The 57,671-nt window shown below is 62.6% G+C and carries 46 protein-coding genes and 5 tRNA genes (2 of these 51 cut by a window edge); 18 read left to right on the top strand and 33 right to left on the bottom strand.

From position 1 onward, the window contains the following. Nucleotides 1–2,920 carry the 3' portion of an EAL domain-containing protein gene (locus Q7F16_RS12500; protein WP_046063470.1) on the top strand. 359 nt of this gene lie to the left of the window's left edge, so the window shows 2,920 of its 3,279 coding nt (coding positions 360–3,279); the start codon falls outside the window, past its left edge; it ends in the stop codon at nt 2,918–2,920. 206 nt (nt 2,921–3,126) lie between these two features. Here Q7F16_RS12500 and Q7F16_RS12495 read toward each other — a convergent pair whose 3' ends face one another. The 11 genes from Q7F16_RS12495 to uvrB all read right to left on the bottom strand — a co-directional run bounded on the left by Q7F16_RS12495 (nt 3,127) and on the right by uvrB (nt 11,221). Next, complete coding sequence (locus tag Q7F16_RS12495) at nt 3,127–3,579, bottom strand: Hsp20 family protein (protein ID WP_003203872.1); 453 nt, start codon at nt 3,577–3,579, stop codon at nt 3,127–3,129. Between the two features lie 119 nt (nt 3,580–3,698). Beyond that, entirely contained in the window at nt 3,699–4,658 is a 960-nt protein-coding gene (locus tag Q7F16_RS12490; RefSeq protein WP_079305075.1) for a tRNA dihydrouridine synthase, read from the bottom strand. Nucleotides 4,659–4,770: 112 nt separating this feature from the next. Next, on the bottom strand, nt 4,771–5,220 hold the full coding sequence (locus Q7F16_RS12485) for an acyl-CoA thioesterase (protein ID WP_046063468.1): 450 nt from the start codon (nt 5,218–5,220) through the stop codon (nt 4,771–4,773). Between the two features lie 45 nt (nt 5,221–5,265). Continuing rightward, on the bottom strand, nt 5,266–6,099 hold the full coding sequence (locus Q7F16_RS12480) for an alpha/beta fold hydrolase (RefSeq protein WP_409556202.1): 834 nt from the start codon (nt 6,097–6,099) through the stop codon (nt 5,266–5,268). Nucleotides 6,100–6,127: 28 nt separating this feature from the next. After that, the gene (locus Q7F16_RS12475) at nt 6,128–6,667 is read right to left on the bottom strand and encodes a TetR/AcrR family transcriptional regulator (RefSeq protein ID WP_014337446.1); all 540 of its coding nucleotides are present in this window, start codon (nt 6,665–6,667) and stop codon (nt 6,128–6,130) included. A gap of 180 nt (nt 6,668–6,847) precedes the next feature. Next, nucleotides 6,848–6,923, bottom strand: a tRNA-Glu gene (locus tag Q7F16_RS12470). Nucleotides 6,924–6,998: 75 nt separating this feature from the next. Next, nucleotides 6,999–7,074, bottom strand: a tRNA-Ala gene (locus Q7F16_RS12465). Nucleotides 7,075–7,127: 53 nt separating this feature from the next. Further along, nucleotides 7,128–7,203, bottom strand: a tRNA-Glu gene (locus Q7F16_RS12460). Nucleotides 7,204–7,282: 79 nt separating this feature from the next. Beyond that, nucleotides 7,283–7,358 (bottom strand) — tRNA-Ala (locus Q7F16_RS12455). A 146-nt stretch (nt 7,359–7,504) separates the two neighbouring features. Beyond that, the gene (gltX, locus tag Q7F16_RS12450) at nt 7,505–8,986 is read right to left on the bottom strand and encodes a glutamate--tRNA ligase (protein WP_014337445.1); all 1,482 of its coding nucleotides are present in this window, start codon (nt 8,984–8,986) and stop codon (nt 7,505–7,507) included. 219 nt (nt 8,987–9,205) lie between these two features. Next, nucleotides 9,206–11,221: an excinuclease ABC subunit UvrB gene (uvrB, locus tag Q7F16_RS12445; protein ID WP_003203884.1), complete on the bottom strand. Its 2,016-nt coding sequence runs from the start codon at nt 11,219–11,221 to the stop codon at nt 9,206–9,208. A gap of 331 nt (nt 11,222–11,552) precedes the next feature. Between uvrB and Q7F16_RS12440 the strand changes: the two genes are divergently transcribed. Then, nucleotides 11,553–12,749: an amino acid aminotransferase gene (locus Q7F16_RS12440; protein WP_003203885.1), complete on the top strand. Its 1,197-nt coding sequence runs from the start codon at nt 11,553–11,555 to the stop codon at nt 12,747–12,749. 248 nt (nt 12,750–12,997) lie between these two features. Here the strand turns inward: Q7F16_RS12440 and Q7F16_RS12435 are convergent, their stop codons facing one another. Beyond that, nucleotides 12,998–13,225 carry a hypothetical protein gene (locus Q7F16_RS12435; RefSeq protein ID WP_018612405.1) on the bottom strand — a complete coding sequence of 76 codons (228 nt, stop codon included), beginning with the start codon at nt 13,223–13,225 and terminating at the stop codon, nt 12,998–13,000. Nucleotides 13,226–13,460: 235 nt separating this feature from the next. Between Q7F16_RS12435 and Q7F16_RS12430 the strand changes: the two genes are divergently transcribed. Beyond that, nucleotides 13,461–13,536, top strand: a tRNA-Asn gene (locus tag Q7F16_RS12430). 74 nt (nt 13,537–13,610) lie between these two features. Here Q7F16_RS12430 and glyA read toward each other — a convergent pair. Then, nucleotides 13,611–14,882 (bottom strand): serine hydroxymethyltransferase, encoded by a 1,272-nt coding sequence (glyA, locus tag Q7F16_RS12425; RefSeq protein WP_079305067.1) that lies wholly within the window; start codon nt 14,880–14,882, stop codon nt 13,611–13,613. 169 nt (nt 14,883–15,051) lie between these two features. On the opposite strand from glyA, the gene pdxR reads away from it, so the two are divergent. From pdxR to Q7F16_RS12410, 3 genes are all read left to right on the top strand, one after another. After that, a complete protein-coding gene (pdxR, locus tag Q7F16_RS12420) occupies nt 15,052–16,551 on the top strand; it encodes a MocR-like pyridoxine biosynthesis transcription factor PdxR (RefSeq protein ID WP_409556201.1) in 1,500 nt (499 codons plus the stop codon). A 242-nt stretch (nt 16,552–16,793) separates the two neighbouring features. Beyond that, nucleotides 16,794–16,988: a hypothetical protein gene (locus Q7F16_RS12415; protein WP_014337442.1), complete on the top strand. Its 195-nt coding sequence runs from the start codon at nt 16,794–16,796 to the stop codon at nt 16,986–16,988. 89 nt (nt 16,989–17,077) lie between these two features. Continuing rightward, entirely contained in the window at nt 17,078–17,260 is a 183-nt protein-coding gene (locus tag Q7F16_RS12410) for a hypothetical protein (RefSeq protein ID WP_003203898.1), read from the top strand. Here the strand turns inward: Q7F16_RS12410 and Q7F16_RS12405 are convergent. Continuing rightward, on the bottom strand, nt 17,257–18,318 hold the full coding sequence (locus Q7F16_RS12405; RefSeq protein WP_046063463.1) for an AI-2E family transporter: 1,062 nt from the start codon (nt 18,316–18,318) through the stop codon (nt 17,257–17,259). The genes Q7F16_RS12410 and Q7F16_RS12405 overlap by 4 nt on opposite strands. A 147-nt stretch (nt 18,319–18,465) precedes the next feature. On the opposite strand from Q7F16_RS12405, the gene trhP reads away from it, so the two are divergent. Beyond that, entirely contained in the window at nt 18,466–19,791 is a 1,326-nt protein-coding gene (trhP, locus tag Q7F16_RS12400) for a prephenate-dependent tRNA uridine(34) hydroxylase TrhP (RefSeq protein ID WP_046063516.1), read from the top strand. Between the two features lie 243 nt (nt 19,792–20,034). Here trhP and Q7F16_RS12395 read toward each other — a convergent pair whose 3' ends face one another. The 6 genes from Q7F16_RS12395 to Q7F16_RS12370 all read right to left on the bottom strand — a co-directional run bounded on the left by Q7F16_RS12395 (nt 20,035) and on the right by Q7F16_RS12370 (nt 26,154). Further along, nucleotides 20,035–21,714 (bottom strand): methyl-accepting chemotaxis protein, encoded by a 1,680-nt coding sequence (locus Q7F16_RS12395; RefSeq protein WP_046063462.1) that lies wholly within the window; start codon nt 21,712–21,714, stop codon nt 20,035–20,037. Between the two features lie 228 nt (nt 21,715–21,942). Beyond that, nucleotides 21,943–23,259 (bottom strand): Na+/H+ antiporter family protein, encoded by a 1,317-nt coding sequence (locus Q7F16_RS12390; protein ID WP_161798358.1) that lies wholly within the window; start codon nt 23,257–23,259, stop codon nt 21,943–21,945. Between the two features lie 297 nt (nt 23,260–23,556). Continuing rightward, nucleotides 23,557–24,870 (bottom strand): sensor histidine kinase, encoded by a 1,314-nt coding sequence (locus Q7F16_RS12385; protein ID WP_014337436.1) that lies wholly within the window; start codon nt 24,868–24,870, stop codon nt 23,557–23,559. Beyond that, the gene (locus Q7F16_RS12380) at nt 24,867–25,535 is read right to left on the bottom strand and encodes a response regulator transcription factor (RefSeq protein ID WP_014337435.1); all 669 of its coding nucleotides are present in this window, start codon (nt 25,533–25,535) and stop codon (nt 24,867–24,869) included. Before Q7F16_RS12380 ends, Q7F16_RS12385 begins: the two co-directional genes overlap by 4 nt. Beyond that, nucleotides 25,535–25,846: a PepSY domain-containing protein gene (locus Q7F16_RS12375; RefSeq protein ID WP_024619824.1), complete on the bottom strand. Its 312-nt coding sequence runs from the start codon at nt 25,844–25,846 to the stop codon at nt 25,535–25,537. Before Q7F16_RS12375 ends, Q7F16_RS12380 begins: the two co-directional genes overlap by 1 nt. Then, on the bottom strand, nt 25,846–26,154 hold the full coding sequence (locus Q7F16_RS12370; protein WP_024619823.1) for a PepSY domain-containing protein: 309 nt from the start codon (nt 26,152–26,154) through the stop codon (nt 25,846–25,848). Before Q7F16_RS12370 ends, Q7F16_RS12375 begins: the two co-directional genes overlap by 1 nt. A gap of 166 nt (nt 26,155–26,320) precedes the next feature. On the opposite strand from Q7F16_RS12370, the gene Q7F16_RS12365 reads away from it, so the two are divergent. From Q7F16_RS12365 to codA, 5 genes are all read left to right on the top strand, one after another. Then, entirely contained in the window at nt 26,321–27,400 is a 1,080-nt protein-coding gene (locus Q7F16_RS12365; protein ID WP_409556200.1) for a patatin-like phospholipase family protein, read from the top strand. 82 nt (nt 27,401–27,482) lie between these two features. Further along, a complete protein-coding gene (gene queD, locus Q7F16_RS12360; RefSeq protein WP_003203918.1) occupies nt 27,483–27,839 on the top strand; it encodes a 6-carboxytetrahydropterin synthase QueD in 357 nt (118 codons plus the stop codon). 205 nt (nt 27,840–28,044) lie between these two features. Then, on the top strand, nt 28,045–28,875 hold the full coding sequence (locus tag Q7F16_RS12355; RefSeq protein ID WP_409556199.1) for an alpha/beta fold hydrolase: 831 nt from the start codon (nt 28,045–28,047) through the stop codon (nt 28,873–28,875). A 178-nt stretch (nt 28,876–29,053) separates the two neighbouring features. Continuing rightward, nucleotides 29,054–30,325 (top strand): cytosine permease, encoded by a 1,272-nt coding sequence (gene codB / locus Q7F16_RS12350; protein ID WP_024617695.1) that lies wholly within the window; start codon nt 29,054–29,056, stop codon nt 30,323–30,325. 12 nt (nt 30,326–30,337) lie between these two features. Continuing rightward, on the top strand, nt 30,338–31,585 hold the full coding sequence (codA, locus tag Q7F16_RS12345) for a cytosine deaminase (protein WP_409556198.1): 1,248 nt from the start codon (nt 30,338–30,340) through the stop codon (nt 31,583–31,585). A 66-nt stretch (nt 31,586–31,651) separates the two neighbouring features. On the opposite strand, the gene Q7F16_RS12340 is transcribed toward codA, so the two are convergent. Continuing rightward, entirely contained in the window at nt 31,652–32,644 is a 993-nt protein-coding gene (locus Q7F16_RS12340; RefSeq protein WP_409556197.1) for a diaminopimelate epimerase, read from the bottom strand. 169 nt (nt 32,645–32,813) lie between these two features. Here Q7F16_RS12340 and Q7F16_RS12335 point away from each other — a divergent pair, with 169 nt between their 5' ends. Further along, nucleotides 32,814–33,965, top strand: a complete 1,152-nt coding sequence (locus Q7F16_RS12335) for an MFS transporter (RefSeq protein ID WP_409556196.1) — start codon at nt 32,814–32,816, stop codon at nt 33,963–33,965. A gap of 196 nt (nt 33,966–34,161) precedes the next feature. Here Q7F16_RS12335 and Q7F16_RS12330 read toward each other — a convergent pair whose 3' ends face one another. From Q7F16_RS12330 to Q7F16_RS12280, 11 genes are all read right to left on the bottom strand, one after another. Next, a complete protein-coding gene (locus Q7F16_RS12330; RefSeq protein ID WP_409556195.1) occupies nt 34,162–36,600 on the bottom strand; it encodes a TonB-dependent siderophore receptor in 2,439 nt (812 codons plus the stop codon). 97 nt (nt 36,601–36,697) lie between these two features. Continuing rightward, nucleotides 36,698–37,681, bottom strand: a complete 984-nt coding sequence (locus tag Q7F16_RS12325) for a FecR family protein (RefSeq protein ID WP_409556194.1) — start codon at nt 37,679–37,681, stop codon at nt 36,698–36,700. Between the two features lie 37 nt (nt 37,682–37,718). Beyond that, nucleotides 37,719–38,219, bottom strand: a complete 501-nt coding sequence (locus tag Q7F16_RS12320) for a sigma-70 family RNA polymerase sigma factor (RefSeq protein ID WP_014337424.1) — start codon at nt 38,217–38,219, stop codon at nt 37,719–37,721. Nucleotides 38,220–38,427: 208 nt separating this feature from the next. After that, complete coding sequence (locus tag Q7F16_RS12315) at nt 38,428–38,868, bottom strand: carboxymuconolactone decarboxylase family protein (RefSeq protein WP_003203930.1); 441 nt, start codon at nt 38,866–38,868, stop codon at nt 38,428–38,430. A 295-nt stretch (nt 38,869–39,163) separates the two neighbouring features. After that, nucleotides 39,164–40,606, bottom strand: a complete 1,443-nt coding sequence (locus Q7F16_RS12310; RefSeq protein WP_409556193.1) for a mechanosensitive ion channel domain-containing protein — start codon at nt 40,604–40,606, stop codon at nt 39,164–39,166. A gap of 207 nt (nt 40,607–40,813) precedes the next feature. Further along, nucleotides 40,814–41,680, bottom strand: a complete 867-nt coding sequence (locus tag Q7F16_RS12305) for a pirin family protein (protein WP_018602869.1) — start codon at nt 41,678–41,680, stop codon at nt 40,814–40,816. A gap of 227 nt (nt 41,681–41,907) precedes the next feature. Then, complete coding sequence (locus tag Q7F16_RS12300) at nt 41,908–42,522, bottom strand: response regulator (RefSeq protein ID WP_442086932.1); 615 nt, start codon at nt 42,520–42,522, stop codon at nt 41,908–41,910. A 114-nt stretch (nt 42,523–42,636) separates the two neighbouring features. Continuing rightward, the gene (locus Q7F16_RS12295; RefSeq protein ID WP_046063449.1) at nt 42,637–43,071 is read right to left on the bottom strand and encodes a response regulator; all 435 of its coding nucleotides are present in this window, start codon (nt 43,069–43,071) and stop codon (nt 42,637–42,639) included. A gap of 128 nt (nt 43,072–43,199) precedes the next feature. Further along, a complete protein-coding gene (locus Q7F16_RS12290; RefSeq protein ID WP_409556192.1) occupies nt 43,200–46,400 on the bottom strand; it encodes a transporter substrate-binding domain-containing protein in 3,201 nt (1,066 codons plus the stop codon). A 343-nt stretch (nt 46,401–46,743) separates the two neighbouring features. Further along, on the bottom strand, nt 46,744–48,078 hold the full coding sequence (locus Q7F16_RS12285) for a lysine N(6)-hydroxylase/L-ornithine N(5)-oxygenase family protein (protein WP_409556191.1): 1,335 nt from the start codon (nt 48,076–48,078) through the stop codon (nt 46,744–46,746). Between the two features lie 146 nt (nt 48,079–48,224). Then, the gene (locus tag Q7F16_RS12280) at nt 48,225–48,707 is read right to left on the bottom strand and encodes a sigma-70 family RNA polymerase sigma factor (RefSeq protein WP_024619938.1); all 483 of its coding nucleotides are present in this window, start codon (nt 48,705–48,707) and stop codon (nt 48,225–48,227) included. A 463-nt stretch (nt 48,708–49,170) separates the two neighbouring features. On the opposite strand from Q7F16_RS12280, the gene Q7F16_RS12275 reads away from it, so the two are divergent. The 4 genes from Q7F16_RS12275 to Q7F16_RS12260 all read left to right on the top strand — a co-directional run bounded on the left by Q7F16_RS12275 (nt 49,171) and on the right by Q7F16_RS12260 (nt 54,541). Then, nucleotides 49,171–50,319, top strand: a complete 1,149-nt coding sequence (locus Q7F16_RS12275) for an efflux RND transporter periplasmic adaptor subunit (RefSeq protein WP_409556190.1) — start codon at nt 49,171–49,173, stop codon at nt 50,317–50,319. Next, nucleotides 50,320–52,290: a MacB family efflux pump subunit gene (locus Q7F16_RS12270; RefSeq protein ID WP_409556189.1), complete on the top strand. Its 1,971-nt coding sequence runs from the start codon at nt 50,320–50,322 to the stop codon at nt 52,288–52,290. A 10-nt stretch (nt 52,291–52,300) separates the two neighbouring features. Beyond that, complete coding sequence (locus tag Q7F16_RS12265) at nt 52,301–53,695, top strand: efflux transporter outer membrane subunit (RefSeq protein ID WP_409556188.1); 1,395 nt, start codon at nt 52,301–52,303, stop codon at nt 53,693–53,695. 519 nt (nt 53,696–54,214) lie between these two features. After that, the gene (locus tag Q7F16_RS12260; RefSeq protein WP_046063443.1) at nt 54,215–54,541 is read left to right on the top strand and encodes a DUF6124 family protein; all 327 of its coding nucleotides are present in this window, start codon (nt 54,215–54,217) and stop codon (nt 54,539–54,541) included. Between the two features lie 205 nt (nt 54,542–54,746). Here the strand turns inward: Q7F16_RS12260 and pvdP are convergent, their stop codons facing one another. Further along, the gene (gene pvdP / locus Q7F16_RS12255) at nt 54,747–56,363 is read right to left on the bottom strand and encodes a pyoverdine maturation tyrosinase PvdP (RefSeq protein ID WP_409556187.1); all 1,617 of its coding nucleotides are present in this window, start codon (nt 56,361–56,363) and stop codon (nt 54,747–54,749) included. A gap of 335 nt (nt 56,364–56,698) precedes the next feature. Here pvdP and pvdM point away from each other — a divergent pair, with 335 nt between their 5' ends. Continuing rightward, nucleotides 56,699–57,671 carry the 5' portion of a pyoverdine-tailoring dipeptidase-like protein PvdM gene (gene pvdM, locus Q7F16_RS12250; protein ID WP_409556186.1) on the top strand. It continues 398 nt past the right edge of the window, so 973 of the gene's 1,371 nt are visible here — the first part of the coding sequence; the start codon lies at nt 56,699–56,701; the stop codon falls past the right edge of the window.

Raw genomic sequence — 57,671 nt, 5'->3', positions numbered from 1 at the left:
GGAGATCAGCGGCAGCGTGCTGCCCGACAAGCATGGTCGCCCGCGCATGATCGGGGTGATCCGCGAAATCACCCATCAGCGCGAGCGGGAACAGGCGCTGCGCAGCTCGGAAAAACGCTTCGCCACGCTCTTTCACCTGTGCCCGAACATGGTTTTGCTGACCCGCCAGGAGGACGGGCTGATCAGCGAGGCCAACCAGTATTTCGAAAGCCTGTTCGGCTGGCCGCTGCACGATGTGATTGGCCGCACCACCCTGGAACTGGGCTTGTGGGTTGACCCCGGGCAACGGGCAAAACTGCTGGAAGCCATCAAGGCCAAGGGCGAACTGGCGAGCATGGAGGTGGAACTGCGGGCGAGCAATGGCCAGATCCACACCGGCTTGCTCAGCGCGCAGAAAGTCGAGCTGGAGGGCCAACCCTACCTGTTGAGCGCCTTTCTCGACACCACCGAGCGCAAACTCGCCGAACAGGCCCTCAAGGACAGCCAGGAACGCCTGGACTTGGCCCTCGACTCGGCGCAACTGGGCACCTGGGACTGGCACATTCCCAGCGGCATGCTCTACGGCTCGGCCCGGGCCGCGCAGCTCCATGGCCTGGAGCCCAAGCCGTTCCACGAATCGTTCGATGCGTTTTTCGAAGGCGTCCCCACGGAAGAGCGCAACAACATGCGCAACGCCTATCGCAGCCTGCGCGAAGGCCCGGCGGGCAATTATCAGTTGACCTACCGCGTGCAACTGCCGGACGGCAGCTCGCGCTACCTGGAAAGCCGCGCCCGCCTCTACCGCAACGACGACGGCAGCCCCTTGCGCATGGCCGGCACCTTGCTGGACATCACCGACCAGGTGGAGCGCGAACAGAGCCTGGCCGCCTCGGAAGAAAAATTCGCCACGCTGTTCCAGGTAAGCCCCGACCCGATCTGCGTCACCCACCTGGACAGCGGCCGGTTCCTCGAGATCAACTCCAGTTTCACCCAGACCTTCGGCTGGACCGCCAGCGACGTGATCGGCCTCGATGCCGACGAAATCGGCCTCTGGGATGCCTCGGGCAGCAGCCTGCAACGCATCGAGCGGGTGATCCGCGAACAATCACTGAACAATGTCGCCATCGTCGTTCACCATAAGAACGGCCAGCCGCTAACCTGCGTGATTTCCAGCCGGCAAATCAACGTCGGCAACCAGCCCTGCATCGTCACCACCTTGCGGGACATCACCCAGCAACAACGCTCCGAAGCCGCCCTCAAGGCCAGCGAAGAGAAATTCGCCAAGGCGTTTCATTCCAGCCCCGACGCCATCACCATCACCGAACTCGAAAGCGGTCGCTACCTTGAGGTCAACGACGGCTTCTGCCGGCTGACCGGCTACCGCGCCGACGAAGTGATCGGGCACACGGTCTACGAAGTGGGGATCTGGGCCGAAGAAAAACAACGCACCGCCCTGCTGGCCGAGCTGCAACTCAAGGGCCGCGTAGTCCACCAGGAGATGCTCGGGCGCAATAAACGGGGGGAAATCCTTACGGTCGAGGTGTCAGTTGAGCCCATCACCCTCAATGAAACGGCGTGCCTGTTGCTGACCGCCCGGGACGTGAGCCTGCTGCGCAATGCCGAAGCCCAGATCCGCCACCTGGCCTACCACGACCCGCTGACCAACCTGCCCAACCGGGCCTTGCTGATGGACCGGCTGAGCCAGCAGATCGCCCTGCTCAAGCGCCACAACCTGCGCGGCGCCCTGCTGTTTCTCGATCTGGATCATTTCAAGCACATCAACGACTCCCTCGGCCACCCGGTGGGCGACACCGTGCTGAAGATCATCACCGCGCGCCTGGAAGCCAGCGTGCGCCTGGAAGACACCGTCGCACGACTGGGCGGCGATGAATTCGTGGTGCTGCTCAGCGGCCTGGAAGGTTCGCGCAACGAAGTCAGCAAGCAAGTGCAAACCCTGGCCGACACCCTGCGCGAACTGCTCTCGGAGCCGATGTTTCTCGATGGCCAGCGCCTGCAGGTCACGCCGAGCATCGGTATTGCGCTGATTCCCGACCACGGCTCCACACCCACCGATTTGCTCAAGCGCGCCGATATTGCGCTGTACCGCGCCAAGGACTCAGGGCGCAACACCTCGCAGATGTTTCACGCCACCATGCAAAAAGCCGCCAGCGAACGGTTGCGCATGGAGACCGACCTGCGCCTGGCCCTGGCCCGTGGTGAGTTCAGCGTGCATTTCCAGCCTCAGGTCGATGCCCGGGACAACCGCATCATCGGTGCCGAAGCCCTGGTGCGCTGGCATCACCCAGACCTGGGCGCCCAGTCGCCCAACGAATTCATCAAAGTGCTGGAGGACAGTGGCCTGATCCTCGAAGTCGGGACCTGGATCCTCGATGAAGCCTGCGACGGCTTCAAGCAACTGATCGCCAAGGGCAAGATCGACCCCCAGCAATTCAGCCTGTGCGTGAACATCAGCCCACGGCAATTCCGCCAGAGCGACTTCGTCGAACGTATCGAAAACAGCCTCATCGCTCACGACCTGCCCTTCTCCCTGCTGAAACTGGAGATCACCGAAGGCATCGTGATCCAGAACCTGGACGACACCATCGCCAAGATGCGCCGACTCAAGAAACTGGGGGTGAGCTTTGCCATGGATGATTTCGGCACCGGTTATTCGTCGCTGACCTACCTCAAGCGCCTGCCGGTAGACACGTTGAAAATCGACCAGTCATTCGTGCGCGACGCCACCAGCGACCCCAACGACGCCGAAATCATCCGCGCCATCGTCGCCATGGCCCGCAGCCTCAACCTGATCATGATTGCCGAAGGCGTGGAGACCCTGGAGCAATTGCAATTCCTGCAAGGGCTTGGTTGTCATTTGTACCAGGGTTATTTGCATAGCCGACCGTTGCCGCTGGAGGCGTTTGAGCGGTTGTTGCCCTAATTTGGAACATGGGGCCTTTATGGCGAGGGGATTTTATGTGGGAGCAAAGCTTGCTCGCGACTGCAGGCGACTCGGTTTCTGAAGGACCGCATCGCTTTTATCGCGGGCAAGCCTTGCTCCCACAGCCCCCTAGCCACAATTAATCTTCCATCGATATCCAAAATGAAAAAGGGCGCCATTTGGCGCCCTTCTTCATTTCCACTGCATCAGTTTTGCAGCGCGGGTTGCTGCTGCGCTCCGTTGATCGGGATGCGCTTGGCCTTGGCCTCTTCCGGGATCACCCGCAGCAGGTCGATACTCAACAGACCGTTGCTCAGGCCGGCGGACTTGATCTCGATATGATCGGCCAACCGGAAGGACAGCTTGAACGCACGCTGGGCGATGCCCTGGTGCAGGTAGGTGACGCTGTCGTTACTGGCTTCACGTTTGCCGCCACTGATGGTCAGCACACCTTTTTCCACTTGCAGGTCCAGGTCTTCTTCCTGGAACCCGGCGGCGGCGACCACAATGCGGTACTCGTCATCACCATGTTTTTCCACGTTGTAGGGTGGATAGCTGCTGCCCGGCTCGTTGCGCAGGGCGGTTTCGAACAAGTCGTTGAAACGGTCGAAACCCACCGAGGAACGGAACAGCGGGGCCAGCGAAAATGCAGTACTCATGATTCAAATCTCCTGAAAAATTCAGCAAGTTTTTTTGTCTCCGCGACCCGAATTCGGCATCGCGTAACCCCTATCTAGGGGCCGCCAAAAACTTTTCAAGAGCTTTTTCTGAAATTTTTTCAGGCCGCTTCGCTGCGTTTCACACCCAGCAAATGCCCCACCGCGTCCAGCTCGGTTTCCCGGCGCAAAGCGGTAAACAGCGCCACCGCTTCGGGGTAATTGCGGGTCAGCATCGCCAGCCACTGCTTCAACCGGCCCGGGGCCTGGCGCGGTGTCAGTTGCTCGACCACCTGCACCCAGAAGTCCTGGAGCATCGGCTGCAGCTCGGCCCAGGACATCTCGACCACCTCCTCACCGGCCCGGGCAGCGGCGATCTGCCGGGCCAGGTCCGGGCGGGAAACGAGGCCGCGACCGAGCATGATGTCTTCGACACCGCTGATCTCGCGGCAACGGCGCCAATCGTCCACGCTCCAGATATCGCCATTGGCGAACACCGGCACCTTGACCACTTCCTGTACCCGGGGGATCCACTCCCAGTGGGCCGGAGGCTTGTAGCCATCGACCTTGGTCCGCGCATGCACCACGATGTGCGCCGCGCCGCCTTCGGCCAGCGCCGTGGCACACACCAGCGCGCCATCCGGGCTATCGAAACCCAGACGCATCTTGGCCGTGACGGGGATGTGTTTCGGCACTGCGCGGCGCACGTGCTCGACGATTTCGTTGAGCAGTTCCGGCTCCTTGAGCAACACCGCCCCGCCCCGGGATTTGTTCACGGTCTTGGCCGGGCAACCGAAGTTCAAGTCGATAACCTGCGAGCCCAACTCGCACGCCAACGCCGCGTTTTCCGCCAGGCACACCGGATCGGAACCGAGCAACTGCACCCGCAACGGCACACCGGCAGCCGTCTGGGCACCGGTCAGCAGCTCAGGGGCGAGCTTATGGAAATAGGCCGGCGTGAGCAGACGGTCGTTGACACGGATGAACTCGGTGACACACCAGTCGATCCCGCCAACACGGGTCAGGACATCCCGCAGGATGTTGTCGACCAACCCCTCCATGGGCGCCAGGGCAATTTGCATGAAAACACACACTCAAACGAAAAAACGTGCGGCAGTTTACCGGATTTTGCCCACGACATCGGAATTCACCACCAACCCCTGTGGGAGCGAGCTTGCTCGCGATGACGGTGGGTCAGTCGATGAGGATGCCGGATGCCTTCAGCGCGGGACCATAACCTTCGATGAATTCCGCCGGCATGCGCTTGGGCCTGCCGGTGGACAATTCGATGCAGACGAAGGTGGTCTGGGCCCGCAGCAGCGTGGTGTTGTCGCTGGGACGAATCAGCTGGAAATGCCGAGTCATCTTCAGGCGCTGGTCCCAGTCGACGATCCAGGTCGCCAATTGCAGCTCGTCGCCTTCATAGGCTGCCGCCAGGTAGTCGATTTCATGCCGCACCACTGCCATGGCCCGGTCGAGGCGCCGGTATTCCACCAGATCCAGGCCCAGGCGCTGGGAATGGCGCCAGGCGCAGCGCTCGAGCCAGGTAACGTACACCGCGTTGTTGGCGTGGCCCAGCCCGTCGATGTCTTCGGCATTGACCTGAAGATCAATAATGAACGGTGTTGCGCGATCCCAGCCCATGCCCCTCTCCTGGTCGAATTTGGATGGGGGCAGTGTACCGGATGCTCAAGCCGATTGCCGCGCCTGCAGGCTGCGACCGGCCAGCAGTGATAACACCCCATCAATGACCCGAGGATCGGCCAGCACCCGCTGGTGCCCGCCCTGTGGCAGTCGCAGCAAGCGACTGTCAAACCAGGCTTCATGGATCAACTGCGACTCCTTGACTGAAACCGACGTGTCGTCCTCGGCATGGACGATCAACCCCGGCACGTCCAGCTGGTAATGCGCTACATCCATCTTCGAAGCGGGCATGCCCACATCGCTTTCCACCTGGCGAATGAACGCCGAACGCGCCTTGGGCGGCAGGCCCATCATCCGGGAGAAACCGCGCAGTACCCCCAGAATGCGAGCGGGTGCGGCGATGCTGACCAGCGTCTCGGTGCGCAAGCCCAACTGAACGGCCAACAGGGCGCTGGCACCGCCCATGGAATGCCCGATCACAGCCTGCAACGGCGGCAATTCAGCAGCGGCTTCGAGCATGGCCCTGGCAAACAACAGGACATTCGCCTCGCGACCCGGTGAGCGACCATGGGCCGGACCGTCCAGCGCCACGACCGTGTAACCGGCGTCCACCAGGGCCGTGATCAGCGCCGCAAACTGAGTCGGCCGCCCTTCCCAGCCATGCATCAGCAAGACTGCCGGGCCTTTGCCCCAGCGCAAGGCCGAGAGACCGAAGCGCAAGGTGATGCGCTCGGACGAGGCCAGCAACGGCAGCTCCCAATCCCGCGGCGGCAAGCTTCGAGGGCGCATGAACAACGAACGCATCTGTTTGGCCACCAGGCGCGGAGCCACCCAACCCAGCGTGCCATTGACGCTACGAATCCAGCTCAACCTGTTCATCGCTCATCTCCTGGGCTTGCGCCTCAGCTCATCGCACCGCCGACTTGGCGGCGCGCAGCAAACGATCCGATAACTCTCCAGGGCCCAGCGCCCGGGCCAGGGCCAGGCCGCCCACCATCAAGGCGATGTCGCCCAGAGCTTTGTCGGCGTCCTCCGGGCTGGCCGCCAATTGCGCGACCATCAACTCGATATGCTCATTGAGCACTTCACGAAACGCATCCGGCAGCCGGCCGAGCTCGCCGACCGATGCTGGGATCGGGCAGGCGTGTTCGGTGGAGTCACGGTGCTTGCGAGACAGATAGAACGCCGCCACCAGAGCGCGCCGCTCTTCGCCTGTCAGCTCACCATCCATGTCGGCGATCAGGCCGCGGCGCCGATTGAGCAATTGCTTGAATGCCTCCAGCATCAAGGCATCCTTGCTTTCGAAATGGGCATAAAAACCGCCCACCGTCAGCCCGGCCGCGCCCATCACCTCGCCCACGCTCGGCTCTGCCGGCCCACGCTGGATCAGCGCATCGCTGGCGGCCTTGAGAATGCGTTCACGGGTTTGTGCCTTTTTATCGCTCATCGTCGCCTCCGAATATTACGATTGAAATATTATTCTCATAATAATTTTCTGCAAGCGGAAATTTTGACCGCTGGTCAGAAGTCTTTTTCAAGGATAAGGGAATTGGCCAAACGCCAGACAAACAAAAGGGCCATTCAAGAATTGAATGACCCTTATAAAATCCCGCAGAGCGGGTAATCGTGGCGTCCCCTAGGGGACTCGAACCCCTGTTACCGCCGTGAAAGGGCGGTGTCCTAGGCCACTAGACGAAGGGGACACAAACCTTCTAACTTGATCAGCGCTGAGAACTGATCGATTCAAAGCCGGTGTGGCCAGACCTTGAACCTGTAATTGGTGGAGCTAGACGGGATCGAACCGTCGACCTCTTGCATGCCATGCAAGCGCTCTCCCAGCTGAGCTATAGCCCCAGATTTTTCGCCTCGCGGCGGAGCGACATCTTGCAACATCGCTTCTGTAAAACTGGCGTCCCCTAGGGGACTCGAACCCCTGTTACCGCCGTGAAAGGGCGGTGTCCTAGGCCACTAGACGAAGGGGACGCAAACCCTTCTATACAACTGATCAACGCTGAGTGTTGATCGCTTCAAGGCCGGTGTGGCCAGGCCTTGAAGTGTAAATTGGTGGAGCTAGACGGGATCGAACCGTCGACCTCTTGCATGCCATGCAAGCGCTCTCCCAGCTGAGCTATAGCCCCTCATCGCTGAGGACGGGGCGAATCTTAAGGGCGTATCGGAGGGCTGTCAAATTTATTTTCAACAAATTTGAAAGTTTTTTGCCGGGATAACAATCACTTACCGACAAACCCCGGAAAACCGGGGTATGTCCTGCCTCATTGAACGCTTACGCGATCGCGCCCAGCAGTTTTTCCCACTCCTTGTTTTCCTTCTTCGACACACCACCGAGCAGATCGATGGCCTGGCGCAGGCGGAAACGGGTCAGGTCCGGCCCGAGGATTTCCATCGCATCGAGCACCGACACCGAGCTGGCCTGGCCGGTAATGGCAGCGAACATCAGCGGCATGGCATCGCGCAGTTTCAACTCCAGCGACTCGACCACGGCCTGGATGGTCGCGGTGATGCTGTCCTTTTCCCACTGACGCAGGCTTTCGAGCTTCCACAGGATCAGTTGCATCAACTGGCGCACCTGGTCGCCCGAAAGCTTCTTGGATTCGAACAACTTCGCATCCGGCGTCACGCCACCGGCGAAGAAGAAGCCGGCCAGCGGGGCGATCTGGCTGAAGGTCTCTACCCTGCCCTGCACATGGGGAGCGATCTTCATCATGTACTCAGGGTTCAATGCCCACTTCTGCACACGTGCGGCGAACTCTTCCACCGGCAGGTCGCGCAGCCACTGGCCGTTGAGCCACGACAGCTTCTCGACGTCGAAGATCGGCCCACCCAGGGACACCCGCGACAGGTCGAAATGCTCGACCATTTCCTGCAGCGAGAACTTCTCGCGCTCGTCCGGCATCGACCAACCCATGCGGCCCAGGTAGTTGAGCATGGCCTCGGGCATGAAGCCCATGCGCTCGTAGAACGTCACCGAGGTCGGGTTCTTGCGCTTGGACAGCTTGCTCTTGTCCGGGTTACGCAGCAGCGGCATGTAGCACAACTGTGGTTGTTCCCAGCCGAAGTATTCGTAGAGCAGGATCAGTTTCGGCGCCGAGGGCAGCCATTCTTCACCGCGCAGCACGTGAGTGATGCCCATCAGGTGATCGTCGACCACGTTCGCCAGGAAGTAGGTCGGCAGGCCGTCGGTCTTCATCAGCACTTGCATGTCCATGCGATCCCACGGGATCTCGACATCGCCACGCAGCATGTCCGGCACCACGCAGACGCCTTCGGTCGGCACCTTCATGCGGATCACATGGGGCTCGCCGGCCGCCAGGCGACGGGCGACTTCTTCCTTGGACAGCAGCAGCGCCCGGCCGTCGTAGCGTGGGGTTTCACCACGGGCCATTTGCTCGGCGCGCATCTGGTCCAGCTCTTCGGCGGTGCAGAAACACGGGAACGCATGGCCCATGTCCACCAGTTGCTGGCAATACTGCTGGTAGATGTCACCACGCTCGCTCTGGCGGTACGGACCGTGCGGGCCGCCGACGTCCGGGCCTTCGCTCCAGTCGATCCCCAACCAGCGCAGGGCGTCGAAGATCTGCTGTTCGGACTCGCGGGTCGAACGCAACTGGTCGGTGTCCTCGATCCGCAGGATGAACTCGCCGCCATGCTGCTTGGCAAAGCAATAGTTGAACAAAGCGATGTAGGCGGTGCCGACATGGGGATCGCCAGTGGGCGAAGGCGCGATGCGGGTGCGGACGGTGGTCATGGCATGTCTCGGAAAGAATATAAAAGCGAAGATCGAACAGGGGGCGAATGGTAACAGGCGATGGCGGGCGGGCTCCAGTGAGAGCGGGATTTGTGTCGCCGGTCGTCAGACCGAGTCGCCCCCAATCGCGAGCAAGCTCGCTCCCACAGAGACCGCGACTCGGTCCAAATGTGGGAGCGAGCTTGCTCGCGATGAGGCCCTCTACATCACCACAAAACCTCAGACAGTCAGCAACCGCTCACGCAACTTGCCAATCTCATCACGCAACTGCGCCGCCGCCTCGAACTCCAGGTCCCGGGCCAGTTGGTACATTTTCTCTTCCAACTGCCGGATGCGCTTGGTGATCTCGCTCGGCGAGCGCAGTTCGGCCTCGTAACGGGCGCTCTCTTCGGCCGCCTTGGCCATGCCCTTGCGCTTCTTGCTGCGCGAGCCGGGCACGGTGGCGCCTTCCATGATGTCGGCGACGTCCTTGAACACGCCCTTGGGGGTGATGCCGTTGGCCAGGTTGAAGGCGATCTGCTTGTCGCGACGGCGCTCGGTCTCGCCGATGGCCCGCTCCATGGAGCCGGTGATGCGGTCGGCATACAGAATCGCCCGGCCATTGAGGTTACGTGCCGCGCGGCCGATGGTCTGGATCAACGAGCGTTCGGAACGCAGGAAACCTTCCTTGTCGGCGTCGAGAATCGCCACCAGCGACACTTCCGGCATGTCCAGGCCTTCGCGCAGCAGGTTGATGCCCACCAGCACGTCGAAGGTACCCAGGCGCAAGTCGCGGATGATCTCGACCCGCTCCACCGTGTCGATGTCCGAGTGCAGGTAACGCACCCGCACGCCATGGTCGGCCAGGTAGTCGGTGAGGTCTTCGGCCATGCGCTTGGTCAGCGTGGTGACCAGCACCCGCTCTTCCACCGCCACACGCTTGGAGATTTCCGAGAGCAGGTCATCGACCTGGGTCAGCGCCGGGCGCACCTCGACTTGCGGGTCCACCAGCCCGGTCGGCCGCACCACTTGCTCGACCACCCGGCCGGCATGTTCAGCCTCGTAGTTGCCAGGCGTGGCCGAGACAAAAATCGTCTGTGGGCTCACGCTTTCCCATTCGTCGAAGCGCATCGGTCGGTTGTCCAGCGCCGAGGGCAGGCGGAAGCCGTACTCCACCAGGGTTTCCTTGCGCGAACGGTCGCCTTTGTACATGGCGCCGACCTGGGGCACGCTGACGTGGGATTCGTCGATGACCAGCAAAGCATCCGCCGGCAGGTAGTCATATAGCGTGGGCGGTGGCGCACCCGCCGGACGTCCCGACAGGTAGCGCGAGTAATTTTCGATGCCGTTGCAGTAGCCCAGCTCCAGGATCATCTCCAGGTCGAACCGGGTCCGTTGCTCCAGACGCTGGGCTTCCACCAGTTTGTTGTTTGAACGCAGGTATTCCAGGCGCTCCTGCAACTCGACCTTGATCCCTTCGATGGCGTCCAGCAGGGTTTCCCGGGGCGTCACGTAGTGGCTCTTGGGATAGAAGGTGAAGCGTGGCAACTTGCGGATCACTTCACCGGTGAGCGGGTCGAACGCCGAGAGGCTCTCCACTTCATCGTCGAACAGCTCGATGCGGATCGCTTCCAGGTCCGATTCCGCCGGGTAGATGTCGATCACATCGCCCCGCACCCGGAACGTCGCCCGGGCGAAATCCATGTCGTTGCGGGTGTACTGCAAGTCCGCCAGGCGCCTGAGCAAGGCGCGCTGGTCGAGCTTGTCGCCGCGGTCCACGTGCAGCACCATCTTCAGGTAGGTTTCCGGGCTGCCCAGACCGTAGATGCACGACACCGTGGTGACGATGATCGCGTCCTTGCGCTCGAGCAAGGCCTTGGTCGCCGACAGTCGCATCTGTTCGATGTGGTCGTTGATCGAGGCATCCTTCTCGATGAAGGTGTCCGACGATGGCACGTAGGCCTCGGGCTGGTAGTAGTCGTAGTAGGAAACGAAGTACTCCACGGCATTATTCGGGAAAAACGCCTTGAACTCACCGTACAGCTGCGCCGCCAGGGTCTTGTTCGGCGCCAGTACCAGGGTCGGGCGCTGAATCTGGGCAATCACGTTGGCAATGCTGAAGGTCTTGCCCGAGCCGGTCACACCGAGCAGCGTCTGGTGCGCCAGCCCGGCCTCGATGCCCTCGACCATCAGGCGGATGGCTTCCGGCTGATCGCCGGCGGGCTGGAAGCGGGTGACTAGCTGGAATTCAGACATGACATAACCTCTGGATTCACCCCTGTCGGCCAGCCGACAGGAACGAGAAAGACCGAAACGACTGATGTCGCCCGAGGAAAAAACTGGAATGCACACAATGTGGAGGTGAATGCCTTCGCTTTCAAGACGAACGTCCTACACGCCTTGAAGACTTTGACGCGGCGAGAGGACTAACGGTCGAAAAAAATCGTAAAAACTTAGCGTAAAAACCGAATCGCCTGTCGCCGTGCCGGGTGATGGCCTCTATACTAGCTCCCCGTTTGTGCACCGCTCTAGTGCATTCGGCTGGAGCGCCACACGTCCCCTCACTCTCCATTAGAGCCGCGCAATAATGAGCCTGTTTTCCGCTGTCGAATTGGCACCCCGCGACCCCATCCTGGGCCTCAACGAAGCTTTCAACGCCGACACCCGTACCAATAAGGTCAACCTGGGCGTAGGTGTTTACTGCAATGAAGAGGGGCGTATTCCACTCCTGCGCGCCGTTGTCGAGGCCGAAACGGCTCGCGTGGCTCAGCACGTTTCCCGTGGTTACCTGCCGATCGACGGCATTGCCGCCTACGACCAGGCCGTGCAGACCTTGCTGTTCGGCAAGGATTCGCCGCTGATCGCTTCCGGTCGCGTCATCACCACCCAGGCCGTGGGCGGCACCGGTGCACTGAAGATCGGTGCCGACTTCCTCAAGCAACTGCTGCCTGACGCCGTCGTCGCCATCAGCGACCCAAGCTGGGAAAACCACCGCGCCCTGTTCGAAACCGCCGGTTTCCCGGTGCAGAACTACCGCTACTACGACGCCGCCACCCATGACGTGAACCGCAGCGGCCTGCTGGAAGACCTCAACGCCCTGCCCGACCGCTCGATCGTTGTGCTGCACGCCTGCTGCCACAACCCGACCGGCGTGGACCTGAGCCCGGAAGATTGGAAAAACGTGCTGGCCGTGGTCAAGGCCAAGAACCACGTACCGTTCCTGGACATGGCCTACCAGGGCTTTGGCGCCGGTATCGACGAAGACGCGGCGGCCGTGCGCCTGTTCGCCGAGTCGGGCCTGACCTTCTTTGCCTCCAGCTCGTTCTCCAAGTCGTTCTCGCTGTACGGCGAGCGCGTCGGTGCCCTGTCGATCGTCAGCGAATCGAAAGAAGAAAGTGCCCGCGTGCTGTCCCAGGTCAAGCGCGTGATCCGCACCAACTACTCCAACCCGCCGACCCACGGCGCCAGCATCGTCGCCGCCGTACTCAACAGCCCGGAGCTGCGGGCCCAGTGGGAAGCCGAACTGGCCGAAATGCGCCTGCGCATTCGCGGCATGCGCGTCCAGATGGTAGACATGCTGGCCAAGGCCGCACCGCACCACGACTTCAGCTTCGTCGCACGCCAGAGCGGGATGTTCTCCTACTCCGGCCTGACCGTTGAACAAGTGACGCGCCTGCGCAACGAGTTCGGCATCTATGCCCTGGACACCGGTCGCATCTGCGTGGCCGCGCTGAACCAGAACAACATCGATGCGGTGACCAAGGCCATCGTCCAGGTGATCTGACGCCCTCGGCGCTGGATGAAAAACGGGAAGCCATTGGCTTCCCGTTTTTTTTGAGTATGCCTATCAGGATGGGTGAACCCACAACCTGTGGCGAGGGAGCTTGCTCCCGCTGGGGCGCGAAGCGGCCCTGAATCAGGCAACTCGGTGTGTCAGTCCGAATGGGTTGACTGTTTTGGGGCTGCTGCGCAGCCCAGCGGGAGCAAGCTCCCTCGCCACAGAAGCAGGCCACAAAGACATTCTCGCTGAGGCTACAGCTCCGTCGCCCGCTGACTCGCCGCATCGTCATAGATGACATACAACGACTCGGCCACCTGGCTCTTGATCGCCTTGGTGCTTTCCAGCCCCAGGACAAAACCCTCGGCCTTGCCACCGGCACGATTCAGTTCTTCGGCGGTGCTGGCCTGGGTGATGGCGTCGTACAGTTTCTCGGCATGAGGCCCCACGCCCTTGGGCAAGCTGATCTGGGCGGTGCTCACAGGGACACCTCGGCGCAACTGGCTGTGTGAAGGGGTAACAGGTGATTCATGGCGCGTACCTTAATGTCGGCGAATGGCCGGCAGCGCGTCCTGCCACTTCCGGATGACCATGGTAGTCCTCTCCTGCCCTGGCGGTAACTGCCAATCGTTGATTGACTGTCAAAGGGCCCCAGGAATGCGCCGTCCGGCGATGGACGCTTGACTTCTCTTTTCCAATCAGTAACATACGCGCCATTCCGCGATAGCTCAGTTGGTAGAGCAAGTGACTGTTAATCACTGGGTCCCTGGTTCGAGTCCAGGTCGTGGAGCCAGACAAGGTTCCAGAGAAGGCTTTCAAAATCTCTGATCCCCCCGAAAAACCCGCCTCCAGGCGGGTTTTTTCGTTTTAGCGTTGCCGATATACAGGATGACGACGACACAGCGCCACCACCTGTTCGCGCACATGATGCGCCACCTGCTCGCTGCCGCCGGATTCCAACGCGTCCAGCACGTCACACAACCAACCTGCCAGTTGCTCGCACTCTGGCACTCCAAACCCGCGCGTGGTCACGGCCGGGGTGCCGATGCGCAGCCCTGAGGTCACGAACGGCGAACGAGGATCGTTTGGCACCGAGTTTTTGTTGGCCGTGATGTAGGCATTACTCAGGGCAGCATCGGCGTCCTTGCCGGTGTAAGGCTTGTCGGATAGGTCGATCAACATCATGTGGTTATCGGTCCCCCCGGAGACAATCCTGTAACCACGCCGCTGCAGCACGGCAGCCATGGCCCGGGCATTGATGACGATCTGCTTCTGATAGGTCTTGAACCCGGGCGCCAGCGCTTCCTTGAAGGCAACGGCCTTGGCGGCGATCTGGTGCATCAACGGACCGCCCTGGACACCAGGGAATACCGCCGAGTCGAGCTTCTTGTAAAACGTATCGTCCTGCCCCTTGGACAGAATCACCCCGCCCCGTGGGCCACGCAGGGTCTTGTGGGTCGTACTGGTGACCACATGGGCGTGGGGCAACGGGTTCGGATACTCACCCGCTGCCACCAGACCGGCAACGTGGGCCATGTCGACCCAGAAAATCGCCCCGACCTTGTCGGCAATGGCCCGCATCCGTGCCCAGTCCTTGTAACGGGAGTAAGCGGAAAAACCACCGATCAGCATCTTCGGTCGGGTTTGAAGGGCGATACGCTCCATCTCGTCGTAGTTGATCAACCCCGTCTGCGGATCAAGACCGTAGGGAACGATCTTGTAATGGCGGCCGGAGAAATTGGAGGGGTTGCCGTGGGTCAGGTGACCACCCTGGGCCAGGTTCATGCCCATCACGGTGTCGCCAGGGTTGAGCAGTGCCAGGAACACGGCGGCGTTGGCCTGGGCCCCGGCATGAGGCTGGACGTTGGCGTAATCGCAATCGAACAGCGCCTTGACCCGCTCGATGGCCAGGCGCTCAGCCACGTCGACATACTCGCAACCACTGTAGTAGCGCTTGCCCGGGTAACCTTCGGCGTACTTGTTGGTGAATACCGAGTCCTGAATCGCCATCACTAATGGGCTGGCGTAGTTCTCGGAGGCGATCAGCTCGACGTGATCTTCCTGGCGGCATTCTTCGTTGTGAATCGCCTCACATAGCTCGGCGTCGAACGCTTCAAGGGTCAGGGATGAGTCGTACATGATGATAGGGTCCTGTGGATTGGGAAAATGAGACGGCCGCACTGCCTGACAATCAGCGACGGCAGCAGTCGGCCCCGAGCGGCTCCTTCGCGGGCAATAGCGACGGACAGAGTCTACGAATAAACTGGCCTGCCAAAGCAGGCCAATTTATTCATACAGAGCAGACCGCATGGCAAAAACCTTCGAGCTCGAAACGCTGAAGATGCGACTCAACGATGCCGAATTTCAGATGCTGGATCTGCATCAGCGGATTCAGCGCGCCCTGCGCGCACTGATCCTCGATGGCGCCCTTGACGCTGGCCTGAAGCTGCCGGCAACCAGGGTCCTGGCCAAGACGCTGGGCGTTGCCCGTGACACAGTGGAGAACGCCTATGTGCAATTGCACCGGGATGGCTACATCGTGCGGCGCGAGGGCTCGGGCAGCTACATATCCGAGACGGTTGGCACCCAATTGCGCGGGGCTGCGCGCCGGCGCATGAAATCGCAAGACACCCAGCGCAGCGAGGCAACGCCAGGATCGGGCTTGAGCCAGCGCGGCCGGATGATTTTCGACAGTGGCGGCGTGGCCGATCAACAGGTCATCAAGGCCTTTGCCACAGGGCTGCCGGAAACCCGTACCTTCCCCACCGATCTGTGGGAACGCCTGCAACGCCAGGTCATGAAGGACTACCGGGGCAATATCCTGCTGCATGGCGACCCGCAAGGCGCCGAGCCTCTGCGCAAGGCGATCGCCACCTACTTGAACCTCGAACGCGGGGCCAAATGCTCCCCCGAGCAGATCCTGGTGTTGAGCAGCACTCGCCAATCCCTGTTTCTGTGTGCGCAGTTGCTCGTCGACGCCGGCAAACCGATCCTGCTGGAAAACCCGGGCTACTACGGTGCCAGGAAGGCCTTTGAAACAGCAGAGACCAAGGTCGTGCCCATTGACGTCGATGCACTGGGCATACGCACGGACCTGCTGCGGGCAGACCGCAGCGGCGCCAGTTGCGTCTATGTGACGCCTTCGCATCAATACCCCACCGGGGCAACCTTGCCGCTGGAACGCCGACTCGAGCTGATCAACTGGGCGGCCGAGCATGGCAGGTGTATCATCGAGGACGATTACGACAGCGAGTTCCACTACGACGGGCTGCCGACCGCATGCGTGCAGGGCCTGGACAAATACCAGCGCACGATTTATCTCGGCACCTTCAGCAAAACCCTCTATCCGGGGTTGCGGATGGGTTACATGGTGCTGCCTTTCGAACTGGTCAAAGCCTTCACCTACGCGCGCAGCATCATGGACGGCCACACACCACAGATCCTTCAGTTGACCCTGGCACGCTTCATGGAAGACGGTCACTACAACGCCCATGTCCGGGCCATGCGCAAACTCTACGCCGGACGCCGTACCACCCTGCTCGATGCCATTGGCAAGCACCTGGACGGAATCGTTACCGCCTTGCGTCCCCAAGGTGGGCTGCAGATTCCCTGCCTGTTGGCCGATGGCTGGTCGGAGGAAAAGACCCTCCGCCAAGCGGCCAGTGCGGGTGTGCAGCTGCCCGGCCTCAGCCGGCTGTACGCTGGCGAAGAAAAGAAACAAGGCTGGCTATTGGGGTACTCGTCCTTGACCGCTCATGAAATCGAAGCGGCCATGCGGCGGCTGGCCAATGTGCTGAGCAAAAAATAGAACGACACATGGCGTTCGACGCTCAAACCGCATCCCTTTTTTGTCGGTAAAAAAGCAGTTCGATGGCCATATATGCCTGGCCGAGGTCGCTGCCGGAACAATTTCCCGGCGCAAAAAAGGCATTATGGTCCGGATCCTGCTTTCTTTTTTCCAACAACTCAAGCTGTCACGTGAGCGTCATGACAGGGCCGCAAACTGGCTCTGTCCGCCAACAACAGCTTCATAAAAACAAGGACGAAGGTATGCCCACGCAAAATCCCCATCGCATCGTCGGCCTGTGCACCTCCAGCAAGGTGTACAACGTGCTGACCGAACTCAAGCAACTGGAAGGCCACCGCAACGCCAAGTTCCTTTCCCTGCTGGCGGAAAACCTGGTGCGCAAGGGCCTGCTCAGTGAACAGGAAGTGGTGCACATGCTCGATCTGGTCGTCGATTGAGCGGCATCGATTCCTACTATTGAGCCGGTTGATTTTTCGTTACCCCCACTGAGTCGTAAGGTAACCCCATCGATTGATGGAGGTTTCCCATGCCCAAGGTTCAAATCATGTCTGTCATTGGCAGCGCCGTCCCCGCCCCACTCCGGGAGCTCGGGTTGCTGGCCTGCTGGTATCTGGTGCAAGACGGCGTGACCATCAGCGGCCCGCTGACTTCATTGCCCGCCGCCCAGGCCCTGTCGCAACGTATCGGCCCCTATCTGCTGAGTGCTTAGGGCAGTTGCACCCGCGGTGTGCTTTCGACAAACAAGGCCCAACATGACATGAACAGCGCGGCAATCAGCGGCCCGATCACGAAACCGTTCAGCCCGAACACCGCCAGCCCGCCCAGTGTCGAGACCAGCACCATGTAGTCGGGCATCTTGGTGTCCTTGCCCACCAGGATCGGCCGCAGGAAATTATCCACCAGGCCGATCACGAACACCCCGAACAGCGTCAGCACCACGCCTTGCCAGATCGCCCCCGAGAGCAGGAAATACACCGCCACCGGTGCCCAGACGAGGCCCGCCCCCACCGCCGGCAGCAACGACAGGAACGCCATCAGCACCGCCCAGGGCAACACCGTCGGAATCCCCAGGATCCAGAAGATCAGCCCACCCAGCGCCCCCTGGCTGATGGCGACCAGCAGGTTGCCTTTCACCGTGGCGCGCACCACCCGATTGAATTTCAACTGCAGGCGGCGTTTTTGATGTTCCGCCAAGGGAATGGCCGTGCGCACTTTGCGCACCAGTTCCGCACCGTCGCGCAGAAAGAAGAACAGCAGATAGATCATCACGAAGAAGCTGACCAGGAACTGGAAGGTGCCCTGGCCGAAACTGAAGGCCTGGGTGGCGAAAAACTCACTACCCTGCATCGCGCTCTTGACGATCGTGTCCCGCAATCCATTCAGGTTGCCCAGGCCAAAGCGGTCCAGCAGATTCTGGAAGTACAGTGGCAAGGCATCCTTGAAACGGGCCAGGTAATCGGCAATGTCCAGTTCGCCGCTTTCCAGGCTCTTGTACAGCGCCGCGCCTTCCTGGACCAGCAAGGTGCTGATGATGATCACCGGTAAAATCGCGCTGACCACGCAGATGCTCAACGTGACCAGCGAGGTGACGTTGCGGTGCCAGCCAAACTTCAACTGCAGGCGGCGCTGCATCGGCGCAAAGACGATGCCCAGGATCACCGCCCAGAACACCGCGCCGTAGAACGGCAGCAGAATCCAGATGAAGGCGATGGTGACCAGGACCAGCAGCAACATCTGGGCTTTGTTTTGCAGCATCTTTCGATTCATCAGCTTTCCATGTCCAAAGGCGGGATAAACATTAGTCAGCCAGGACTCGCCGGAGTGCCTTCGCGTTTGCGCCGTGCATTGATTCAGATCAATGAGGCCTGGCCGACCATGGGCTACCCTCGCCGCCTTTTGCGATCCGACGCCATCATGACCCTCGCCGCCCCCGAACTGCTGGCGCCCGCCGGCACCCTGAAAAACATGCGCTATGCCTTCGCCTACGGTGCCGATGCGGTGTATGCCGGCCAGCCGCGCTACAGCCTGCGGGTGCGCAACAACGAATTCGACCACGCGAACCTGGCCTTGGGCATTGCCGAGGCCCAGGCCATGGGCAAGCGTTTCTACGTGGTGGTCAACATTGCCCCGCACAACGCCAAGCTGCGCACCTTCCTCAAAGACCTTGAACCGGTGATCGCCATGGCGCCGGACGCGCTGATCATGTCCGACCCGGGGCTGATCATGCTGGTGCGCCGGCATTTCCCCCAGATGCCGATTCACCTGTCGGTGCAGGCCAACACGGTGAACTGGGCGAGCGTCGAGTTCTGGCAGCAGCAGGGCTTGAGCCGGATCATCCTGTCCCGGGAACTGTCCCTGGAAGAAATCGCCGAGATCCGCGAGCAGGTGCCGGCCATGGAGCTGGAAGTGTTCGTCCACGGCGCGCTGTGCATGGCCTATTCCGGGCGCTGCCTGCTGTCCGGTTATTTGAACAAGCGCGACGCCAACCAGGGCAGTTGCACCAACGCCTGCCGCTGGAAATATTCGGCACAGCCGGCGGTGGAAAATGCCGTGGGCGACATTGTGCAGACCTATCAGCCCGAACCGACCCTGGGCCTCGGCGCGCCCACCGACCAGGTGTTTTTGCTCCAGGAAGCCAACCGCCCGGAAGAATCCATGCCGGCCTTCGAGGACGAGCACGGCACCTACATCATGAATGCCAAGGACCTGCGCGCCGTGCAGCACGTCGAGCGCCTGGCGCGCATGGGTGTGCACTCCTTGAAAATCGAAGGCCGGACCAAGTCGCACTTCTATTGCGCACGCACCACCCAGGTGTATCGCCAGGCCATCGATGACGCGGTGGCCGGCCGGGAATTTGATCGCAACCTGATGACCGACCTGGAGTCCCTGGCCCAGCGCGGCTACACCGAAGGGTTTCTAAGGCGCCATGTGCATGATGAGTATCAGAACTACCAGAACGGCAGCTCGGTATCGGAGCGCCAGCAGTTCGTCGGCGAACTGACCGGCGAACGGCGCGAACGCCTGGCCGAAGTGCGGGTGAAGAACCGCTTTGGCCTGGGGGACCATATGGAGCTGATGACCCCCAAGGGCAACTTCCACTTCGACCTGCATCAGTTGCAGAACGTCAAAGGCCAGGGCATCGAGGTGGCACCGGGGGATGGGCATGTGGTGTACGTGCCGATCCCGGATGCGGTGGATCTGCGGTTTGGGTTGTTGATGCGCGATGTGCGCGAGCCATAGCCCCTGTGGGAGCGAGCTTGCTCGCGATGGCGGTGCGTCTGCCAAATGAATGTTGGCTGATCCAACGCTATCGCGAGCAAGCTCGCTCCCACAGGGTTTTGTAGCGGTTTGCGCCTGTGAAGCACGGCAGAAACTGCCGAAGGCTGCGATCCTTCTTTCTCGATAAGACCCGGTTGCCCAGGTGAAAACATCTGGATCGAGAGCGAAAGATCGCAGCCTTCGGCAGCTCCTGCCGCGACGGGATCAGATCCGGAACTGCCCCACCAGCTTGCCCAGGCGCTGGCCCAGGTCGGCCAGGCTGCGGGAGGTCTGGGCGCCGAGTTGGGTTTCGTCGGCGACGCTGTCCACGGCCACGGCGATCTGATGCACGCTGCGGTTGATTTCCTCGGCCACCGCGGTCTGTTCTTCGGCAGCGCTGGCGATCTGGGCGTTCATCGAGTTGATGGTGCCGATCAGTTGCGCCATGGTGTCCAGCGAGGCGCCCGCCTCGTTGGCCCGTTCCGAAGTACCTTCGCCGGCCTCACTGGAACGGCGCATCGCTTCCACTGCCGCGTGGGTGCCTGATTGCAGGCGGTCGATCATGCCCTGGATTTCCTGGGTGCTCTGCTGGGTCCGGCTGGCCAGGGCCCGCACTTCATCGGCCACCACCGCAAACCCACGCCCTGCCTCGCCAGCACGCGCAGCCTCGATGGCGGCGTTGAGGGCCAGCAGGTTGGTCTGCTCGGCAATCGAACGAATCACCCCGAGCACACTGACAATCGAAGCCACGTCCTGCTGCAGGCTGTCCAGGGACACGCCACTGCTGCGAATATCGTTCACCAACGCATGAATCTGCTGGATGCTGCCGGCCACCACGCGCTTGGCCGATTGCCCTTCCTCGTCGGTCTGCTGGGCTGCGACGGCGGCGCCCTGGGCGCTGCGGGCGACTTCCTGGGCCGCCGAGGACATCTCGTTGATCGCCGTGGCGACCTGATCGGTTTCGTGGCGCTGGCGTTCCATGGCCTGCTCGGAGCGCTGGGCCTGCTCGGAAACTTGCGTCACCAGGCCGGTCAGTTGCGAGGTCATGTCGGTGATCTGCCGCACCAGGCCGTGGATCTTGTCGACGAAGCGGTTGAACGAACCGGCCAACTGGCCAAGCTCGTCCTGGCTGGTGATGGCCAGGCGACGGGTCAGGTCGCCCTCACCCGCAGCGATGTCATCCAGGTTGTCCTTCATCAGGTGCAGGGGACGCAGGATCGTGTTGGCGAGCACCAGGCCCACCACCGCAATCACCAGCAACACCACCGCGGCGATCCCGACGATGCTCAAGATCACACCTTGCAGACGTTCATGAACCTTGGCTTCCACCAGCGCCACCTGGGCTTCGATGCCGTCCAGGTTGACCGAGCTACCGACTGCCAGGTCCCACTTGGACAGGTATTCGGTGTAGCCCAGCTTGGGCACCAGGTCTTTGCTGCCGGGCAGCGGCGAGCTGTATTCGAGGTAGTGCGTCCCGTCCTTGGCGACTTTCACCAGGTCACGGTTGACATAGACCCCGTTGGGGTCGCGGTTGTCCTTGAAACTCTTGCCCACGCCATCAGGGCTGTTGGCCTTGAACAGACGAATGGTCTCGGAGTCGTAGCCGAAGAAATAGCCGTCCTTGCCGTAGCTGATATTCGACAACAGCTTGATCGCCTGGGCGCGTGCTTCGTTATCGCCAGGCGCGGCGGCATCGTAGAGCGGCTTGATGGCGGTCAGGCCCACCGCCACATAGTTCTGCAGCGTGGCCTTGGCCTCGCTGAGCAAGCGTTCGCGGGTCTGCTGGACCTCTTTACTCGCTTGCTCCTTCAAGATGAAAGCAGTGGTCAGGCTGATGATCACGGCGGACAGCAATACCGGCAGTATCGCAAGGGACAGGACTTTAGCCTTCAGGCTCAGGCGCATGCTGTTCACTCTTGTAGGTTTTATGGCGTGGTTAGCTGTATTAACGGCACCGCGCGGCAAAACTGTAGGGCAAGGTGAACAGTCCGTCGGCAGGGTCGCTGGATTCAAGGGCCTCATCGCGAGCAAGCTCGCTCCCACAGGGGTTCGGTGGTGTCCACAACACTTGTGTCCACCCCAATCCACTGTGGGAGCGAGCCTGCTCGCGATTGAGGCAACTCGGTCTTGAGGCTACAACACCATCGCCGCCACCCAACCAAACGCCAGCAGCGGCAGGTTGTAGTGGATGAAGGTCGGGACCACGGTGTCCCAGATATGATGGTGCTGGCCGTCGATGTTCAGGCCGGAGGTCGGGCCCAGGGTCGAGTCCGAGGCAGGTGAACCGGCATCGCCCAAGGCGCCGGCGGTGCCGACAATGCAGACGATCGCCAGCGGGCTGAAACCCAGTTGCAGACACAGCGGCACGAAAATCGTCGCCAGGATCGGCACCGTGGAAAACGACGAGCCGATGCCCATGGTCACCAGCAGCCCCACCAGCAACATCATCAGCGCGCCAATGCCCTTGTTGTGGCCAATCCAGGCCGCCGAAGACTCCACCAGACTCTGGACTTCACCGGTGGCCTTCATCACTTCGGCGAACCCTGAGGCGGCGATCATGATGAAGCCGATCATCGCCATCATCTTCATGCCTTCGGTGAACAGGTCATCCGTCTCGCGCCAGCGCACCACCCCCGACAGCGAGAAAATCAGGAACCCTACCAGGGCGCCGATGATCATCGAGTCCACCAGCAGTTGCACCGCGAACGCCGCCGCCACCGCCAGCCCGGCCACCATCAGGCTCAGCGGGTTGTAGCGCACGGCCACTTGCTCGGCCTTGGCGATCTTCTTCAGGTCATAGACACGCTTCTTGCGATACGTGATAAACGACAGCACCAGGCCGAACACCATGCCCAGCGCCGGGATGCCCATGGCGTGGGTGATGTTGATGCCGCTGACGTCCACACCGCTGCGAGCGACGTTGGCCAGGAGGATTTCGTTGAGGAAGATATTGCCGAAGCCCACCGGCAGGAACATGTAGGGCGTGATCAGGCCGAAGGTCATGACGCAGGCGATCAACCGGCGATCCAACTGCAACTTGGTCAGCACATACAAAAGCGGTGGCACCAGCAACGGAATGAAGGCGATGTGGATCGGCAGAATGTTCTGGGAAGCGACCGCGACCGTCCCCAGCAAACCGATCAGCACCCATTTGACGCCCGAACCACCCGCGGCATCCTGGCGATCCACCAGGGCCAGGGCTTTATCCGCCAGCGCGTGGGCCATGCCAGACTTGGCAATCGCCACGGCAAAGGCACCGAGCAAGGCGTAGGACAACGCCACCGTCGCACCGCCACCCAGGCCGGCATTGAACGCCTTGAGCGTCGCTTCGATCCCCAGGCCGCCCGTGAGGCCACCCACCAACGCACCGATAATCAGCGCGATCACCACATGCACGCGGGCCAGGCTGAGCACCAGCATGACGCCAACCGCGGCAACTACTGCATTTATCATCATTACCTCAAAGCACAGCGATGGAAAGCCACCGGACAAAAAGGTCGCGACTTTGCAGCAAGCGGCGGCAAGCTGCAAGGGCCGTGGGGCGGGTTTTCAAGTCTCGTAATATTTGCAGCCACCACTGCCCCCTGAGGGAGCGAGCCTGTGGGAGCAAAGCTTGCTCGCGATGACATCGTCACCTACAACATCTGTGCCGGGTTTAAAAATGCTATCGCGAGCAAGCTTTGCTCCCACAGGCCCGCCCCACCCACAGCGGCTCGCCCTACAGAGAGGGGTGCCATGAAACAGCTGTCAGCGCTTGGGCAACTCGATCACCACCTTCAACCCGCCCCACTCGCTGTCATCCAACGCCAGCAGGCCACCCCAGGTGTCGACGATGTCCCGCACGATGCCCAGGCCCAGGCCGTGTCCATCGGTCTGTTCATCCAATCGCGTGCCGCGGCTGAACACCTGGTCGCGGCGATCCTTCGGGATGCCCGGGCCGTCGTCCTCCACGGCCAGGCTGAACCCTTCGGCCGTCTCGGTCATGGTCAGGCGTACCTCGGCGTCGGCCCATTTGCAGGCGTTGTCCAGCAGGTTGCCCAACAGTTCCAGCAGGTCCTCACGGTCCCAGGGCAGGTGCAGGCCTGGCGGGGCGACGTAGCTCAGGTGCAGGTGTTCGCCGTGGATCATGTTCAGCGTGGCCAGCAACCCCGGCAGCTCGGCGTCGCAGTCCAGGTGCGCGCCGGGCAAGGCATCGCCGGACAAGCGGGCGCGGTTGAGCTCGCGGTTCAGGCGCTGGCGGACCTGCTCCAGTTGATCGAGCAACAGTTTGCGCAGCTCGGGATACGGGTCGAGCTTCTCGTTCGACGCCAGGCTTTGCAGCACCGCCAGTGGGGTTTTCAAGGCATGGCCAAGGTTGCCCAGGGCATTGCGTGAACGCTTGAGGCTGTCTTCGGTGTGGGCCAGCAGATGGTTGATTTGCGTCACCAGCGGTTCCAGCTCCCGTGGCACCTGTTCGTCGAGTTGCGAACGTTGCCCGCGCTGCAGTTGGGCAATCTGCTCCCGCGCCCGGTCCAGCGGACGCAAGGCACGGCGCACGGTGATGCGTTGCAGCAACAGAATCAGCAGCAGCCCCGCCAACCCCAGCCCGAGGCCGATCTGCTGCATCCGGCGAAAGCTGTCGCGCACCGGCGTGTAGTCCTGGGCCACGCTGATGGAAATCGCCTGGCCCAACCGCCGATAGTCGGTACGCAGCACCAGCAGCTTCTGGCCTTCCGGCCCCAGTTGCAGGTTGCTGTGCAGGCCCGGGTGGTCGAGCCGGGGCAACTCCTGGTCCCACAGGGAACGGGAGCGCCAGTGCACGTCGGCAAAATCGATGCGGAAATAATGCCCGGAAAACGGTCGCTGATAGGCCGGCGACAGGCGTCGTTCATCCAGTTGCAAGCCCTGTGGACCGCGCACCAGAGCCACCAGCAGGTTCTCGCTGTCGTTACGCAGCCCGGCTTCCAGGTAACGCTGCAAGCCCAGCTCGAACAGCCACAGACTGGTTTGCGCCAGGACCAGGCCGACCACCACCATCACACCGATCAGGCCCAGGCTCAGGCGCCGCTGGATGGATCTCACTGCGCCTGCCCGCCGAACAGGTAACCCTGGCCGCGACGGGTTTCGATCACGCTGCGTCCCAGTTTGCGCCGCAGGTGATTGACGTGGACTTCCAGCACGTTGGAATCGCGCTCGGTTTCACCGTCGTACAGGTGTTCGGCGAGATGACTTTTGGAGAGGATCTGCTCGGGATGCAGCATGAAATAGCGCAACAGGCGAAATTCAGCCGCCGTGAGCTGGATGTCGGTGCCGTCGCGAACCACGCATTGCCGCCCTTCATCCAAGTGCAACCCGGCCGATTTCAGCGTTGGCTGGTTGACCTGGCCGTGGGAGCGGCGCAGCAACGCCTGGATCCGCAACTGCAGCTCTTCAGGATGAAAAGGCTTGGTCAGGTAATCGTCGGCCCCGGCCTTGAGGCCTTCGATGCGCTCGGCCCAAGACCCGCGGGCGGTGAGGATCAGCACCGGCGTGCTCAGGCCACCGGCACGCCATTGGGCCAGCACCTCGAGCCCCGGCACACCCGGCAGGCCGAGATCGAGGATGATCAGGTCGTAGGGTTCGCTGCTACCCTGGTACACCGCGTCGCGGCCATCGGCGAGCCAATCGACAGCGTAGCCCTGGCGTGCAAGCCCGGCCATCAGTTCGTCGGCCAGGGGCACGTGATCTTCCACCAGAAGCAGGCGCATCAGTCTTCCTTATCTTTGAGTAAGCGGCCGGTCGCGGCCTCCAGGTCCAATTCGCGCACGACGCCGTCGGTGTCCAGCAGCTCGACCTCATAAATATAGACGCCGTGTTTCTCCTCCAACTCGGCTTCCAGCAGTTTGGCGCCGGGGTGTCGATCCAGCGCCTGTTGCAGCAGTTGTTCCAGCGGCAGGATCACACCCTGCTGGCGCAGTTGCAGGGCCTCGTCCTGGTCCAGGTCCCGGGCCACGGCCAGCGAACAAAACGCCAGCAGCGCCAGCGTCCATCGACTATGGGCGCGTAGATTAAGCTTCATTACGTATCCTGATGATTCTTGAGCACCTTGCCGTTGGTGGCGTCCAATTCCAGATCCCACTCAATGCCCTTCGTATCGCGCAGATCCACCTGGTAAATGTACTTGCCGTACTCTTCGTCCAGCTCGGTATCGGTCAAGGTGGCACCAGGGTGCTCGGCCAGGGCGGCGGCGTTGAGTTTTTCGAAGGACAGGATGGTACCAGCGTCTTGCAGTTTGCGGGCTTCGTCCGCGTTCAGGTCTCGTGCATGAGCCAGGCTCGTACCGAGTGCCATGAGGGTCGCGATGATAAAGGCAGTCAGGCGGTTCATGGATTATCTCCTTTTTATAATCTTCATCGGGGGGACTGTATCGGGGTGAACTTAACTGAAACTGAATGGCCATCATGGAACCCACATCAATGTGGGAGTGAGCTTGCTCGCTCCCACAGGGTTTTGTGTCGCTATAATCAGCCGCTTAGCCGTATTCGAGACTGGTATGACCGCCATCCACATCAAGTTTCCCGCCCTCACCCTCAAGGCCGGCCCCCGTGCATTCGGGAGGATTCGCCAGGCCAGCTTGAACGCCGCCGACGTCGGCATCCTGCCGGGCGCCGCCGGTGGCCCCAAGGCCTTGGGCATCCAGGGGCTGGACCTGGCGCTGTTCGGTGAATGGCTGCCCGCCGCGCCCCGGGAACGCTCGCTGATCGGGGCCTCCGTGGGGGCCTGGCGCTTCGCCAGCGCCTGCCTGCCGGACGCCGCCGAGGGAATCCGGCGCCTGGGCAGCTTGTACAACGAACAAAGCTTCGCCAAAGGCGTGACCATGGCCGGGGTCAGCCAGAGCTCGCAACGCATGCTCGAAGACTTGCTCGACGGCCGCGACGCTTCGATCCTCGATAACCCGCGATACCGGCTCAACATCATGGTGGTCAAGAGCCACGGCCTGCTGGCCCAGGATCATCGCGGCCGGCTGGGGCTGGGGTTGTCGTCGGTGATCGCCGACAACCTGCGAGGTCGTGCGCGGCTGTCACGGCATTTCGAACGGTTGATCATCCATGACCCGCGCCTGGCCCCGCCGCTGCATCCGTTGAATGACTTTCCGTCGCGCTTCGTCCCCTTGGCGGCCGGCAACCTGCGCCAGGCCCTGCTGGCCTCGGGCTCGATCCCGATGGTCATGGAAGGCGTGCGCGACCTGCCGGGCGCCGGTGCCGGCACCTACCGCGACGGCGGCTTGCTGGACTATCACCTCGACCTGCCCTACAGCGGCGAGGACATCGTGCTCTATCCGCACTTCACCGACCGGGTCATTCCCGGCTGGTTCGACAAAGGCCTGCCGTGGCGCCGGGGCAACGTCGACCGCCTGCAGGACGTATTGTTGCTGGCGCCGTCGCGCGAATACCTGGCGCGCCTGCCCTACGGCAAACTGCCGGACCGCAACGACTTCAAGCGTTTCATGGGCGATGACCCGAGCCGCCGCCAGTATTGGCGCACGGCGATGGACGAGAGCCGCCGGCTCGGTGATGAGTTCCTGGAGTTGACGGCCAACGGCGGCTTGGGCGAGCGTTTGCTGACCCTTTAGTCAGCACGGTCGCGCAACGCCGTTATCAAACTGATAAACTGCGCCGCCTGCCTCGCGACCGATATCTAAAGAGCCCGAACCTGTGGAAATTTTCAAAGAGTTTACCTTCGAATCCGCCCACCGCCTGCCCCACGTGCCGGACGGCCACAAGTGCGGCCGTCTTCACGGTCACTCGTTCAAGGTGGCGATCCACCTGAGCGGCGATATCGATCCGCACACCGGCTGGATTCGCGACTTCTCGGAGATCAAGGCGATCTTCAAGCCGCTCTACGAGCGCCTGGACCACAACTACCTCAACGACATTCCTGGCCTGGAAAACCCCACCAGCGAAGTGTTGGCCAAATGGATCTGGAATGAATTGAAGCCGTTGCTGCCGGAACTCAGCGCCATCCGCATCCACGAGACCTGCACCAGCGGTTGCATCTACCACGGCGAATAAAACCTGTGGGATCCGCCTGTAGGGTCCCACCTGTGGGAGCAAAGCTTGCTCGCGATAAAGATTACACAGTCTCTTCGGAATCGAGGCGCCTGCATCGCGGGCAAGCCTTGCTCCCACAAAATCTAGCGCCACCATTGGGGTTTCCCTACCCCGTCAGCATTGGCCTATGCTTGGTCCCCTGAGCCATTTTCAGGGAGTATCGAGCATGACCCACTGGCCGCTGGATCAAACATACGACTTCAACGGACACTCCATCCGCTACGCCATCCATGGCGATGGCCCACCGCTGGTGTTTGTCCACGGCACACCCTTCTCTTCCTACGTGTGGCACCGCATCGCCCCGCTGTTCTTCGCCACCCACACAGTGCATTACTTCGACTTGCTGGGGTATGGCCAGTCCGCGCAACCCGATGCCGATGTGTCCCTGGGCGTGCAAAACCAGCTACTCGCGCAACTGCTGGAGCATTGGCGCCTGGACTGCCCGGACGTGGTGGCCCATGACTTTGGCGGCGCCACGGCCCTGCGCACGCACCTGCTCAATGGCAAGGACTACCGCAGCCTGACCCTGATCGACCCCGTGGCGCTGTCGCCCTGGGGTTCACCCTTTGTGCAGCATGTACGCCAGCATGAAGCCGCCTTCAGCGGCCTGCCCGACTACATTCAGCGAGCCATCGTGCCGACCTATATCCGCGGCGCGATCAAGCGGGACATCCCGGACGCCGAACTGGCGCCCTACGTGCAGCCGTGGCTTGGCGAACCGGGCCAGGCGGCGTTCTACCGGCAGATTGCGCAGATGGACGAGTGTTATACCCGCGAGGTCCAGGACCTTTATCCAAACGTGCGCTGCCCGACGCAGATTCTCTGGGGAGAGGATGACCAGTGGATCCCCATCGAGCGCGGGCGGGCCCTGCATAAGCTGATTCCAGGCGCGCAATTGCACCCGATCCCGAGCGCCGGGCACCTGGTCCAGGAAGATGCGCCGGAAGCCGTCGTCGCAGCGGTGTTGCGGTTCCTGGCGTTGCATTCCTCGACCTGAAGAACACTGCATTTCCCTGTGGGTAGTGGGGTTTGTGTTCCAACTTGAATCACCGCCGCACCGCTTTCGATCCCTGCGCCCACCCAATCCCCAGGATTGTCTATAAATAACCTCGCGATCATTCGCTTGGCACGGCCGCTGCACGCTTGCGACATCCCTCACCCGCAAGGACCGCCACATGACTCAGAACGATCCGGGCAACGACTATCCCTTGAGCGAAGTCCCGATGCACGCTCGCAAAGGCCTGGCCTCCACGGCCATGGTGCTGCTGGGTTTCACCTTTTTCACCGCCACGATGTTTGCCGGCGGCAAGCTGGGGGTGGCGTTCGGTTTTGCCGAGATGCTCACGGTCATCATCATCGGTAATCTGCTGCTGGGCCTCTACGCCGCAGGCCTGGGCTACATCGCCTTCAAGAGCGGGCTCAATTCGGTGCTCATGGGTCGTTTCTGTTTCGGCGAGGTGGGCAGCAAGCTCAGTGACTTGATCCTCGGGTTCACCCAGATCGGCTGGTACGCCTGGGGCACGGCGACGGCCGCGGTGGTGCTGGGCAAGTATTTCGAATTGAGCGAAGGCACCGTGCTGGGGTTGATGGTGCTGTTCGGCCTGGGATTCTGCGCCACGGCCTACATCGGCTATCGCGGCCTGGAAATCCTCTCCTACATCGCCGTGCCGGCGATGATGTTGCTGCTGATGCTGTCGATGTGGGTCGCGACGGTGAAGGTCGGCGGTCTCGATGGCTTGCTGGCGATCGTGCCGACGGGCAGCCTCGACTGGTCCACCGCCATCACGCTGGTGTTCGGCACCTTCGTCAGCGGCGCGACCCAAGCGACCAACTGGACACGGTTTTCCCGCTCGGCGAAGGTCGCGGTGCTGGCGAGCCTGATCGGCTTCTTCCTGGGTAACGGCCTGATGGTGCTGATCGGCGCCTACGGGGCCATCGTCTATCAACAGCCGGACGTGGTCGAAGTGCTGCTGTTGCAGGGCTTCGCCATGGCGGCGATGGCCATGTTGCTGCTCAACATCTGGAGCACCCAGGACAACACCATCTACAACTTCGCCGTGGCCGGTTGCAACCTGCTGCGCACCCGTCGGCGCAAAACCGTGACCCTGGGCGGCGCGGTGATCGGCACGCTGCTGGCGCTGCTGGGCATGTACGATCTGCTGGTGCCGTACCTGATCCTGCTGGGCACCGTGATCCCGCCCATTGGCGGGGTGATCATGGCCGATTTCTTCTTCCGCTGGCGTGGTCGTTACCCGCGCCTGGCCGAGGCGCAACTGCCGGCGTTCAACTGGCCCGGGCTGTTGGCCTATGGGGTTGGCACCGTCGCGGCGTTCAATTCGCCATGGGTCGCGCCACTGGTAGGAATCGCTGCCGGCGCGCTAACGTATGTGCTATTGATCAGCGTAATGGGTACTCGCACCGCTGATGCGCCCCTACAAGACCTCTAAAGGATTCGCCTGATGCACATCATCAACGCCCGCCTGCGCAACCGCGAAGGCTTGCATGAACTGCACCTGGAAAACGGCCTGATCAGCAACATCGCCCGCCAGACCGAGGCCCCCAGCCTCGGCCCGGAAGACCTCGATGCCGGCGGTAACCTGGTGGTCCCACCCTTCGTCGAACCGCACATTCACCTGGACGCGACCCTCACTGCCGGCGAACCGCGCTGGAACATGAGCGGCACGCTGTTCGAAGGCATCGAGTGCTGGGGCGAACGCAAGGCCACCATCACCGAAGAAGACACCAAGACCCGCGCCAAGAAAACCATCCAGACCCTCGCCGCCCATGGCATCCAGCATGTACGCACCCACGTTGACGTGACCGACCCCGAACTCACGGCCCTCAAGGCGCTGCTGGAGGTGCGCGAGGAAAGCCGTCACCTGATCGACCTGCAGATCGTCGCGTTTCCCCAGGAAGGCATCGAGTCCTACCGCAACGGCCGCGAGCTGATGGAAGAAGCCATCCGCATGGGCGCCGATGTGGTCGGCGGCATTCCCCACTTCGAGTACACCCGCGACCAGGGCGTCAGCTCGGTGAAATTCCTCATGGACCTGGCCGAGCGCACCGGCTGCCTGGTGGATGTGCATTGCGACGAAACCGACGACCCGCACTCACGCTTCCTCGAAGTGCTCGCTGAAGAAGCCCGCAGCCGCGACATGGGCGCGCGCGTCACCGCCAGCCACACCACGGCCATGGGCTCCTACGACAACGCCTACTGCGCCAAGCTGTTCCGCCTGCTCGGGCACTCGGGCATCAGCTTCGTCTCTTGCCCGACCGAAAGCATTCACCTGCAAGGCCGTTTCGACACCTTCCCCAAACGCCGCGGTGTCACCCGGGTCAATGAACTGCTCGAAGCCGGGATGAACGTGTGCTTCGGCCAGGACTCCATCGTCGACCCGTGGTACCCGCTGGGCAACGGCAATATCCTGCGGGTCCTCGAAGCCGGGCTGCATATCTGCCACATGCTCGGCTACCGCAACCTGCAAAGCGCCCTGGACCTGGTCACCGACAACAGCGCCAAGGCCATGGCCCTGGGCGAGCGCTACGGGCTGGAACCCGGGCGCCCGGCGAACCTGCTGATCCTGTCGGCGGACAGTGACTACGAAGTGATCCGCAGCCAGGGCTTGCCGCTCTACTCGATTCGCAACGGTGAAGTGCTGATGAAGCGGCAGATGCCGGTGGTGGAGTTTGCGCAGCAGCCAGGCTGATTCCCCTGTGGGAGCGAGCTTGCTCGCGATAGCGGCATCAGTCGCACCACAGAACGTCCAGAGACGCTAGGGCACAGACCGCGCCGTCCCAAACAGCCTGACCCGCACCAACTCACCCGCCTCTTCTTCCAGCAAAATCGGCGCAGTCCCCCCCGGCATCACCACACTCACCGCCCCCGCCTGCACCCAGCCCACCCGCCACGCCGCGCTGGCCACGGCACTGGCGCTGGTGCCCGAGGAAGCCGTGGGCCCTTCGCCGCGCTCAAACACCCGGGCGGCGATTCGCCCTTCGGCTTCCGGGCTGGCCCATTGCAGATTCACCCCGCTGGGGCACGGCAGCCCGGCGCCACCTGGCGCAGCATAGGCGAGGCGAACCAGGCTTTGCGCCAGCGCCGTAGCACGCATCTGCGAATTGCTCGGCAACCCTTCGGCACCGGCCACCAGCGTCACGCAATGAGGATTGCCGAGGCTCACGAACTGGCTGTGGCCCCACGCTGGGTTCAACCGGTAAAGCGCCGCCACACGGCTGACATCGCATTGGTTGAACAGCACGCTCTCGACCTCCTGGGCGCCAACAGCCTGGGGCCCGAACAGCGGTTTGCCCAGGTCCAGCCAGAAGCCTTGAACACCGTCGAATTCAGCGGCGCGAACCGAGGTTTGCAGCGGGGAGATACCCTCAGGTTTGTCATGATGAACCTGCAGCACACACTCACCCGCCCCCGGCATCAAGCCTTGCTCTTGCAGCGCCTGGGAGAAAATCGTCAGGCCATTGCCGCTGCGTTCGGCCAGGGTGCCGTCGGTGTTGACGATCAACAGATCAAAAGGCGGTTCGCTCTGGAACGGACCGATCAACAGGCCGTCACTGCGATGGGCCTTGGCGTCCGGTGCTGCTTCGCCCGGCGCCCAACTGCAGAAAGCACGCACGGCAGCCGAGGCCCAGGACTCGCGCCGCTGTGCAGCCAGGGCGGCTGAAGGCGGCAAATCAATGCCGTAGTCACGCACCTGTTGCGGCGAAACGACGCCATAAATATTGCCGCGTGCATCATAGAACTGCGTCATGGACCAGACCCGGAATCAGCCAGCTAGGGCCGGTACTTTATGCTGGCGAAGGCTGAGGGAGCAAAGCCCACGCTTTGGCCGACACCTTGGGGTCGCGGTGCGGTCAGTGGATATGCAAGCATAGGCCCCTGCCTGCATCACCGCACCGCACGAAAGCCAAGGACGTTTCATGACTGCCATTACGCCCCCGCCCACCTTTATCCCCGGACGCCTGGAACAGATGTCCACCCGCATTGCCTATCTCATCGCCGGCATCGGCATCGCCGCCTGGGCGCCGCTGGTGCCTTACGCCAAGGTGCGGGCGAACCTGGATGAAGGCACCCTCGGGTTACTGCTGTTGTGCCTGGGGGTCGGGTCGATCCTGGCGATGCCGATTTCCGGCGCGCTGGCGGCGCGGTTCGGCTGCCGTCGGGTGCTCAGCGGCGGCACGCTCCTGATTTGCCTGGCGTTGCCGTTGCTGGCAACGATGACTTCCCTGCCCTGGCTGGTGGCCGCCTTGTTCCTGTTTGGCGCCGGGCTCGGCACCGTGGACTCGACCGTGAACCTGCAAGCGGTGATCGTCGAACGGGCCAGTGGCAAGACCATGATGTCGGGTTTCCACGGCATGTTCAGTCTCGGCGGGATCATTGGCGCGGCGGGTGTGAGCGCCCTGCTTGGCCTGGGGCTTTCGCCGCTGGGAGCGACGCTGGTGGTCAATGGGGTGCTGCTGGTGGCGTTGTTCAAGGCTGCGCCGCACCTGCTGCCTTACGGCAGTGAAAGCTCGGGACCGGCGTTCGCCATTCCCCACGGCGTGGTGCTGTTCATCGGCATCCTCTGCTTCATCGTGTTCCTGGCCGAAGGCGCGGTGCTGGACTGGAGCGCCGTGTTCCTGACCACCGAACGTGCGGTGGATACCGCCTATGCCGGGCTGGGTTATGCCGCCTTCGCGCTGACCATGACCGTCGGCCGACTGACCGGCGATTCAGTGGTGCATCGCTTGGGCGCCAAGCGCGTGATCATCTATGGCGGATCGATCGCGGCAGCCGGCTTCCTGTTGGCGACCCTCGCACCGATGTGGCAAGCCGCGCTACTGGGCTATGCGTTGGTGGGCGCCGGGTGTTCGAACATCGTGCCGGTGCTGTACACCGCCGTCGGCAAACAGACCTTGATGCCAGAGGCCATCGCTGTTCCAGCCATCACCACCATCGGCTACGCCGGCATCCTCGCCGGCCCGGCGCTGATCGGCTTCGTCGCCCATGGCAGCAGCTTGAGCATTGCCTTTGGGTTGATTGCGATATCGCTGGTGGCGGTGGCGGCCAGTGGCAAAGTGTTGAAGGTTTGAGGCTTCGCACCGCTTGTTGAGGTTTCACACCATTCCCTGTGGCGAGGGAGCTTGCTCCCGCTCGGCTGCGAAGCAGTCGTAAACCAGTGGGTGCGGTGTGCCTGAGGCTCTGCATTCAGCAGGTTTTGGGGTCGCTTCGCGACCCAGCGGGAGCAAGCTCCCTCGCCACAAGGGTACGTTCAACCCTGGGTTTTCATCAGAACCCCACACTCGCCTGCACAAAGAACGTGCGCGGTGCGCCGACATAAATGCCTGAGTTGTTGTCGCTGGAACGGGTGTAGTACTGGTGATCGAACAGGTTTTTCACCCCGGCACCGACTTTCAGGTTCGACAGCTGCGCGCCGAAGTCGTAGCCGGCGCGTACGTTCCAGAGCACGTAGCCCGGCATGTCGCCGTACTGCCCATCGGCGGTGCCATCGGTGATGTAGTCGCCGCTGAAGCTGCCATCGGCGTTCACGCTGTTGCCCGGTGAGCGCTGCTTGGACTGGGCAAAGGCGTCGAGGTTGTAGGTCCAGCGGTTGACGTTGTAGCGCAGGCCCACGTTGGCCACCTGGCGGGAATAAAACGGCAGGTCACGGCCCTTGAAGCTCGGGATCTCGCCCTCGTAAGTCGCGCGGGTGTAGGTGAAACCGGCGTTGGCGGTGAGGCCTTCGAGGCGTGGGTCGAGGGCGGCCATGTCGTAGTGTACCGAAGCCTCCAGGCCCTGGTGCTTGGTCGCACCCATGTTGGTCCAGCCCACGTCGTTGCTGATGTACTGCAACTCGTCGTCGAAGTCGATGTAGAACAGCGTCACTTCCCCGCCCCACACGTCATCGTTGTAGCGCGTGCCGATCTCATAGGTCTTGGCCTTTTCCGGGCTCAGGCCGTTGGCGGTGTTGTTGCCGTCGCCGCCCTGGCCGAGCTGGAAATACTGCAGGCTGCCAAACGAGGTCTCGTAGTTGGCGAACAGCTTCCAGGCGTCGGACAGGTGATACATCACGCTCAGGGCCGGCAGCGGTTCGTTGCTGTCGATGCTGCGGCGTTTTTCCTGCACCGGGCGGCCGGCGGTGTCGAGCACCGGGCGGTCGTGCCATTCGGTGCTGATGCTTTCGAAGCGGATACCCGGGGTGATGGTCCACTTGCCGACATCGATCTTGTCATCGATATACACCGCGTGGGCTTCAGTGCCGCCGGTACGGTCCTGGTAGACGTGACCGTCGGCACCCGGACGCACAACCGGCTCGTTATTACGCAACGCCAGGCGGCTGGCCTCTTCGTGCATGCCTTCCTTGAGGTAGCGATAACCGACGCTGGCCTCCTGGGTGGTGGCGCCCAGGTCGAACACGTGAGACACCCGAGGCTCGATGCCAAAGGTGTAATAGGTGCGCGGGTAGGACACCAGGTTGCGCTGGTCCCGGGAAGCGATGGTGCTGCCCCGGTAACTGTCGGAGTAATAGGTCAGCACCTCGGCCTGGGTGCGCTCGTTGATCTCACGGATCCACTTGAACGACACGTCCTTGCGCCGGCCGCTGAAGTTGTCCCAATCACGGTCGGACTGGTACGGGTCCGCATCGTATTGGGCCTGTTTCAGGCCACCGGGCATGTCGGCCTTGGCGTCGTAGTAGTGGAAGTTCAGCGAGAAGTCATCGACATCGGTCGGCGCCCAATGGGTCTTGAGAATCACGTCGTCGATGTCGTTGCCCTGGTTGCTCCGGCGATACCCGTTGCCATTGACGCCCGAATACAACAGCGCCACGCCCAGGCCGTTGTCGGCGGTGCCACCGAGGAAAGCCGTGTCGATGTGCTTCCAACCGCCGCGCTGGGAGGTTTCCAGGGTGGTGCCGATTTCACCGGTGGCTTTTTCCGGGATCGCGCGGGTCACGAAGTTGATCACCCCGCCGACGTTCTGCGGTCCATAGCGCACGGACCCGGCACCGCGCACCACGTCGATGCTGTCCAGGTTGCCCGCGGAAATCGGTGCCATGGACAGTTGCGGCTGGCCGTAGGGCGCGAACGCTGCCGGCACGCCATCGATCAACACCGTTGAGCGTGGCGACAAGCGCGAAGTGAGGCCGCGCACGCCGACGTTCAGGGAAATGTCGCTGCCGCCGGTGCCGTTGGCCTCCTGCACTTGCACACCCGGCACGCGCCGCAGCACATCACCGACGTTCATCGCGCCTTGCTCCACCATGGCTTCGCGGCGGATCACCGTACGCGCACCAGGGTGGTTCTGCACCACCTCGGCGTTGGCATCGCCGAGCCAGTCGCCAACCACCTGGATTTCAGTGGCGCCCAGCTCCAGCGGGCCGGCGTTGGAGGCCGATGGCGCCGGCAACACGGTCGCCGAACCGTCATCGATTTGGTATTGCAGGCCACTGCCCTGCAGCAGTTGACGCAAGGCCGCTTCCGAGGACAGGTTGCCATCCACCGCCGGCGCTTGCTTGCCGGCCACCAGCTCGGGGCTGAAGAACACCTGCAACGCGGTTTGCTGGCCGAGCTGGCTCAAGGCTTGGCCCAACGGCTGCGCCTGGATGTGAATGGCGGTGGCGGCCTGGTCGGCGAACGCCTGGGGCAGTGCGGCGCTGACCGCCAGGGTCAGGGCCAGCGGCAGCCAGCGTGCGGGGGTACGGTTGTTGTTTTTGGCGAGGGTTTTCACGTCGAACCTTGTCCTGTTGATCGCAAGAATACGCGTCTGTTAATGCAAACCAGTTGCAGTTGGACAAGAAGACGATGAACTCGAAAAAAACCTGAATTTATTTCGCAATTATTTCCTGGCTGCCGTCATCCAGGCTGCGCACGGCCACCGGCAGGATGTTCGGCAGCGCCTTGAGCAGGGCCTCGGGATCGTCGGCGCGGAACACACTGGTCAGGCGCAGGTTGCCCACCGTCGCGCTGCCGACCCGCAGAGGCTGGGCGCGATAACGGGAGACTTCTTCAGCCACTTCCTTGAGCGGCGCGTTGTCGAACACCAGTTTGCCGTTGCGCCAGGCGGTGAGCGCCTCAGCGTTGACCGCGTAAGGTGTGGCAACTTTGCCCTGGGCATCGATCTGGGTGCCGAGGCCGGCCGTCAGGCTGACGAACTGGGCCTGGGGCGCAGCGCGGCCCTGAACCTTGACGCTGCCCTGCGCCACCGCCACCCGGGTCTTGTCGGCATCGCGGCGCACGTCGAAGCGCGTCCCGGTCACCGTCACCTGGCCGTTACCCGCATCGACGGTGAACGGCCGGCCAGCATCATGCTCGACCGTGAACAAGGCCTCGCCTTCGGCCAGCTCCACCCGGCGTTGATGGTGTGCGAACTCAATGCGCACGCGGCTGCGGCTGTTGAGGTCGATCACCGAGCCGTCCGGCAAGGCGATATGCCGACGCTCACCGAAGGCGGTGGCGTATTCGCCGCTGTAGTCAGTGGAAGAACTCAAGCCACTGAACAGCCCCAACCCCAGCGCCACCGCGAACAGCCCGGCGGCCACCGCGTAGCGCAACAGCGGTCGGTGCCTGGGACGTTCGGCAGGTGGTTCGCACAGGGCTTGCAGGCGTTCCTTGGGCAACAGGTCGGTGGCGCTCCAGATGCCCTGGAGCAATTGGATTTCGTCGCGGTGGTTGGGATGTTCGTCCAGCCAGGCTTCGAAACCCTGGCGCTCCTCGATACTCATGGCGGGCGCTTGCAAGCGCACGAACCATTGCGCCGCCGCGTCGCGAACCTTGTCCTGCCCGCACGGGCATTCACGGCTATCCATCATGGAAGGTCCTGTGGCTCAGGTGGAAGATGGCGACGGATCATTGGCCAGGCCCATCCAGACGATCGCGCAGATGCCGCAGGGTGCGGATCATATACTTTTCCACCATGTTTTTTGACAGGCCCAGGCGCTCGGCGATTTCCGCCTGGGTCAGGCCTTCGATCTTCTGCCAGACGAACACCGTGCGGCAGTTGGCCGGTAGCTCGGCAAGCGCTTGCTCGATGGCGTCCGCCAGTTGGATCGCGTGCATGAAGTGCTCCGGGTCGCCTGAAAACGACTGACCAGGGTCGATGACCGCCTCTTCCATGGCTCCCCTTCGATCTTCGCGCCGATAGCCATCCACTGCAATGTTGCGTGCCGTCTGATGCAGATAGGCCCGCGGCTGCTCGACCCCGCTCGAATCGGACTCAAGCACCCGCACGAAGGTGTCGTGGGCCAGGTCCTCGGCCTGCTGGCGATTGCGCAGGCGACGGGTCCAGGTGCCGATCAACTCTTCGTAATGCTCGAAAAAGCCGGGTCTGCGGGGCAGCTTGGGGGTCATCACGGCGCGCTGTGGAAACGGGGCGTGAATAGTAATTGTTATTATTAAGGCGAAGCAAACCGATTAAATCCGTGTGGGAGCAAAGCTTGCTCGCGATGGCGGTGTGTCAGTCAATGGGGCATGGACTATTGGACCGCTATCGCGAGCAAGCTTTGCTCCCACAGGTGTGCTCCCACAGGCTCACCCCACAGGTATTTTTTTCTGCTGACTACGCTTCAGGCATCTTGCGAAAGCCCACCGCCAAGCGGTTCCAGCCATTGATGGCGTTGATCGCCACGGTCAGGTCGACCATTTCCTTGGGGCTGAAATGCTCGCTCAGCAAGGCATAGTCGGCGTCCGGCGCATGGGTGTCGCTCAGGCGGGTCAGGGCTTCGGTCCAGGCCAGTGCCGCGCGCTCACGACCGGTGAAAAACGGTGCTTCGCGCCAAGCGGTCACGGCGTACAGCCGACGTTCGGTCTCGCCGTCCTTGCGGGCATCGGCGGTGTGCATGTCGATGCAGAAAGCACAGCCATTGATTTGCGAGGAGCGCAGCTTGACCAGCTCCAGCAGGGACTTCTCCAGGCCCAGTTTCGAGACGGCGGTTTCCAGGGCCAGCATGGCTTTGAAAGCATCAGGGGAAGCGGTGTAGAAATCGATACGCGGTTGCATGGTGAACTCCAGGACAATTGGGTGTAGCGCTACGTTAGCCGTGCAGTGGCGCGGTACAAATAGCCAATTGTTGGGAAGTTCGGGTGGCCAATGGGGTACGCGTCGGGGTTTACCTGTAAGGAGACCTGGAGGCTCTTGTGGCGAGGGAGCTTGCTCCCGCTCGGCTGCGAAGCAGTCGTAACCCAGCCGACGCGGTCCGCCAGGGAAATGGTGTCAGGCCCATTTGGGGCGGCTGCGCCACCCAGCGGGAGCAAGCTCCCTCGCCACAGGGAGGCCTCGGGACTTCGAGAGTGCTTCAGGCCCGGCTGCGCAACCATTGCAGGAAGCGTTTCTTGGCGATGGGCTTGGGGGCTTCGCGGGTCAGGTTCTGGGCCAGGTGCATGCGTACGTCCAGCAGGTTTTTCATCGCGTCGTTGATGTCGCGACGGGCCTCGAGGCATGGCTTGAGGTAGCTGTTCTCGATGCGGTACAGGGTGCAGAAAGTCTTGGCGGTAAAATTCGCCAGCGCCGCTTGCTCGGCGACGATCCCGGCTTCGCCGATCACCTCCCCCGGCCCCATGCGCCCGCCCTCGAGTGGCTGGCCGTTGCGCATGAGGGTCACGCTGACCACCCCGGACTCGATGATGAACAGATGATCACTGACCTCCCCGGCCGCCAGGATCACATCACCTGCACGGAAGGTCTGCAGGGTCATGTTCTGGCTGAAGGTCTCTTTCTCGTCCTGGCGCAGGGTAGAGAAAATGTTCGAGCTTTCCAGCAACGCCCGGGGCCGCGACAGCGCCTGGGGAGCCGCGCTTTCACTGGTGGACAACAGGCTCACGCCCGACGCCTGCAAATGCCGGAACGCCAGGTCGAACAGCTGGTTGCGCACAGTGCGTTTCTGCGCCATGGAGGCAACGAACCCGCTGATCTCGTACTCCGCGCCGCCACTGCCGCTGCTTTTGAGGGCGACGCTGGGTGTCGGGCTGGCGAGCAGGGAACGACAGCCAATCATCGCCCGCTCCAACGCGTCGATCACGGTTTGTGGCCGCGCGTGAGGGCTGACCTGGATGCTGATGGACAAGCCATGGACATCGCTGGGTCGACTGAAGTTGATGACCTTGGCCTTGGCCGCCAACGAGTTGGGAATCACCGCCATGCTGCCCTGAGCGGTCTGCAAGCGCGTGGCTCGCCAGTCGATGTCGGTGACCCGGCCTTCGGTGCCGTCGATGGAAATCCAATCATCGAGCTGATAGGGCTTGGTGGTGTTGAGCACGATCCCGGAGAACACGTCGCTGAGGGTGCTCTGCAAGGCCAGGCCGACGATGATCGCCATGGCGCCGGACGTGGCCAGCACGCCCTTGACCGGCAGATCCAGCACGTAGGCCATTGCGGCGATGACGGCGATCAGGAAAATCACCGCGCCGAGCAAATCCTGCAACAACCGCCCGGTGTGACCGACCCGTTGCATCATCGCCGCACCGATCAGCACCGTCAGGGTTCGCGCGGCAAACAGCCACCAGGCGATCTGCAAACCGGTAGCCGCCAGGTGCCGCGGCACATCGTCAACCCACTGTGCCGGGACCATGGGGTTGAGGCCCTCGTTGAACAGCAGCACGCTGAACAACGAAAAAATCACCAGCCTTGCGCCGACTTTCCAATAGATCCGAGCCGAACTGACCAAATGCCACATCAACAGGTCGAGCACCAGCAGCGCCAGGGCACAGAGCAGCGGGTGCTCGGAGATCAGAGACAGCATCGGGACAGCTCCAGGAAGGCGATTGGCGAAGATTGGCACAGAATGAACGCGCTGTAGAGTTCCCCACAGTTCCCCATGCAGATCCCCATTTGTGGGAGCGAGCTTGCTCGCGATGGCGGTCTGACAGTCAACCCATCATTGAGTGTCCTACCGCTATCGCGAGCAAGCTCGCTCCCACAATGGGTTCAGCGTGGCTGCTGTTTCGCCTCAATCGTCCATCCGGCCAAAACGCCCCGAGTGGAAATCGTTGAAGGCCTGATGGATTTCCTGCTCGCTGTTCATCACGAACGGACCATGACCGACGATGGGTTCGTCGATCGGCTCACCACTGAGCAGCAACACCACGGCATCGTTATTGGCTTGCAGGCTCAATTGGTCGCCAGCCCGGTCGAACAGGGCCATTTGCCCGGCCTCGACCCGTTCGCGGCCATTGGCCTGGACCGAGCCTCGCAAGACCACCAACGCGGTGTTGTGGCCTTCGTGCAGATCAAGGATGAGGTTTTTCCCGGCATTCAAGCGAATGTCCCAGACGTCGATGGGCGTGAAGGTCCTGGCGGGGCCTTGCTGCCCTTCGAAGCGCCCGGCAATCAGGCGCAGGCTGCCGGCGTTGTCCTTCAGGGCGATGTTCGGAATGTCGCCCTTGAGGATCGTCTGGTAGCCGGCCGGGGCCATCTTGTCCTTGGCGGGCAGGTTGACCCACAACTGGACCATCTCCATGAACCCGCCCTGCCGGGCGAAGGCTTCGGAGTGGAACTCTTCGTGGATGATGCCGGAAGCGGCGGTCATCCATTGCACGTCGCCAGGGCCAATCTTGCCGCCGCTGCCGGTGGAGTCACGGTGCTCCAGTTCGCCCTGGTAGACGATGGTCACGGTTTCGAAACCGCGATGCGGGTGCTGGCCGACGCCACGACGTTCAGTAGTGGGCGTGAACTCAGTGGGGGCGGCGTGGTCCAGCAGCAGGAACGGGCTGACGTGCTTGCCCAGGTTGTCGTAGGAAAACAGCGTACGAACCTGGAAGCCATCGCCGACCCAATGGGGCCGTGGACTGGTGTAGAGGCCGATGATGTTTTTCATGCTGCGTCTCCAAAAATCAGGTACTGCGATTTAATGGACACAGCTTAGAACCGACACCTTTGCAGCACTAGACTGCAAAAATCGGCTTTAGCGTTCTATCTGGAGAACGACTGAAAAACCTGTGGGAGCGAGCTTGCTCGCGATAGCGGTGTATCAGCCGAAGATGCATCGACGGGCAGACCGCTATCGCGAGCAAGCTCGCTCCCACAGGTTTGGGGTCAATTCAGTTAGAGGTGATTGCGCTTGGCAAATTCCGACAGCCCCACCAAGGATTGCAGGCCAAGCTTTTCCAGCAGGCGAGTCTTGTAGGTGCTGACGGTTTTTGGGCTCAGGAACAGGCTTTCGGCGATGTCCTTGCCGCGCATGCCCATGGCCAGCATGCGCAGGATGGACAGCTCGCGAGTAGAAAGACTTTCCAGCGCCTGTTGTTCGCTGCGCTGCTGAAAATCCAGCCTGACGGACATCTGCGGAAAATAGGCATAACCGGACTTCAAGGCCTGGATCGCCTTGGTCAGCTCCTTGAGGTCGCTTTTCTTGGTCACAAAGCCCCGGGCCCCGGCCGAGATGCAGCGGTTGCAGAAGTGCTGCGCATCCTGGGAAGTGAACACCAGCACGCTGCACTCAGGGAACTGGGCCATGATCCAGACCAGCAGGTCCAGGCCATCGAAACCGTTCATCACCAGGTCGAGGATCACCAGGTCTGGCGCACACTCCTTGATGAGGGCCCTGGCATCGGCCGCGCCGCTGGCGTCCCGGATATGGATGAACGCCTCATTCTGGCAAATAAGCCGCAGTGCCCCCCGTATGACAGGGTGGTCATCCACGATCAACACGTCTTTCAAGGCAATTCCCCAGGTCATTACAAACGGCACCGGCGCCATGACTGCACCGGACTCTTGCACAAGCGCCAAGCTCTGCCACCTGTCAGATCCGACAGTGCAGACCAACGGTCTTTCTCAGCGTCCATGGCCCTGCCTGAGGGGGTGGGTCCACGGTTGCAGCGACTCACTGGCATGAGGGTCGACCCGCTCCATCAGGCGCCGCAGGGAGGCAAGGTCAGGCAGTGGCGCCTGGCTCAGGTGCAGGCTCGATCGACGCGCAACCGGCACCGGCGACCGACTGGCCGGTGGCGCGTTGTAAATCATTCCGTGACGAACCTGTGGGTTATAGATAACAAAATCGTGCAAGTCCAACGCCCCACTTGCCAGCCCGGCATTGACGACAATCAGGTCGAACGGTTCGCTGCCGTACTCCACCAGCGTCAGCAACTCTTGCACATGGCTCACGGGGGCAATCCGGAAGTAACCCTGTTGATTGAACAGGCGCTCCAACACGATTCGATGAGCGTGGTGTGGGTCGGCAATCAGGATACGGAGTGCTTTGTTCGGCATGGCAAGCTTTCCAATAGCAACGCGCCAGGTAGAAACCGGCTCAAGAACATTAAGGGCCGTCAGGCTAGAGGAAGCGTTTGAAAGACGATGTAGGACTATTCCTAAAATGAAGCCAGACGAAGCCCTTGTTAGGTCTTCAGTTGCTCCGCCAGGTGCTTAATGGCTTGGCGAATATCGTCCACGGCTTGGGCGAGCAGCATGGTGTCACCGCCCCGACAAGCGCTTTCCAGCGCCTCGCAGGCGGCGATCAGGCGTTGCGCCTGGACGATCCGTGCGCCACCCTTGATCCGGTGCGCCAGGTCCGCCATGCCCGGCAAGTCGTGTCGGCTGGACAGGTGCAACAGTTGCGCTAGATCGTCGGCATTGCTGCTGACCAGCTCCTCCAGCAGCGCCCTGATGGCGGTCGTGTCGCCGCCGGTCAGTTGTTCCAGGCTGGTCAAATCAAAGCCATCGCTGGGCTGAGGCGCCAGCACGTGCGGCGTGACCGAAGCCAGGCACGCATTGAGCTCCCGAAGGCCGATGGGCTTGAACAGGCAATCGTCCATCCCGGCCTCGGCACAGCGGTCCTTTTCCTCGGGCTGGGCGTTGGCCGTGAAGCCCAGGATCACGCCGGGCGACAGGTTTTGCGCACGCTCTTCGTCGCGAATGGCCCGCGTCAGTTCGTAGCCGCTCATCAAGGGCATGTTGCAGTCGGTGATGACCACATCGAAGTGTTCGCTGCGCCAGGCGTGCAGCCCCTCGACACCGTTCTGCGCCTCCCGGACCCGATGGCCCAGGTAGCCCAGTTGCTGGGACAGCAGCAAGCGGTTGGCCGGGTAGTCGTCGACCACCAGGATACTCAGCGCCCGGCCCGGCAGCAGCGCCTCGGCCTCGACAGGCGGCGCGGTCGGCAAAGCGTCGAGCACGGGCAGGTCCAGCAGGATCTCGACCTGCGTGCCCGCCCCCGCCACGCTGCGCAACGTCAGGGTGCCGCCCATCATTTCGCACAAGGTGCGGCTGATGACCAGCCCCAGCCCGGAACCGCTGCGGGCCGATTGGGTCGTGTGGCTGGCCTGGGTAAAGGGGCTGAACAGGCGGCGTTGGTCCTCAGGCGAAATACCGCAGCCGGTGTCCTCGACGCGCAGGCAAACGCCCAGGCGTCCGTGTTCAACGTCCCGCTCGCCGCGCACACTCAGGCGCACCTCGCCCTGTTCGGTGAATTTGATCGCGTTGCTCAACAGGTTCGAAACGATCTGCTTGAAGCGCAACGGGTCGATCAACACGTCACGGTTGACCCCGACGTCCAGCCCCCATTGCAAGCGCAGGTGTTTCTGCCAGGCCAGCCCCTCGAAAATCCGCACCACCGACTCGGTCAATTCGTGCAGATTGGCCCGCTGCGGCGCCAGCGACAACTTGCCCGACTCGATGCGGGCGATGTCGAGGATGTCGCCGATCAAATCCAGCATGCCATGGGCGGCCCCCGACGCGACCTCGATGGCGAAGCGGTCCACGACGCCCTCGTCAGCTTTTTTCAGGGCCAGTTCCAGCAGGCCGATCACCGCATTCATCGGCGTACGGATCTCATGGCTCATGGTCGCCACGAAGGTGGTCTTGGCCCGATTGGCGTCGTCGGCGCCTTTCTTGGCGACGCGCACTTGCTCCAGCAGGCGCCGCAGATAAATGACCCACCCCAAGGTCACCAGCAACAGCAGCGCCGCGACGGTGAACCCTTGCAAAATCATGGTGCGGTTGCGCAGCCAATAACTGTCGTCGATCACCACCTCACTGCGCCAGCGGTTGGTCAGCTCGTCCATCTCTTCGGGAGAAATGCTCAACAGCGCCTTGTCGAGAATCGAATAAAGCTCCAATGCGCCCCGATTCGTCGCCAACGCAACGCGCGCGGGCAAGGTGCCGACGGTACTGGTGACCTGCAACTTGTCGCGGTACTGGCGGGAGATCATGTAGCGGGCGCTGATCAGCGGATTGATCGCAGCGTCCGCCGTGCCGGCGGCGACCATGGCCATGGCGTCGGCGGTGTTGTGTGCCGTCACCAACTGCACGCGGGGGAACTGCTCCAGCAGGAACTCGCGCAACACGTTGCCGCGCACCAGCGCCAGGCGCTTGCCGGCCATCTGATCCAGGGTTAGCGGGCCCTTGGCCCGAGCGGGCACCACCAGCACGAACGGGTTCGTCAGGTACGGTCGGGTAAAGCGCAACTCGTCTTCGAGTTCGGTGCTGGGTATGGCGGTCGCCAAGACATCGGCCTTGCCGCTCTTGATCTGCCCGATCAAATCGTCAACCGAACCGCCACGCTGCACATCGAATTTCAAACCGGTGCGCAAGCCGATCCTCGCCAGCACATCGGCGCCGATGCCGCGCAACTGCCCTCGTTCATCAAAGAACGTCAGCGGCAGGAAGTTTTCGTTGACCGCTACCTTGATCCGCGGATGAGCATCCAGCCAGCGCTGCTCCTTGACGCTGAAATGCAGCGCCTGCTGACCCGGCATGCTCGCGCCGCCGGCACTCCAGCGCCTCAGGATGCTCATGTGTTCGCTGGCGGGAATGGCTTGCAGCGCGGCATTGACGATGCGCAACAGCCGCGCGTTATCGCGGCTGACCGCAAAGGCGAACGGCTGCACTTCCATGCGCGAGAAATCGGCCAGTTGAATATTGTTCAGGTAATTCTTGCTGATCAGGTAGTTGGAACTGATCGAATCCCCCAGATAAACGTCGGCCTGACCAAACGCCACGGCGCCGATGGCGCTCAAGGTCGAGGGGAACAGCTGCAACGAAGCCTCGGGATAAAACGCCTCGACCGTTTCCGGCGGCAAGTAGTGATACAGCATCGCCACGCGCTTGCCCGCCAGGTCGGTGGGCAAATCCTGGCTGTCGTCGATGCGGGCCACGAGGGTGGGCAGGTCATCGGCATAGGCCTGGGACATCGCCAGGTCCGGATCGGCGGCTTCGAAGCCGTTGGCGGTGCCGAGCATATCGATCTCGCCGCCGCGCAGGGCCTGGAGCGATTCGGCACGGGACGGATAGCGCTGGACCTGCACCTGGACGTGCAAGAGTTGCCCGAGCAATTGTGCGTAGTCGGCAGTCAGGCCTTCATAGTCGCGACCATTGCCGGTGATGCTGAACGGCGCATAGTCCGGCGCCGAGGCCCCCAGCAGCAACGTGCCCTTCTGGCGCAGCCAGGCCCAGTCGGCGGCGTCGAGGGACACCGAATAATCATCCACATGGGAGCGCCCGAGCACCTTCAGCGGCTCAGGCGCCGCGCCCAGCGCTGGCGCCACACTCAATGAGCCCAGCAACAGCGCCACCAGGCCTGTGCGTAGATGCAGCATCATCTGGTCAGGGTGTTTCGTTTGGCGTAGTCGGCCCGGCGCACCGTCGACTGCACGTTCAGTCAGGGTGGACCGGCTGAGGGGTTCAGACTGCCAATACGAGGGAACAGCGAACCGTCGATGCGCCTGTCGAACAGACGCATGACATGAGTGTAGGAAATTTCTGAAGAATTTCCTGCGAGTGACCAGAGACCGGGCTTATGACCTGTGGGAGCGAGCTTGCTCGCGAAGGCGTAGTGTCAGTCGCTTCAATATTGGCTGAACTGACGCCATCGCGAGCAAGCTCGCTCCCACAGGGGTTGCGTTGGCTGATAGATTTCCTGCCAATGACTCGCTCCCACAGGACCTACACAGCGGCCAACCGCAAATCAGGCACCGCACGCGCCTGCCCGCGATGGTTCCCGTGTTCATACAGCGAGCCGGCGATTTCATCGGCACGCACCGGCAGGATCGACAGCAGGGTGTCGCTCAGGCCATGGCTGGCCTGGCAGAAGCCCTGCATGTAGATCGCCGCCTTGCAGCGCTCGTCGGTGATCAGCTTGTAGTTGCGATCCACCTCGAAATCCCCCAGGTATTGCGCCAGGGGTTCCAGCAAAGTGCGGTGCATCTGCCGCTCATAACCGGTGGCCAGCACCACGGCGTCATAACGGCGCACGGTCAGCTCTCCCGTGGCGTTGTTGCGCACTGCCAACTCCACGCCGGTGTCGCTGGCCGTGGCTTTCTCCACCGTCGTGAGGGTGCGGAACGCATGACGGGCGATGCCAGAGACTTTCTGGCGATAGAAAATCCCGTAGATGCGTTCGATCAGGTCGATGTCCACCACCGAATAGTTGGTGTTGTGGTACTCGTTGACCAGGCGCTCGCGCTCGCTGTGGGGTTGCTGGAACACCAGGTCGGTGAACTCCGGCGAGAACACTTCGTTGACGAACGGGCTGTCGTCCGCCGGCTTGAGGGCCGAGCCGCGCAGGATCATGTCGACCTGCACCGAAGGGAAGCTGTCGTTGAGGTCGATGAAGGCCTCTGCCGCGCTCTGCCCACCGCCGATGATGGCGATGTTCATCGGCTGGCCCTTCACGCACGGCTGGCTCGCCATGCGCTCCAGGTATTGGGAATGGTGGAACACCCGCGCGTCATCCTTGAAGGCCTTGAACGCCTCGGGGATGCGCGCCGTACCGCCGGCACTGACCACCAGCGCACGGGTGGTGCGGACGAACTCTTCGCCCTGGGCACCGCGGGAAATCACCCGCAGCGCTTCGACCTGCTGGTTGTGCAACACCGGCTCGATGCGCAGCACTTCTTCACCGTAGCGACTCTGTTCGGCGAACTGTGCGGCCACCCAGCGCAGGTAGTCGTTGTACTCCATGCGGCACGGGTAGAAGGTGCCGAGGTTGATGAAATCCACCAGGCGGCCATGGTGCTTGAGGTAATTGACGAACGAATACGGGCTGGTGGGGTTGCGCAGGGTCACCAGGTCCTTGAGGAAGGAAATCTGCAACTCGCTCTGGGTCACCAGGGTGTTGCCGTGCCAGCGATAGTCGGCCTGCTTGTCGAGAAACAGCACATCCAGCTCGCCCTGGACCGGCCCGCGCTCCTGCAGCGCGATGGCCAGCGCCAGGTTCGAGGGGCCGAAGCCAATGCCGATCAAATCGTGAACGACGGGCGATGCAATTGCCTGAGTCATGTCCAGTGTCCTCTGGAGAAGCCCCTCAACAGGGCGCGAAAAGCCTGGGGAACCTGACCAGCGTTTGTGAGGCCGGCAAGTCGTCTGTTGAGATGAACGAGGACAATGAAAAAAAATTTACCACCGTGCGGCCGGCGTCGAGCAGATCAGGGCGCGTCCCACTGTCGTACGCGAACGCGGCAGTGCTTCATGGCGTTGACGATGTGTTTTTCCACCAGCGCCCGGGAAATGCCCAGGCGCTCGGCGATCTGCGGGTGGGACAGGCCTTCGAGCTTGCGCAGCAGGAAACTCTCGCGGCACAGCGGCGGCAGCTCGGCCAGGGCGCGCTGGAGCATGTCCAGGCGCTGGCCATGGTCAAGGCTGGTGTGAGGCGACGGCGTGAAGAAGCGTTCTTCGCTGTCCAGCACCTCCAGGGATTCGACCTGGCGCAGGGTATTGCGCCGATGCCCGTCGATCACCAGGTTCAGCGCCGTGCGGTAGAGAAACGCCCGCGGTTGCTCGATGGGGACGTCGCTGGCACGCTCCAGCACCCGCACATAGGCGTCATGCACCACATCCTCGGCCGCCTGGCGGTTGCCTAGCCTGGCGTTCAGGAAACACACCAGCTCGCGATAGTAGTTTTCCAACATGACTCCCGTGCGCAATGGCTGCGACCGCTATCCGTGTGCCCACTCGGCATGCCTGGGACAGGCAATGGCACGATAGTGGCAGATTCAATCGCGTAATTTATAGTAATTCTCATATAGATTTAAAGCTTTGGTTTGTATCAGGGCTGATTCGTTCAGATAAATGGGGTGCCCGAGCCGTTTTTGTGGCGAGGGAGCTTGCTCCCGCTGGACTGCGCAGCAGGCCCAAGGCAGGCGACACCATTGAATCTGACATAACCGGGATTCAGGTTTTAGGGCCGCTTCGCGCCCCAGCGGGAGCAAGCTCCCTCGCCACAGGGGGCTGTGGCGCTGCAATTGATTTTTTCCAACCTGCTACCAAGTGTTTCACACCAGTAAATTCCCGCCCCGAGCGCTCGTTTACCAGAACAGCCTCCCATCCCTGCCCTTCCTCGGACGGGCCCGATATCACCGGCCGGAACCCTGCATGAAACGTCCCCGCCCTACCCGACGCGCCTGGCTTCTCACCTTCGCCCTGCTTCCGGCCGTGGCCTTCGCCGCGTGGCAAGCGGTGGCGCCAAGCCGTGCGCCCCTGGTCACCGCGCCCGTCACCCGTGGCGATATCGAAAACAGCGTCACCGCCCTGGGCACCCTGCAACCGCGGCGTTATGTCGACGTCGGCGCCCAGGCGTCCGGGCAGATCCAGAAGATTCATGTGGAAGCCGGCGACGAGGTGCGCGAAGGTCAATTGCTGGTCGAAATCGACCCGTCCACACAAAAGGCCAGGTTGGACGCCGGGCGCTTCTCGATTGAAAACCTCAAGGCCCAGCTCCAGGAACAGCGCGCCCAGCACGACCTGGCGCAGCAGAAATCCAGCCGCCAGCAGCAACTCAAGGCCGGCGGTGCCACCCGCGAGGAAGACGTGCAGACTGCCCAGGCCGAAGTGCGGGCGACCCAGGCGCGCATCGACATGTTCCAGGCCCAGATCCGCCAGGCCCAGGCCAGCCTGCGCAGTGACGAGGCCGAGTTGGGCTACACGCGCATCTATGCGCCGATGAGCGGCACCGTGGTCGCCGTCGGCGCCCGGGAAGGCCAGACCCTCAACGCCCAGCAGCAAACCCCGTTGATCCTGCGCATCGCGCGCCTGTCACCGATGACGGTCTGGGCCGAAGTCTCGGAAGCCGACATCGGCCACGTCAAACCGGGCATGACCGCTTACTTCACCACCCTGGCTGGCGGCAGCCGGCGCTGGAGCAGCACCGTTCGCCAGATCCTCCCGGTGCCGCCACGTCCGCTGGAAGCCAGCCAGGGTGGCAGCCCCAGCGGTGGGCGCAGTGGCAGCGAGCGGGTGGTGCTCTACACCGTCTTGCTCGACGTCGACAATGCCGACCGCGCGCTGATGACCGACATGACCGCCCAGGTGTTTTTCGTCGCGGCCCAGGCCAATAACGTGCTGACCGTGCCCATCGCCGCCTTGCAGGACGCCAGTCAGGTGCGGGTGCTGGCCGACAATGGCGATGTCCAGCCGCGCAGCGTTCGCACTGGCGTCAGCGATCGGCTGCGCACCGAAATTGTCGACGGCCTGAGCGAAGGCGATCGGGTGCTGATCGGCCCGGCTAGCGGCAGCGGAGGCTGAATGAACACGCCCCTGATCGAACTGCGGGACATTCGCAAGGCCTACGGCGGTGGCGACAGCCCGCGGGTGGAGGTGCTGCGTGGCATCGACTTGGCCATTCACGCCGGGGAATTCCTGGCGATTGTCGGCGCGTCCGGCTCCGGCAAATCCACCTTGATGAACATCCTCGGCTGCCTCGACCGCCCCACCAGCGGCGAGTACCGTTTTGCCGGCGAAGACGTCGCCAATCTGGGCAGCGATGAACTGGCCTGGTTGCGGCGCGAAGCGTTCGGTTTTGTGTTCCAGGGCTATCACCTGATTCCTTCCGGCACCGCCCAGGAAAACGTCGAGATGCCAGCCATCTACGCCGGCACCTCGGCCGCCGAGCGCCACGCGCGGGCCAGCGCCCTGCTCGAGCGCCTGGGCCTGGCCAGCCGCACCGGCAACCGTCCTCATCAACTCTCCGGCGGCCAGCAACAACGGGTGTCGATTGCCCGCGCCTTGATGAACGGCGGCCACATCATCCTCGCCGACGAACCCACCGGCGCCCTCGACAGCCAGAGCGGCATCGAAGTCATGGCCTTGCTCGACGAACTGGCGAGCCAGGGCCACGTGGTGATCCTGATCACCCACGACCGCGAAGTGGCGGCCCGAGCCAAGCGCATCATCGAGATCCGCGACGGGCTGATCATCAGCGACAGCGCCAGCTCCTTGCCCAGCGACGTACAAGCCAATCCCAAGGCACTGCAAGCCGTGGACCTGCGCCAGCGCCTGAGTGCCGGCAGCGAACACAACGGCGCCTGGAAAGGCGAGCTGGTGGACGCGGTCCAAGCGGCGTGGCGGGTCATGTGGATCAATCGCTTTCGCACCGCCCTGACGCTACTGGGCATCGTCATCGGCGTGGCTTCGGTGGTGGTCATGCTGGCCGTGGGCGAAGGCAGCAAGCGCCAGGTCATGGCCCAGATGGGCGCCTTCGGCTCGAACATCATCTACCTCAACGGCATCGCGCCCACCCCGCGCGCCACCAAGGGCATCATCAGCGAATACGACCTGGCCGCCCTCGCCGCCCTGCCCGAGGTGCAGCGGATCATGCCGGTCAACGGTGCCGAAGCCAGCGTGCGTTTCGGCAACCTTGATCACACCAGCTACGTCGGCGGCAACGACACGAACTTTCCGACCATCTTCAATTGGCCGGTGGCCGAGGGCAGCTACTTTACCGACGCCGATGAACGCGGCGCCGCAGCGGTGGCGGTGATCGGCCACAAGGTCCGGCAGAAGCTGCTCAAGGACATCGCCGACCCCATCGGCCGTTACATCCTGATCGAGAACATGCCGTTCCAGGTGGTCGGCGTGCTGGCGGAAAAAGGCGCCAGCTCCGGGGATTCGGACGCCGACAATCGCGTCGCCATCCCTTATTCCGCCGCCAGCGTGCGGCTGTTCGGCACGCGCCATCCCGAGTACGTGGTGATCGCCGCCCGGGACGCCGGCAAGGTCAAGGAGGCCGAACAGGCGGTCTCCCGCACCCTGTTGCGCCTGCACGACGGCAAGCAGGATTTCGAACTGACCAACAACGCCGCGATGATCCAGGCCGAGGCCCGCACCCAGGGCACGCTGTCACTGATGCTCGGCGCCATCGCGGCGATTTCGCTGTTGGTGGGCGGCATCGGCGTGATGAACATCATGCTCATGACCGTGCGTGAACGGACCCGCGAGATCGGCATCCGCATGGCCACCGGCGCCCGCCAGCGCGACATCCTGCGCCAATTCCTCACCGAAGCGGTGATGCTCTCGGTGGTCGGTGGGGTCACCGGCATCGGCCTGGCCCTGCTGGTGGGCGGCGCGTTGCTGCTGGGCAAGATCGCCGTGGCCTTCGAATGGTTGGCGGTGTTCGGCGCCTTCGGTTGCGCGCTGGTCACCGGCGTTGTCTTCGGTTTCATGCCGGCCCGCAAGGCCGCCCGCCTCGACCCGGTCGCGGCCCTTACCAGTGAATGAACCCCACGCTATGAAAGTCCACCTGACCCTCCTGGCCGCCAGTCTTTTACTGGTGGCCTGCGGCACCCCTTTGTCAGCACCGGACAGCGGCCTCCAACCGCCACCGGCCTGGCAGAACCTCGATACGCCCGGCGCCCGAGCGGATAACCAGCAATGGTGGACGCATTTCGGCAGCCCGCAATTGAACCGCTTGATCGAGCAAGCGCGCCTGGACAGCCACGACCTGGCCGCCGCCATGGCCCGGGTGCGCCAGGCCGAGGCCAGCGCCGTCATTGCCGGCGCGCCGCTGCTGCCGGAGATCAGGGCCGGGCTCAACGGCAATCGCCAGGAATTGTTGCGCGGCAAAGGCTACAGCCAACTGGACGTCGACCGGGACAACCGCACCATCGATTACTACGACGCCAACCTCAGCGCCACTTATGAGCTGGATTTCTGGGGCGGCAAACGGGCGGCCCGGGACAGCGCGTTGAAGACGTTGTCCGCCAGCCAGTTCGACCGCGCGACCGTGGAATTGACCCTGCTCAGCGGCGTCGCCAACAGCTACACCCAGGCCTTGTCCCTGCGCGAGCAACAGCGCATCGCCGAACAGAACCTGCGCAACGCCCAACGCGTACTCGACCTGGTGCAGACCCGCTACGACGCCGGCAGCGCCACGGCCCTGGAACTGTCCCAGCAAAAAAGCCTGGTGGCGGCCCAGCAACGCCGCGTGCCCCAGGTGCAGCAACAAGCCCGCGAAGCCTTGATTACCCTGGCGACGCTGCTGGGGCAACCGGTGCAGTCGATCAGGCTCGACGATGAAAGTTTCGACCGCCTGCACTGGCCCTCCATCGACGCTGGCGTGCCCAGCCAATTGCTGAGCCGCAGACCGGACATCGCTGCCGCCGAAGCCCGCCTCGCCGCCGCCCAGGCCGACATCACCGTCGCTCGCGCCGCCATGCTGCCCAGCGTGACCCTGGGCCTGAGCCTCGCCACCGGCGCCGACATCGCCGACCAGTTGCTGCGCAACAACGTCTACAACCTCAGCGCCGGCCTGGCCGCGCCGATCTTCAACAACGGCCGCCTCAAGGCCGAACGAGACAGGGCCACCGCGCGCCAGGAGGAACTGCTGGAACTCTATCGCGCCGCCATCATCAACGGCTTCGCCGACGTCGAAAAAGCCCTGAACGGCATCAACGGCCTGGACCGCCAACGGCAGTGGCAAAGCGAAGAACTGCACCAGGCCCAGACCGCCTTCGACATCGCCCAACGCCGCTACCAGGCCGGTGCCGAAGATTTGCTCACCGTGCTGGAAACCCAGCGCACGCTGTACGCCGCCCAGGACATGAACGTGCAATTGCGATTGGCGCGGGTGCAGGCGAGTGTGGCGTTGTACAGGGCGTTGGGTGGGGGTTGGCGGGTGATGTAGGCCACGCCACGCCCACAAGCCAAGTAACACAGTGTGACTTGGGTTATCCCCTGTGGGAGCAAGGCTTGCCCGCGATGCAGGCGACGCGGTTTCAGGGGGACCGAGGTGCCTGCATCGCGGGCAAGCCTTGCTCCCACAGATAAGTCCCACACTTCATAAACGGTGTCCGGCTTTGGCTCTGTTTATCGGGCCATGTAGGACTCCCGAGCGAGGCTACGCTGCCTTGCGTCATTGCCTACAACTGCGCCAGAATCCGCCGGCTTGTGCGCTTGGCACCCCATCGATAACTTGTTTCCCGTCACTGCCCATCAGTGATCGGGTCTGCAAGCCCGACGAAATACCAGGCGCATAGCCACAAGCCAATCGACACATCCGTGTCGCTCAATGGCGGCTGTGTGCGGGAGACCTTCGGGTCTGCCGGGTTCCTGGTTTCCCGGTCTTGCAGACCCGCGCATAGCTGCCACCCATCATCTGCAAGTGATGTCTGGCAACGCCTTGTAAATAACCAGGAGTTACACCATGTTCAAGATCACCCCCAATCCCCCCGAAGACGAGTCCAAAAAACTCAACGAAGCCGCCGACCGCGCCCTCGCCTACTACCTCGACCCCAAGCCTGAAAAACCCACTCCACCACCGGGCCAGTTGTTCACCGTTGCAGAAAGTGCGGACTTGGAATGCCTGCTGGCCAACCTCAGCGAAACCCTCGCCTCGGTCAATGCCATGGCCAACGAAATGGCCTTTGATTTGGAAGGCGCGCAACGGAGTTTTGCCCTGGGGATCCAGCAGATGGTCGAGCTGAGTGAGCTGCTGGCGAACCGCGCCCTGGACATCGCTGCGCCGCGCTGACACCTCTTCAGAGCCAAGCAACACCTGTGGCGAGGGAGCTTGCTCCCGCTGGGCTGCGCAGCAGCCCCAATGGCTAGCACCTCGGTGGGTCAGGTGTTTTTGAGGGGGCTGGTTTTGGGGCTGCTTCGCAGCCCAGCGGGAGCAAGCTCCCTCGCCACAAAAGCGATCATTCGCACAACCCAGGTTCGGTCAGTCCAAGTCGGGATTAAACCGGCTTGGACTTGAGGTTACGCGCATACCACGGCCGTTGCGGCACGCGGCGGAACAGTTCGGAGAGCTTTTTGTCATCGCTGCCGAAGGTGATGCGCAGGGCCAGTTTCATGGTTTCCGGGTCCATTTCCACCGAGCGTCCAACCTGCAACCCCGGCGTGGTGCTGCAACCGTGGGTGTCCGGGCCCAGCCAGGGGTCGGCGATTTCGACCCAGCGGCCCGGGGCGTACCAGGGCACGCCGTTGACGTCGAGCCGGCTCACTTCGCCCGGGTGGAAACGTTCGTGGGCGCGGAACCAGTCTTCGAGGCGGTCGTCGATCCAGCCGTGGAAGGCCCAGAACACCGGGCTCACGTGGGAGGAAAACGGATCACCGAGGAAGTCGTTTTCCGGGGCGTACCAGCGCGCGGCGAAGTCGTCCGGGTCGCGGGCGAACGGCACCGGGTGGCCGTTGGACGGATCACGGGGCACCGAGGCCCAGCGCATGTGCAGCCAGTCGTGCAGGCCCAGTTCCACTTCCGAGCCAAACTGGCCCAAGGTCAGTTTCGACAGGTAGCGCGGGTCGCGGTAGCGCGATTCCCAGACCTGGAAATTGCTGTGGTAGGTCTCGGCGGTCTTGATGTCGCTGACCCACTGGGCGTACTGCGCGTCGCCATCGGCCAGCCAGGTGGGCGGCAAGGCCGTGCCATCGTGGTTATCGAGGTAGCGGGCGAACCCAAGGCGATCGCGTTCCAGCTCCGGTTGCGGCAAGGGAAAGCGCGGCCACGACGGCAGCGGCTGGAACGAACGAGCGGTGCCGAGCATGTGCCGGTGCATGAAAAAGAAGTCCACGCCGGAACCGTTGCGATCCTTGCGCGGGCCACGGGCATCACGTTCCTGGTCCCGGGGGCCGGGCTGCCAGCCGATGCCACGCAGGGCATTGCGCTTGTCCTCGTGCAGGGTGTGCCATTTGTCCCGCGAGGCGTGCCAGAGCTGGTGGAACAGCCGATGCTCGGGCGATACCAGCCAAGCCAGCAGCGCCGGGCTCAGCGGCGTGCGCTCCCGGGCCTCGGGGAAACGTTGCTTGACGGCGATGAAATGGTTGTCGAGTTCAGGCAGCGCCAGGGGGCGGTCCAGGCGCAACACGCGACCGCTGAGGGTGGCGCTGCCAGCGTTGCCGAAACCGGCCCAGACTTCGTCCAGGGTCATGGTGAACTCATAGTCCAGCGCGTTGTGCTGAGCCCCTATCAGGCGCCAGCTCAGTTGCTTCGGGTCGGTGCCGGCCAGGTCGCCCAACACCCGGTAACGCGGTTCATCGGCGCCACGCAAGCGTTCGGCGGTGTCGAGGTAGCCCACCAGGCCACGGCCCCTTTGGCCGATATCGAGGAATAGTTGCAGATCGTCCTGGGGCAAGCCTTCGAGACCGGCGTCGCGGCCGGTGAAACGGATCGTCCAGATGCCCCGCAACGTATCGGCCCGGCGCTGGCCCGCGGCGTCGGCCACATCGAACGAGGCCTCGCCGGGGGTGATGGTCGGGTCCGGCCGGGTCAGTTCGCGATGCCCGTAATACACCGCAGGCACGGCGGCACCGGTCAGCGCCAGGCCTGCCATGAACCATCGTCGAGAAATCGTCATTGCCTTACCTGTGTTCGGCCCTGGAGCGGGCTTTATCCAAGCTAGAACGATGGGGGGGCTGACAAATTTATAGGGGCTGTTAGGGCCTCATCGCGAGCAGGCTCGCTCCCACAGGGGATATGAGTACATTCGGCATAGGCTGGTCAGCTGAAAGGTCGCCTCGCGAGCAAGCTTTGCTCCCACAGGTGAGCGCATTGCAATTCCACTGTGGGAGCAAAGCTTGCTCGCGATGACTGCCCTGAGGTGCCTAAATTTCCCGCCCGATCACTCGTTCTCCCCAGATAGCAAAGGCCCCCGCGCCTGTCCTTCCAAGGCGAACCTGACTGAGATCGGCAATGACAACACCTCGTTCGAAAAAGGCTCTTTTCATTGGCCTCCCCCTGGCCCTGGCGTTGGCCGTCGGTGCTGGCGTCGCGGCTTGGGACCACTGGTGGCGGGACAATCCCGGCTACCCGGTCAAGGTGATGAAAGAAGCCAGGGAGCTGCACGAACGCCTGCTGTCCTTCGACAGCCACATCACCGTGCCGCTGGATTTCGGCACCGCCGGCAATGAAGCGGACAAGGACGGCAGCGGCCAGTTCGACCTGGTGAAAGCCAACCGCGGGCAATTGTCCGGCGCGGCCCTGACGGTGTTCGGCTGGCCGGAGTTGTGGAACGGACCCAACGCCCCGCACAAGCCCACCGCCGGCTTCGTCGAGGAAGCGCGCAACCAGCAGGAGGTGCGCTACAAGATCATCACCGGCATGGTCCGGGACTTTCCCAACCAGGTCGCCATCGCCTACACCCCGGATGATTTCCGTCGCCTGCACGGCGAAGGCAAGTTCGCGATCTTCATCAGCATGCTCAACGCCTATCCCTTGGGCCACGACCTGAGCCTGCTGGACCTGTGGACCGCGCGCGGCATGCGCATGTTCGGCTTCAGCTACATCGGCAACAACGACTGGGCCGACTCCTCGCGCCCGCTGCCGTTCTTCAACGATTCGCCCGACGCCCTCGGCGGCCTGTCGGACATCGGCAAGCAAGCGGTGACGCGCCTGAACGACCTCGGCGTGATCATCGACGTGTCGCAGATGTCGACCCAGGCCCTGGAACAAGTCGCGCAACTGAGCCGCACGCCGCTGGTGGCGTCCCATTCGGCGCCACGGGCGATGGTCGACATTCCGCGCAACCTCAGCGACAAGGAAATGCAACTGATCAAGGCCAGCGGCGGCGTGGTGCAGATCGTCGGTTTCTCCCAATACCTGCGCCCACTGACGCAAAAGACCCAGGACAAACTCAACGCCCTGCGCGAGCGCTTCGACCTGCCAC

Origin of the sequence: Pseudomonas sp. Lb2C2 (genome assembly GCF_052112205.1) — a bacterium.
Classification (GTDB): Bacteria; Pseudomonadota; Gammaproteobacteria; order Pseudomonadales; family Pseudomonadaceae; genus Aquipseudomonas; species Aquipseudomonas kilonensis.
Note: the sequence above shows the minus strand (reverse complement) of the source record. Positions and strands in the feature narration are given on the sequence as shown.

What these genes read in the sequence shown, in the direction of transcription:
- Q7F16_RS12285 (WP_409556191.1), bottom strand. Translation starts at nt 48,078, where the DNA reads ATGACTCAGGCAATTGCATCGCCCGTCGTTCACGATTTGATCGGCATT.
- Q7F16_RS12415 (WP_014337442.1), top strand. Translation starts at nt 16,794, where the DNA reads ATGCCCACGCAAAATCCCCATCGCATCGTCGGCCTGTGCACCTCCAGC.
- Q7F16_RS12355 (WP_409556199.1), top strand. Translation starts at nt 28,045, where the DNA reads ATGACCCACTGGCCGCTGGATCAAACATACGACTTCAACGGACACTCC.
- Q7F16_RS12270 (WP_409556189.1), top strand. Translation starts at nt 50,320, where the DNA reads ATGAACACGCCCCTGATCGAACTGCGGGACATTCGCAAGGCCTACGGC.
- Q7F16_RS12310 (WP_409556193.1), bottom strand. Translation starts at nt 40,606, where the DNA reads ATGCTGTCTCTGATCTCCGAGCACCCGCTGCTCTGTGCCCTGGCGCTG.
- Q7F16_RS12365 (WP_409556200.1), top strand. Translation starts at nt 26,321, where the DNA reads ATGACCGCCATCCACATCAAGTTTCCCGCCCTCACCCTCAAGGCCGGC.
- Q7F16_RS12380 (WP_014337435.1), bottom strand. Translation starts at nt 25,535, where the DNA reads ATGCGCCTGCTTCTGGTGGAAGATCACGTGCCCCTGGCCGACGAACTG.
- Q7F16_RS12395 (WP_046063462.1), bottom strand. Translation starts at nt 21,714, where the DNA reads ATGCGCCTGAGCCTGAAGGCTAAAGTCCTGTCCCTTGCGATACTGCCG.
- Q7F16_RS12405 (WP_046063463.1), bottom strand. Translation starts at nt 18,318, where the DNA reads ATGAATCGAAAGATGCTGCAAAACAAAGCCCAGATGTTGCTGCTGGTC.
- Q7F16_RS12480 (WP_409556202.1), bottom strand. Translation starts at nt 6,099, where the DNA reads ATGAACAGGTTGAGCTGGATTCGTAGCGTCAATGGCACGCTGGGTTGG.
- glyA (WP_079305067.1), bottom strand. Translation starts at nt 14,882, where the DNA reads ATGTACGACTCATCCCTGACCCTTGAAGCGTTCGACGCCGAGCTATGT.
- codB (WP_024617695.1), top strand. Translation starts at nt 29,054, where the DNA reads ATGACTCAGAACGATCCGGGCAACGACTATCCCTTGAGCGAAGTCCCG.
- gltX (WP_014337445.1), bottom strand. Translation starts at nt 8,986, where the DNA reads ATGACCACCGTCCGCACCCGCATCGCGCCTTCGCCCACTGGCGATCCC.
- Q7F16_RS12485 (WP_046063468.1), bottom strand. Translation starts at nt 5,220, where the DNA reads ATGGGCTGGGATCGCGCAACACCGTTCATTATTGATCTTCAGGTCAAT.
- Q7F16_RS12320 (WP_014337424.1), bottom strand. Translation starts at nt 38,219, where the DNA reads ATGACCCCCAAGCTGCCCCGCAGACCCGGCTTTTTCGAGCATTACGAA.
- Q7F16_RS12305 (WP_018602869.1), bottom strand. Translation starts at nt 41,680, where the DNA reads ATGAAAAACATCATCGGCCTCTACACCAGTCCACGGCCCCATTGGGTC.
- Q7F16_RS12495 (WP_003203872.1), bottom strand. Translation starts at nt 3,579, where the DNA reads ATGAGTACTGCATTTTCGCTGGCCCCGCTGTTCCGTTCCTCGGTGGGT.
- Q7F16_RS12335 (WP_409556196.1), top strand. Translation starts at nt 32,814, where the DNA reads ATGACTGCCATTACGCCCCCGCCCACCTTTATCCCCGGACGCCTGGAA.
- Q7F16_RS12340 (WP_409556197.1), bottom strand. Translation starts at nt 32,644, where the DNA reads ATGACGCAGTTCTATGATGCACGCGGCAATATTTATGGCGTCGTTTCG.
- Q7F16_RS12290 (WP_409556192.1), bottom strand. Translation starts at nt 46,400, where the DNA reads ATGATGCTGCATCTACGCACAGGCCTGGTGGCGCTGTTGCTGGGCTCA.
- Q7F16_RS12410 (WP_003203898.1), top strand. Translation starts at nt 17,078, where the DNA reads ATGCCCAAGGTTCAAATCATGTCTGTCATTGGCAGCGCCGTCCCCGCC.
- Q7F16_RS12295 (WP_046063449.1), bottom strand. Translation starts at nt 43,071, where the DNA reads ATGCCGAACAAAGCACTCCGTATCCTGATTGCCGACCCACACCACGCT.
- codA (WP_409556198.1), top strand. Translation starts at nt 30,338, where the DNA reads ATGCACATCATCAACGCCCGCCTGCGCAACCGCGAAGGCTTGCATGAA.
- trhP (WP_046063516.1), top strand. Translation starts at nt 18,466, where the DNA reads ATGACCCTCGCCGCCCCCGAACTGCTGGCGCCCGCCGGCACCCTGAAA.
- pdxR (WP_409556201.1), top strand. Translation starts at nt 15,052, where the DNA reads ATGGCAAAAACCTTCGAGCTCGAAACGCTGAAGATGCGACTCAACGAT.
- Q7F16_RS12315 (WP_003203930.1), bottom strand. Translation starts at nt 38,868, where the DNA reads ATGCAACCGCGTATCGATTTCTACACCGCTTCCCCTGATGCTTTCAAA.
- uvrB (WP_003203884.1), bottom strand. Translation starts at nt 11,221, where the DNA reads ATGTCTGAATTCCAGCTAGTCACCCGCTTCCAGCCCGCCGGCGATCAG.
- Q7F16_RS12260 (WP_046063443.1), top strand. Translation starts at nt 54,215, where the DNA reads ATGTTCAAGATCACCCCCAATCCCCCCGAAGACGAGTCCAAAAAACTC.
- Q7F16_RS12370 (WP_024619823.1), bottom strand. Translation starts at nt 26,154, where the DNA reads ATGAACCGCCTGACTGCCTTTATCATCGCGACCCTCATGGCACTCGGT.
- pvdP (WP_409556187.1), bottom strand. Translation starts at nt 56,363, where the DNA reads ATGACGATTTCTCGACGATGGTTCATGGCAGGCCTGGCGCTGACCGGT.
- Q7F16_RS12325 (WP_409556194.1), bottom strand. Translation starts at nt 37,681, where the DNA reads ATGATGGATAGCCGTGAATGCCCGTGCGGGCAGGACAAGGTTCGCGAC.
- Q7F16_RS12275 (WP_409556190.1), top strand. Translation starts at nt 49,171, where the DNA reads ATGAAACGTCCCCGCCCTACCCGACGCGCCTGGCTTCTCACCTTCGCC.
- Q7F16_RS12490 (WP_079305075.1), bottom strand. Translation starts at nt 4,658, where the DNA reads ATGCAAATTGCCCTGGCGCCCATGGAGGGGTTGGTCGACAACATCCTG.
- Q7F16_RS12280 (WP_024619938.1), bottom strand. Translation starts at nt 48,707, where the DNA reads ATGTTGGAAAACTACTATCGCGAGCTGGTGTGTTTCCTGAACGCCAGG.
- Q7F16_RS12440 (WP_003203885.1), top strand. Translation starts at nt 11,553, where the DNA reads ATGAGCCTGTTTTCCGCTGTCGAATTGGCACCCCGCGACCCCATCCTG.
- Q7F16_RS12475 (WP_014337446.1), bottom strand. Translation starts at nt 6,667, where the DNA reads ATGAGCGATAAAAAGGCACAAACCCGTGAACGCATTCTCAAGGCCGCC.
- Q7F16_RS12375 (WP_024619824.1), bottom strand. Translation starts at nt 25,846, where the DNA reads ATGAAGCTTAATCTACGCGCCCATAGTCGATGGACGCTGGCGCTGCTG.
- Q7F16_RS12265 (WP_409556188.1), top strand. Translation starts at nt 52,301, where the DNA reads ATGAAAGTCCACCTGACCCTCCTGGCCGCCAGTCTTTTACTGGTGGCC.